The following is a 53,099-nucleotide window of genomic DNA, read 5'->3' as shown; positions in this document are numbered from 1 at the left end:
CTTTTAAAGTTTCTTCCGGTTCTATTATGTCAATTTTGACGACCCCTGACATGGAAAACTTATTCTCCTTAATTCTCATAACTAAGTGTAGCAATGTTTAATGAAGTTGGTATAAGTCCAATGAACTGATTGGAGTGCAATCTGTACAACCGTTGCAACTTTGGGGATACACGAATCGAGCGATCGCATCTATATCTATAAATGAAGTGGCGCACCCGCCGTTGGGTACGCCTGATTTCCATACAAAGCAAACACAAAAAGTAGAGACGTTTTGACCGAACGTCTTTACTTCCATCCAGCGCGATCCATCACCTTAACCGCTTCTGGATTCTTTTCACCGTAAGCAACAACTTTGAGATTCGACTCTTTAAAATTCCCAAAGCTAGCAACCGTAGGATTCGGCTTTAAGCCTGAAACCACGGGATATTCGTAACTACCATTAGCAAAGATTTCCTGTGCCTCTGGAGTCGCTAAGTACTCAACAAATTTGATGGCATTTTCCTTATGGGGAGCTTTAGCAGCAACACCAGCCCCACTAATATTAATATGAGTGCCGCCCTCGTTTTGATTCGGGAAGAAAACCGCAACTTGGGAAGCCGTTTTTTGCTCTTGGGCGTCTTTTGAATCCTTTAGTCGCCCGACATAGTAATGATTCACGATCGCAACATCACATTGACCAGCTGCCACCGCTTTGATTTGTGCTGTATCATTGCCTTCCGGTGGACGGGCAAAATTACGCACTAAGCTTTTTGCCCATTCCTCAGTCTTTTCAACACCCTTGCTTTCAATTTTGGAGGCGACGAGAGACTGATTATAAATATTCTCGGAACTGCGGACACAAACCCGCCCTTTCCATTCGGGCTGGGCTAAGGCATCATAGGTCGATAGTTGGTCGGGTTTTACTTTATCTTTGTTATAAACAATTACACGCGCCCGCTTTGCCAAGCCAAACCAGTATCCTTCGGGACTACGCAGATTTTCGGGAACCGCCGACTCTAGTTTGGTGGAGGAAATCGGTTGTAAAGCCCCTTCCTTTTGTGCTCGCCAGAACCCACCTGCATCAACAGTAATCAATACATCCGCTGGGCTATTTGCCCCTTCACTCTTGATTCGTTCAATCAGTTCGTCGGCTTTGCCTTCAATCAGATTTACCTTGATACCCGTCTGTTTGGTGAAGTTTTGGTACAGCGCATTATCGGTATCGTAGTGACGGGATGAGTACAGGTTAATTTCGCCTGCATTGGCGTTATTCCCCGTTGCTTTCTTTGCCTCCCCGTCTGCTTTGGGTGCCTCAGAGGAACATCCAACCGCACTCAAGAGTGCCAAGCCAGAGAAGAGGGCAACTACACTGCGTCTAGTAACGTTCATTCGCGATCGCTTTCTCCTCGTAACGTTCTCGATGAATGAATGGACTCAAGTCAACGACTTGACTTGAGTATTGTACCGTTAATGCAATAAATTCTTAATAGATTGATGCTAAATTTTCCTGGGAAAAGCGCGACATTCCGTGGAGGTAAGGTGTGAGCTTGCTCCTAAAGCTCATGGCTTGAACCTGAGTTCGATAGATGGGGTTTTTAGGTAGGAGGTAGTTGATAAAAATAACTTTCTTCTAACACCTGTAGGGCTTGCCGGCTCCAAAGCCCCTATTCTGGACTCTTATCTAGATGGACAATCGGGGACGTACCCCATAATGCCGATAATGCCAGTAATCCCGAAGAATTTTGTTATGGTCAAAACACAGATTACTAGGAGTATCCCAAGCGTGAAAAATCCCTAAATTTTTAGCATCATCAGCCGCTAGAGGCTCCCCTTTTCCAGTTGCAATAAACACAACACTTAAAGTATGTTGCCGGGGGTCGCGGTTGGGGTCTGAATACACATGAAACTGCTCAATCAGCTCAACTGCCAAACCAATTTCTTCCTGAGCTTCTCGCACCGCCGCCGTTTCCACCAACTCCCCATAATCCACAAATCCACCCGGAATCGCCCAACCTAAGGGAGGGTTTTTGCGTTCGATCAAAATAATCGGTCGATGGGGTCGGTCTACTAACTCAATAATGATATCAACGGTGGGAACAGGATTTCGGTAGGTCACGAGCTGAGCCAATAAATCTATCGCATGTCGCACTCAGCATAACTGGAGTGGTGAAGACAAATCTAGTCCCAAGTGTTAATTGAGGTTATCACAATCACATGACTTGGGAATGATCCTTAATCCGTCTCTACCGTGATAGTGTCTTAAAAATTGCTTCCTCTGATATTTGCTTATGCCGTTTCCCAGATCCAGTGGTATTCTACTTCATCCGACTTCCTTACCCAGTCGCTTTGGTATTGGTGACTTAGGCTTAGAAGCTTATAAATTTATTGATTTTTTAGCACAGAGTGACCAGCAACTGTGGCAAATCTTGCCTTTAGGACCCACGGGATATGGTAACTCTCCTTATATGTGTTATTCCTCAATGGCGGGAAATCCGCTGTTGATTAGTCCAGAAAAACTGCAAGCTCAGGGGCTACTAACGGATGAAGATTTTGCCAATCTGCCGGAGTTTCCCCTTGACCGTGTAGATTATGAGCGGGTGAAGCAAACGAAGATGCCGATGCTTCGTAAAGCCTGCGATCGCTTCCAAGCGAATGCCTCAGAAGTGGAAAGAAAGCAATTTTCAGGGTTTTGTGACGCGACAGCGAGCTGGCTGGAAGATTATGCTTTGTTCATGGCGCTGCATGACACCTTTGAGGGCACAAGCTGGCATACTTGGGAACCAGAAATTGCCAAGGCTCAGCCAGAGGCGATCGAGAAGTGGCGGCAAAAGTTAAGTGCCCAAATCTATTTCCACCAATACTTGCAGTTTGAATTCTTCCGCCAGTGGTCGGAGTTAAAGCAATACGCCAACTTGCATCATATCCAGATTATCGGTGATATCCCGATTTATGTCGCGCACAATAGTGTGGATGTCTGGGCGCATCGGGACATTTTTGCGATTGATGAACAGACCGGTGAACCCGCTTTGATGGCAGGGGTTCCCCCCGATTATTTCAGTGCAGATGGTCAGTTATGGGGCAATCCGGTTTACAAGTGGGAAGCTTTACAGCAAGATAACTTCCGATGGTGGGTGCAACGCTTTCAGGCCACACTGGATTACGTAGACATTGTCCGGATTGACCATTTCCGAGCGTTTGAGTCTTACTGGGTGGTTGAACAAGGCGCAACGACAGCCAAGAATGGCAAGTGGGTTGAGGCACCGGGAGATGCATTTTTTCAGGTACTTCAAGACAAAGTGGGCAATTTGCCAATTATTGCTGAGGATTTAGGCATTATCACGCCCGAAGTGGAAGCATTGCGCGATCGCTTTGAGTTTCCCGGTATGAAGATTTTACAGTTTGCTTTTGGTGGAGGCCCTGGTAATCCTTATTTGCCTTTTAACTATGGGCGTAATTATGTCGCTTATACGGGTACTCACGATAATGACACAACAGTAGGCTGGTTTAATCAGCTTTCACAACAGGAAAAAGATAGTTTATTACTTTACTTAGGGAGTATTAGCGCTGATGGCATCCAGTGGGATTTAATTCGCGTTGCTCTCAGTAGTGTAGCCAATCAAGCAATTATTCCAGTGCAAGATCTTTTAGGTCTGGGTACAGAAGCTCGGATGAACTTTCCGAGTAAAGGGGAGGGTAATTGGGAATGGCGCTATCGACCCGATGTGTTGACCGGGGAATTACGCGATCGCCTCAAAACCCTAACTTACAGTTACGGTCGTGCCCCCATCCGTTCTTAAATATTAGTTGTTAGTTTCTAGCTGTTAAATGAATAACCTAACAACTAAAATCTAACAACGTTTTTAAGAATTAGGATTCGCAGCAAACGTAACTTCCTGAACCTCATAGGGGGCACCCATCTGCTTGGCGGATTCATTATTAAACTCCACCAAGACGCCCCCAGCATTGCCCGCTCGTACAATTAGTGTTTTATCTGCCACCCAAGTGCGATTGCTTCCTTCGGGTAAGGTGCCCTCAAACTCTGTTTTCCCGTCTGCAACGATTCGCAACCAGGACTGAGCTTTGAGGGTAACGCGCACTTGGACAGGCTTTCCATCTTGGCTGCGCTGCGTGACTTCAGCCGCTTTGGTGGGTTGTAATTTTTGTGGCGGCTTCCGCTGAGCAGATGGGCTGGGTGTTGGGTATTGTGGTGCTTGCTGCGTTTCGGCGTCATATCGACTCAATCCACCTTCCAGAGCCGAACGCCGAACCACCAACGATAAGCCACTGACCGCGCCAACGACCAGGAACACATAAACTAAGTAAAGATGAATGGGTCGCAGTTGAGACGCTGGTAAGTGCCGCCAAACGGGCTTGACAATCTGTAGAGCTGAGCCTGTCGGAAAAGCACTCGCAAACTCTGCCCCATTTAGACCCAGAGCCTCTGCAAAGCGCTTAATAAACCCTTTAATATAAACTGGCTCTGGCAATTCTTCGAGCCTACCTTCTTCAATCGCATTCAATAAGCGTGCTTGAATTCGAGTTTGAGCCGCCACTTCTTCTAGGGGGATAGACTGTTCTGTGCGGAACTGGCGGAGGCGAGATCCCAGTTCTTCTAGTTTCTCGACTTGTTCTTGTGGGAAATAGCGTTTGTTCTCCTTCATATCCTGTACTCCTTCATATCTGCTGGCACTTTTACTGATGGTAGGTGGACTCGGCTTTTGAGAAAACGTATTTCAAAATCATTCAGGTAACGGTAGTGACCGCTAGGGAGTACCGGCCCACCTTGGGGTTCTAGTTGAATCGGCCCAATTGCAGTGCGGTGCAGATGAATCACTGGATAGCTTAGCAGTTCGGCGACACGACGAATCTGCCGATTTCTCCCCTCTGTTAACACAATTTCCAAGAGTGTATCCTCGACCCCATGCTGAAGTACCCGCACTTGAGCAGGTAAGGTTTTTTTTCCTAACAGGTCAACACCCTGACGCCAAACTTGTAAAACGGATTCAGGTGGATGACCCTGCACCCAAACATAATAAGTCTTTGGAACGTGATGACGAGGATGAGTGAGGAGAAATGTCAGCGTCCCATCATTGGTCAGGAGGAGTGCACCCGTTGATTGGGCGTCCAATCGTCCAACTGGATGGATACCCTGATCTTGAGAGAGAGCTTTCGGCAAGAGGTCAAGAATTGTAGGACGATTGTGAGCATCTCGGCAAGTGGAAACAACACCAAGGGGTTTATTGAGCAATAGGTAAATCGATTGAGGGCGGTTATTCGGTTTGACCCGTTTGCCATTCACTTCAAGTACATCTGTTTCAGGATTGGCTTTTTGTCCCAGATGCACCACGGTGCCATTGAGTCGAACCTGTCCGGCTTCGATCATTTTCTCAGCTTGACGCCGTGAGGCTATCCCCCACTGGGAAAGAATTTTTTGTACTCTTTCTTCCATAATGATCCGACGACGGTATGAGCATTTACCTCTAGAGAAGGGCGATGCACCGGGCGAGCTACTAAGCGAGCAAGGGAGAACCTGCTAGAGGAACACCGATGACGTGCATAGCGTCGCCTATGCCTGGATCGACCTGACTCGACTATGTACAAATATTACAAGAATGGGGTTAACTGCAAGTACTCCATTTTTTTTGTACAAACAGCTCATGTCGGTGGCATAATTACTTACTCTCTCACCATCATAGAACTTACACCGTGCGGCAATGACTCGATGTGTCTGGGAAGGGGACTTGTGACGCTGGACAAGCCAAATCAGCAGGATGAGGCAACGAGCCGACTTCTCCCTTGTCTTTCGGGTTAGCTCACTCTTTCATCCTTAAATCCCCTTCTCGTTGAAACATTTGAGGCAATAACTAAGTATGTCAGTTGCACAAGTATCACAAAAGCTTCTGACATACTAGGCAAAATCGGTGAAAAAGTTGTCAAGAAAACTTCTGTTCTATAAGTCCTATTCGTTTTGAGGTGCTAATGGACGTTGAAACACCAACAACGTTGAAGTCCAAAAAAAGTCGGATTATCAGTAAAGTGTTATCACCAGCCGTTCAGCTATGGCTGCGATCGCAAGTCGAACAAGTTGAAACCTTAGAGTTTAAGATTAGTGGGGGCGATCGCCAAATCCTCTCCGGTCACATCCCCACGGTTTCCATCACAGCCAATCGTGCGGTGTATAAAGGGCTACATCTGAGTCAACTTGAGCTAGAAGGGACAGGCATTCGAGTCAACCTGAGTCAGGTGATTAAAGGCAAACCCCTGCGCCTCTTAGAACCAGTACCCGTGGGGGGTCAGATGCTGATTTTAGCAACTGACCTTGCAGCCTCCCTTCAGGCACCAATGCTCTCCAACGCTGTAGCTGAGTTCCTCAGTACATTGCTCAAATCGGATGGAATTCCTAATTCAGTTGATGATTTAAAAGATCGACAAATTAGCTGGCAACAGGTTGATATTAATGAGGGTCAGTTAACCGTCTTTGGCACCTTAACAGATGCGTTACTTCAGGCAACGCCAGTCGTCATTCGCGCCGGTCTGCAACTGGCAAGCCCTCAAGTTCTGATGCTCAACCCCCTACAGATTCAGCTATCACCAACCTCTGTGCCCTTAATCTTAGATGGCTTCCAGGTTGATTTAGGTTCACAAGTCGTTCTTCAGGAACTTGCTCTAACATCTGGACAGCTAGTGTGTCGCGGACGCCTGATGGTGCTTCCCTAAAAGGCTTTCTCAAATACGATCGCACATCTCCTGTTCGGTCTTTTGGCAGGGGATGTAGATTGATAGCTTGTCAATTTTAGAGAGATGTAACTGACTCAGAGCATAGGGTATTGGCTACAACATTCTCATGCAAAAACCCCCATCTAAAATTTTGAGTGAAGTCTAAGTAATCATTAAACCGACTTTAAACCAAGCCCGATCGCAGAGCCACAACCGCTGCCTGAACTCGGTCATCAACCGATAGTTTATTCATAATTCCTCGGACATGAGTCTTAACTGTATTGGCGCTGAGGTAAAGCTTTGTGGCAATTTCTGGATTACTGTAGCCCTCAACAATGAGTTTTAAGACTTCCAATTCTCGCTGGGACAAATTGGCAATATTCCCACTGGGAGAAGGTGGGGTAAGATGCTGGAGTACTTGACGACCAATCTGGGGGTCTAGGTAAGTAGCTCCTTCTGCGGCCGCGGCAATCGCCTTTAGCAAGCGATCTACACTAGCTCCCTTAATGCAATAGGCATCTGCACCACTAGAAAGCGACGCAATAATTTCCTGATCCGTGGTGTGAGAGGTTAGCATTACCACTCTAACGTTCGGCAGTGCCGCTTTAATTTGTTGAGTGGCGGCAATGCCATCTAAACGCGGCAAACCAATATCCATGACAATCAGATCGGGATTCAATCTTTTTGCCGCTTCTACGCCCATGTAGCCGTCTTCAGCTTGCCCCACAATCGTAATTTGGGGATGAGCTGTTAATGACTGCTCTAAACCCAGTTGCATCATGGGGTCATCTTCGACAATCAAAACTCGCAGGGGTGTGAATTCAGTCGGCAAATCTAGAGATGGCGGAGTTTCAGATGGCATAGTTGGTGGAAAGCGGCAATCCAGTCGAATCCTTATTTTACAAACATCACAGGGCTATAGCCTTAAGAAACATTGAAGCTTATGGGCTTCCACCCCTGTTAAATACCTTTAGTCATCCGCCCGAATAGCTGCCATACCTAACTATGTAAAGAAATGTAACAGTTATGCCGTCATAGTGGTTTAATGTCTTGACAGCGTCTGAATAACCCGATAAGCTTGCATAGCATACCCGGGTAAAACGATTGAAATTATATGCAAGACAAGCAAAAGGTTACATTGTATCTCCCTCCAGGACTCCACCGCCAGCTCAAAATTCGAGCAGCTGTTGACTCCGAATCCATGTCGGGCATGGTAGAACGAGCAATTGTTTTCTATCTACGTCACCCGGAAGTGGTCGAGGAGGTAGAAGCATCCTACGGGAACTCCCACCGGGTATATGCCTGTCCAGAATGCTCTAGCTCTGTAGTCCTCCAAGATGGAGAAATGGTTTCCCTGAAAAATCAGCCCAGTATTCTGGCCGAAGATATTTCAGTGGAAAAGGTGCGCGAGGAAGTAGGTTCTCCTACAGGCGCGCAGGGAGAAGAGGAATTAGTTCCTTGTTAATCTTGCCAGCCAAAGAGCTGACTGTGTTGCTCTTTTGATGATGCTTGAGCAGTAGTTGCGCCGTCTCTAAACTAGGTCGATAGTCATGCAAGAAGAGATCAGTATTCTCATTCAAGCTCAATACCCTCTAATCTATCTCGTGACTTCTGAGGAAGAGCGGACAGAGCGAGTAATAGCCAAGATTGCTCAAGAAGCAAAATCACCCCAACGGCGTGTTTTCATCTGGACTGTTACTCACGGAATAGTTGAGTATGGTCAAGCACGACACATCACCCAGCACAACACTGTCTCTCCGGAAGCAGCAATCCAATGGGCTATTCAGCAGAAAGAAGCCGGTATATATATCTTTAAAGATTTACATCCCTTTATTGATTCACCAGCGACAACTCGGTGGTTGCGGGATGCGATCGCTAGCTTCAAGGGTACACAGAAAGCCATTATTCTGATGTCCCCCATGCAGCAGGTTCCCATTGAGTTGGAGAAAGAAGTCGTTGTGATCGACTACCCTTTGCCAGACCTCTCTGAGTTGAACCAAGTGCTGTCTCATCAGCTAGAACAGAGCCGAACCCGTCGTCCTACAACCGAAACACGGGAGAAGCTTCTGAGAGCTGCATTAGGCTTAACGCACGATGAAGCGGAAAAGGTTTATCGCAAAGCCTATGTAAAATCTGGGCGTCTCACAGAAGGCGAAGTGGATATCGTCCTTTCTGAGAAAAAACAGCTTATTCGCCGCAACGGAATTCTAGAGTATATTGAAGAAGATGAGACCCTTGATGCGATTGGAGGCTTAGAAGAGCTGAAGCGGTGGCTGCAACAGCGCTCCAATGCCTTCACTGAGCGGGCAAGAGAATATGGCTTGCCCCAACCGAAAGGGATGTTAATTTTAGGGGTGCCGGGATGTGGCAAGTCTCTGATTGCCAAAACTACGTCTCGTCTCTGGGGTCTACCACTGCTACGTCTAGATATGGGTCGGGTTTATGATGGCTCAATGGTGGGTCGGTCAGAGGCCAACCTCCGCAATGCCCTCAAGACAGCAGAATCGATTTCACCCGCGATCTTGTTCATCGATGAGTTAGATAAGTCCTTTGCTGGCAGCAGTGGTTCTTCTGACTCGGATGGAGGTACCTCAAGCCGCATCTTCGGTTCCTTCCTAACCTGGATGCAAGAGAAGACTTCACCTGTGTTCGTCATGGCAACAGCGAACCGAGTGGAGCGTCTACCGGGGGAATTCCTTCGTAAAGGTCGTTTTGATGAAATCTTCTTCGTCGATTTACCGACAGCGGAAGAGCGGCAGCAAATCTTTAGTATTCACCTAAGTAAGCGGCGTCGAGAAATTGCTCGCTTTGATCTGGATCAGTTGGCTAAGGTTTCCGAGGGATTCTCTGGAGCAGAAATTGAGCAAGCTATAATCGCTGCAATGTATGAGGCATTTGCTCAAGACAGAGAATTTACCCAACTGGATATCATAGCCGCCATCAAAGCAACTCTACCGCTTTCTAAGACAATGACCGAGCAGGTAACAGCCCTGAGGGACTGGGCTAGGCAGCGCGCGCGACCTGCGGCGTCCTCCGTTGCTGAATATCAGCGAATGGAGTTTTAAAAGGCTTTCTCCTGCTCCCAACAGGAGGAAAGGCTAGCAGATGTTGCTAGCAGTTTGACAAAAGAGCCGCGCTTGTTAAGCGGCTTCAAAGGCAAAAGTAAAACGCTACGTTGTTGTTTCTCTACTATCTCTACTGGAGGAAATCCAAATGTCTCACTTTAGCACTCTGCGTACCAAGATCACCGACGCTGAAATCCTGAAGGCTTCTCTCCGTGACCTGGGTATTTCTGTGAAGACGGAAGCTGATGTTCGTGGCTACAACGGTCAGCGCGTTCGATCTGACATCGTTGCTGTTCTGGAAGGTGAGTATGATCTCGGCTGGTCTCGCAACAGCGATGGCTCCTTTGATCTGATTGCTGACCTCTGGGGTGTTGCTAAGAAGCACAACCAAACCGAGCTGATCAACTCGATTAACCAGAAGTACGCCGTCAACAAAACTTTGGCAGAAGTCAAGCAGCGCGGCTTGCAGAATGCCAACGTTAAACTGGTTCTGCAAAAGTAGTCAATCCATCTAGGCGTTCCCAAGCTCACGGGTTGACCAATGGCAGGTTGGCCCGTTTTCTGTGCCTACTAGGCCAGTAGGCGCAGAAAACTTGAAGGGCTAATTACACCCAAAAGCAGACTCACTGTTCCCTAAAGTGTAATATAACCTGGGTTCTAAAAATTTTGGCGAATGTACAGGAGAATTCCCCGTGCGATCGCTTCCGCCATTTGGCGTTGAAAAGCCGGGGATGCCAATTTAGGGGCATCCCCGGCTCCTGTTACGTAACCGACTTCGACTAAAACAGCCGGTATAGAATTATTTCTTAAGACATAAAATCTAGCTCGCCGTACTCCCCGGTCTCGGACGTTTAGGCTCTGCAACATGCTAGAGTGAATCGCTTCAGCTAAACGCTGACTGGAAAAATAATAGGTCTCGACTCCATTAACATCAGGGCGGCGTAGACTAATAGAATTAGCGTGGATGCTGACAAAAACATTGGCACGCGCTTGCCGCGCCATTTGAACTCGTCCTTCAAGACTAATAAAGCGATCGTCTGAGCGGGTCATGACGGCCTGAATACCCTGTTGCTGCAACAGTGCTGCGACCTGTTGAGAAATGGGCAAAATCACATCTTTCTCCCGCAATCCACCGATCCCAATTGCTCCGGGGTCTTTGCCGCCGTGACCGGGATCGATCATCACAACAATACGACTGTTTGGCACACGAGCAAAGGAGTCAGGCGGCAACGTCCGAACAGGCGGTGGTACAGGAATTGAGGTCGTGGGAGGGAATACGGGTCTAGAGGGTCGCAGTTGCAGCGATAAAAGTTGGTCAGTGAGTTGATTGAGTTCTCCAATCTGGCCACCATTACTAGGTTTGACGAGAATAACTACCGTGCGTCGATCTTGCTGTCGGACTAGTACCTGTGATAAAAGACTTCTTGCGTCTAATTGAGGCCCCCTGACTGGGTCAGCCAGTTGGGCATTAGGGATAATAATCTGATAAGTATTGGCTCTGGCATCCCAACGGCTGGTTGCCCTCACCCTCTGGTCAGCCCGAATCACCAATTGGGTACCCTCATTAACCAATTCAACCGCTTGAATGCTTGCGAGGCCACGGGTAGGTGTCGTAGTTTCAGTTTGATTGTTAGAAGGATTAGAAGTACGGGGTGGAGGGATGACGACGACCGATTGAGAGCTTGTTCTCGGTGTTGTCGTTATTCGCTCAGGCGTCGGGATTTGTACCGACCATTGAGTAGGGGAAATGCCTTGAAACAGAACTTGTTGCGGATCGATGGTATAGCCTGGTGCTAACTCCACGACAATCCGAGTCATCTGGGAATTATATTGTCCGACTCGAACTTCCCGAATCCCTCCGCCGACAGGCTGGTTCATCGTTGGACGCCCCAAAGTTGTACCCGGTAAATCGATAATCAAACGATTGGGGTTGGCATAAAGTTGGGCTTTGGGTTGAACACTGCCGTCTGTTGTAAAGAGCAGTTGGTTCTGTTTAGCATCAAAACGCCAGAGCAGAAGCCTTGCCGCTTCAGCAGGAGATGACCAGAGAAAAATGCTCGACAAACACGGAAGTAGCAGTAGCCACTGAAATTTCATCATGATTGCTCCGATTGCCAACGTTTGCTTCACCCGGATGGACTAAGAAGCGGGGAAAGGTAGACGCCCTCCGTTAGTCGCTGTCGTCTGACCCAGGTTCCAGGATTTCCAATTCTTGCGGTTTAAGTCGATAAGCACAAAAAATACGAACGAGGTAACACCTGTATTGAGAATACTGTGCAATGGACGCTGCTGCGATCAGCTTGCTCCGACAAGAAGCTATTGGCACTAAGGCGATGCGATCGCAATACTTTTCGGTTAAGACTGGATTCCTGTTACCCTGCTTTTTCCGAGGGGTTAAGAAATGTCTGGTTTCCCCCTTTTTAAGCCGGAGCGACCGCCGGAGCTCATACGAGGACTTTAGTGAGGATGAGGAGATTAAGGGGAATCTTGGGAGATTGAACATGACTAACCGAGAAGTATGGGATGCGATCGCGGTTCCTCCCTTGATCAGTATTAGTGCGACACTACGATATTAGGGGCAATAGATCGTGATTCCTCTATCCAAATTTCTGGCGGGGTTTTGAGCATGAGCGACAAAAAGGTGACCAAAATGAGATTGGAACGCTGAGAGTGACGGCCTAGATCAGGATTAATCAGAAACATGAACGCGATCGCCAAGGGGGACGCAGCCGCGTCCATCGCCCACAAACTTGAACCACTTGTTGGGGAGTCTAGCATTTTTGACTGGGAACACTTGCCTGATGGGTGGCAAGAACGAATAAATCGAGCCAACACACTACAGAATATCCCCAGTTGTATGGTTTTTCCCCATACAGTCGAACAACTGAAAAGTGTTATAACTTGCGCTGATCACAACGATTGGAGCCTCCTTCCCTGCGGGAGTGGTAGTAAATTAGGCTGGGGTGGGGTGGGTAAAGATGTTGACCTCGTGATCAGTACTGAACGCCTGAACCGGGTCATTGAACATGCGGTGGGTGATTTAACGGTTACGGTAGAAGCGGGTGTTAAACTGGCTGACTTGCAAAACCTGCTTCGCCAAGAGAATCAATTTCTTCCCCTCGACCCTGCCTATTCTCAACAGGCTACCCTCGGTGGAATTATTGCCACCGCAGATAGTGGTTCTTGGCGTCATCGGTATGGCGGGGTTCGGGATATGTTGCTGGGGATTTCCTTTGTCCGCAGTGATGGGCAACTCGCTAAAGCTGGAGGTCGGGTGGTGAAGAATGTGGCGGGTTATGACTTGATGAAGCTGTTTACAGGCTCCTATGGCACGTTGGGAATATTGACAAAAATCACTTTTCGTGTATATCCAATTCCCGAAGCGTCAGGGACTCTGGTGTTAACAGGTGAAGCCCAAGCCATTGCTGCTGTGACAAAAACCCTTTTAGCTTCTGCTTTGACGCCCACCGCCGCTGATTTGCTATCTTCTGTGCTTGTCAAGCAACTGGGTTTAAGTCAAGGCATAGGCTTAATGGTACGTTTCCAAAGTGTGAGGGAAAGTGTGCAGGAGCAATCATCCCGGTTGCTTGAGGTGGGGCAAAATTTAGGGTTACAAGGCACTGTGTATACGGAGGCTGAGGAGGTAACTCTATGGCAATCATTATCAGAAAAAATTTGGAAAGCCTCACAGGAGCCTGCGATTACTTGCAAAATAGGGGTATTACCAACAGCGGCTGTTACGACTTTGACAAAGCTGGATGCGCTAACATCCTCAACGGGATTGGGGTTAATTCATGGGAGTGGGTTGGGGCGATTACGTCTTGATCCAGGAACGGTGACGCCTCAAATTATTGTGGAACTACGACAATACTGTGAGTCTCAAGGGGGTTTTCTGACGGTTTTGGAGGCACCGATTTCGTTGAAGCAGCAGCTAGATGTTTGGGGTTACAAAGGCAATGCGCTGAATGTTATGCGCCAAATTAAGCAACAGTTTGACCCGAAAAATATTTTGAGTCCTGATCGGTTTGTGGCGGGGATTTAAGAGACAAACCACTCCAGGCACGGAGAACACGGAATTAAGAGATTAGAAAGAGAGAGAATATGCAAACTTTACCAGAGGGTGTCACTCAATCAATTGAGTCAATACCAGAATCAGTGAGTGGTTTTGATGCTCAACATCCTCCTGAACAGAAATTAATAGATACTTGTGTTCACTGTGGGTTTTGTTTATCGACTTGTCCGAGTTATCGGGTGATTGGCAAGGAGATGGATTCTCCTAGAGGTCGGATTTATTTGATGGATGCGATCAAGAATGGTGAGGCATCTCTGGGTGAGGCTACAGCGCAACATTTTGATTCTTGCCTTGGGTGTCTGGCTTGTGTAACGACTTGTCCTTCTGGTGTCCAATACGATAAGTTAATTGCGGCGACTCGGCCTCAGGTTGAACGAAACTATCCGCGTAGTTTACCCGACCGATTGATCAGAACTCTGATTTTTAATCTATTTCCCTACCCCGGACGCCTACGCCCCTTTCTACTGTTTCTTTATGTCTATCAGAAATTAGGATTGCAGAAACTTGTTCGTTCTACGGGTTTGTTGAAGAAAGTATTCCCTCGTTTGGCGGCAATGGATGCAATTTTGCCGCAAATTACGCTGGATTCTTTCCGAGACAATTTCCCTGATGTTATTCCGGCTCAAGGTAAGAAACGTTACCGAGTGGGGGTGATTTTGGGGTGCGTACAACGCTTGTTTTTCTCACCGGTGAATGAGGCAACTGTGCGGGTTTTAACGGCTAATGGTTGTGAAGTGGTGATTCCGAAAACGCAAGGGTGTTGTGCTGCTTTGCCGGAACACCAAGGGCAACGCGAACAAGCTCAAGCATTGGCACGACAGATGATTGATAGTTTTGCCGGGACGGATGTTGATTACATCATTATCAATGCGGCTGGTTGTGGTCATACGCTGAAGGAATATGAGCATATTTTAGAAGATGACTTAGAGTATCGGGAAAAGGCAAAAGCATTTGCAGCTAAGGTAAAAGATGCTCAAGAATTTTTGGCACAAGTGGGGCTAACCACGAAACTTTCACCGCTTACAGATGAACCACTGACGATGGTTTATCAAGATGCTTGTCACTTGTTACATGGGCAGAAAATTAGCGTCCAACCTCGGCAACTTTTGCGTCAAATTCCGAATGTAAAATTGCGGGAACCGATAGATGCAGCTTTGTGCTGTGGTAGTGCTGGGGTTTACAATATGCTGCAACCAGAGGTGGCGGATGATTTGGGACAGCAAAAAGTAGAGAATTTGCTCAATACTGGGGCGGAATTAATTGCTTCTGCTAATCCGGGTTGTTCGTTGCAAATTCAGAAGCATTTGCGGTTGAAAGGGAAGGAAGTTACTCTGATGCATCCGATGGAGTTGTTGGATTATTCAATTCGAGGGGTTAAGTTGCAGAAGTAGGAGAAGTCCTTCACATCGCTCTAACCTCACCCCTAACCCCTCTCCTTATAGGAGAGGGGAAATCAAGATTTACTTAGTCTTCTTGTGCGGCTGTCGTAACATGACAGGTATCAGAACTTGGAGTAGCCCAGAAATTGAGCTAATCAAGACGGCTACTGCCAAGATAATCTCGGCTTGGCTGTTCCCTGTTCGCATCCAAGTAGCGGGATTTTCGATGTGAGGTTGTGGAGGAGTGACTAGCTGAATGGGTTGGTTGGGTTGCTCTAGTTTTACGAGTGTTCTTGGTTGGTTGTCCATCATTTAATCCTCATCTGTTTGCGGTATCGGCTGCCGATGAGACAAGACTAAATTTTTAGATCGGTCTACCTCCAGACCAGTTGAGGACACTAATTAAGTTCCCTTTTCTGTCCTCCCGAATGCTGGGTGAGACTAGCTAGACTGTGGCTATGAATGAACCTCGTAGGGGCACGGCAATGCCGTGCCCTTACCCAAGAACAAACTGTAATGAGTCAAACGCGCAAACCCCGTGGTGTTCGGGCTACTGAAGCAGGACGCCAAAAACTTCTACAGGCGAAGGCTTCTAGACGCAACAATAAAGGCAAGCCTTGGACTTATTTTGACGTTGCTACAGCAGCCGAGGTAGATGAAAAAACAGTCCAACGGTTTTTTCGTGGCGAAGCTAAGGATAGGAATTATGCGATCGCAATTGTCCAAGCCTTAGATTTAGACATCACTGAGGTAGTCGATCCACAAGACTGGAACCCACCAGAAGAGACGGCTGAGGGTATCAACTGGCGCGAAGTTTGCGGCAAAGTCTTAGCACAGCAGCGAGAAAAGCAAAACTTCAGGCGATCAATCACTGGCAGACATTTGGGGCATGAGGCGAAAAATGTCTATGTGAAGCTGGGATTGGTGAAACCGAAGGAACAGCCTCGACGGGGTGATGAGTTTCAACCCTCGGCAGATCGAGGAATGTTGCAATATCAGCTAACCGAAAAAGAAATTGAGCAGGAGTATCAATATGATGAGTTTCTGGAACAGGTAATCGAAGGGAAAGAGAAAAATTTCACGATTGTTGGTGAACCTGGGGCTGGAAAAAGTACATGGTTAGAGCAGATTGCTCTCCATGTCGATAATTCAAACAAAGGCTTTCCCATCTGCATTTCTCTGGCAAGTCTGGGAGGGAAAACCCTGGAAGAATACCTATTCCAGACTTGGCTAAAGAATGCGCTGCTGATTTCTCAGTGTGATGTAGGCATTACCTCAGCACAAAAGAAGCTAGAGGAATTGTTCAAGAGTGGCAAGGTGTGGCTGCTGTTGGATGGGGTGGATGAGATGAGGGCAGATGAATCACCTCTACAGGCAATTGCTACCCAGCTAGAAGGATGGGGAGATTTGGCGCGAGTGGTGCTAACCTGTCGCTCAAATGTTTGGGAAGCTCACCCCAATGCACTACTAAATTTTGAGACATATCGCACTCTGCATTTTGATGATGAGCAGGTGGGTGATTTCATTCAACAGTGGTTTACCCAGGAAGGTAAGCCAGAATTAGGGGAACAATTAGAGACTAAGTTAGATGACGCTAGGAATGATCGCATCCGGGATTTGATTATAAATCCTTTGCGGTTGGCGATGTTGTGTGGAATTTGGTATTGCCGTCGGGGAGATTTGCCCAAGACGAAAGCCACACTTTACCAGCAATATATAGAGTATTTCTATCGGTGGAAACAACACCCACAGCTTACTGATGATTTGGATAAGCAGGAGGAGTTGCACGAAGCCTTATCGAAGTTGGCACTCGAAGCTATTGATAAGAAGTTGCCGCTACGGAAGAAATTTGTTCACAAGATAATGGGTAAATCTCTTTTTCAGGTAGCGCGTGATGTCGGTTGGCTGAATTGGGTTTACAAGGATGCTGAGACGGGTGAAGATGTCTACGCTTTCTTCCATCTCACGTTTCAGGAATATTTTGCGGCGTGTGTGATCGATGATTGGCATTTTTTCCTCAACCACAAGAACAATAACTCTAAACTGTTTCCTAATTACAAATTACTTGGAACTCTTTTTAGCCCTCAATATTTCGATTGTTTCGCAGCACAGCAAATAGGAACTTGGACAAATTTACCAAGCCATAATAATAAAAATACCAATCATTTGCTGAAACACAATGAGCCAGATTATGCATACCGCATTTTTGAACCGCAATGGAAAGAGGTGATTTTGTTATGGCTGGGGCGAGAAGGAGACAGCGAGTTTGAGAAGCACAAGGAGAAATTTATCAGGGCGCTTGTAGAGTTTGAGGATGAGTGTATGGGATTCTACTCCTTTCATGCCTATTTTCTAGCAGCCGCTTGTATTGCAGAGTTTAGGAGTTGCACCCAGAGTGATGATATTGTTGCACAGATTGTTGAGTGGAGCCTGGGTTATTCTGAGGACAATCCTATTGGACAGGCAGCTATGGCAGCACTGTCAGAGACTGACTGCGTAAGAGTATATAACTACCTAGATAAGCTGGAAGAGTCGAGTAAGGATGATTTGGATGATGATCCTAGTGTAATGAAAAAGGAAGCTATTACTTTAGCCTACGCACTTTTGGATGGCTATAACCCAGATGAGCTTTGGGAAGACGACTTTATTGGTGATAATTTTCCAAATCAAAATGCGGATTTAAGTATAGAAATAGAAGAAATTCCGGCTGACAACTTGAAAGCTATTAATGATGATATTAATGTTCTGATTGAGCTACTTCACTATAGGCTGCATCGAGCCACTATGATGGATGCTGCTTTAAGGTTGGTAAATATTCTGCCAAACCACCGATTAAGAGAAACGGTTAAAGACTTAAAGAACTGCCTAACTACAGAACAGTTCCTTGAAAGTCCAACCCACGGACAGCCTTTCGCAGGCTACGAAAATAAGTTCTATCGTTTCAAATGCTGCTATAAAGTTCTATTGCACTGCGCCCAAAACATGACCTACCTAGACTTCTATCAAGCTTGGATATTGGACGACCATTGATTAGAGGAGTAAGATTAGCGATCGCCTTGAAGATATTGTCGAGTGGATTCATCGAATGGTCTTGGGAAGTTAACCCCAATCCTGCGTTAGAATTATGCCGAATAACAAACAGAGAGGAGATATGACTGAAATTATCCTAGATGAAACCAAACTCAAAGAACTGCTGAAACTAGCCATCATTGAGGTATTTCAAGAGCAAAAAGAATTATTTTCTGATTTATTGGCAGAAGTCATAGAAGAAATAGCCCTAGAGAACGCTATCAAAGAAGGTGAAAATACTGAGCCAGTCAGCCGCGATGCAATTTTTAAGCTTCTGGAACGTCAAGAATGAACGTAGAGTTTAGAAAAAGCTTTGAGAAAGATTTAGGCAGTATTCGGGATGTCACATTACTGCAAAGAATTACGGCAGTCATTGAAGAAGTGGAAACTGCCGAAAATTTAAGTGAGGTAACGAATATCAAGAAACTCAAAGGAGACGGTGCTTATTATCGTATCCGAGTCGGAGACTACAGAATTGGTATTACAGTAAATGAGGATACAGTCATTTTTGTTAGAGTCCTCCATAGGAAAGATGCTTACAGGTACTTTCCCTAAAATACAACGGAGGTACACCTCTTTTACCCCACGTCCAATTACCAATGATGCTGAGTTAGTCGCTACCCAGAATCAGATTAATTCTATTTTGGATAAGGGCAAGCTCACGCAAGACGATCGCGACTACCTTAAGGTACTTGGCACTCTCGTCTATGATTATGAAGACAAAAACGAGCCAATGCCTGTTATAAAGGGTGTTGAACTCCTCAAAGCCTTGCTAGAGGAATCCAATCTTCAGCCAAAAGATTTAACCTCCATCTGCCAATCTGAATCTATTGTTTTAGATATCCTCAATGGAAAACGAGAACTCACAGCTAGTCACATAAAAGAACTGGCTGCTTTCTTCCACATCTCCCCTGCTGCATTGTTTGAGTAGAGCTTTCAAGGGAGTGCGATCAGCTTTGCTGGTGCCGTAGGCGATCGCACACAACAGAAAACGCGATCGCATCTCTTACGCCTTCAATCCCTCGGATGTACCCCTCAATTCGAGGGGTTAAGTTGAAACGATAAATCTTCCCCTGCCTCCTGCTATTTTCTTAGGAGCTCTACGATAGATTAAACTGGGCGGTGTTTCGCATAGGCTCACACATAGAGGCGTACCTTGCGATTAAGCGCCGAGCAGCATTAAGAATTATCAAAGTTGTTGACTTTTGTATGCAAGTTACCCCAGATATTGCCCCAACAACACCAACGTCATCGGTAGAGACGATCGCTCTGGACGTTACAGGCATGAGATGTGCAGGCTGTGTCAGTATTGTGGAACGTCAACTGAGCCAGCATCCCGGCGTTGTTTCCGCCCGCGTCAATTTGGTTACTGAGGTGGCAGTTGTCGAATGCGAAACGGGTACCGTTGATCCAACCTCAATCGCACAACAGTTAACAGCTAAAGGTTTTCCCTCTCAACCCCGCGCTCAAGCAGGCAAGATGCCTGCAACAGAGGATACCCGAACCCCTGCCGAGAGACACCAACAAGAAGCTAGAGAGCAAGTTCGTCGATTAGCGATCGCCACCGTCCTAATCTTCCTCTCCCTCATCGGGCATATCGGTCATTGGATGGATGCGCCGATGCTGCCGGTGTTGAGTAATATCTGGTTCCACTGGGGACTGGCAACTCTGGCGTTACTAGGGCCAGGGCGTCCCATTATCATCGATGGCTGGAAGGGTTTATGGCATCAAGCCCCGAACATGAACACATTAGTAGGGTTGGGGGCACTCACCGCTTACACGGCAAGTTGTGTCGCCTTATTCTTTCCCCAACTGGGATGGGATTGCTTCTTCGACGAACCAGTGATGATGTTAGGCTTTATCCTCTTGGGTCGTACCTTAGAGCAACGCGCAAGACGACGTGCCGCCTCGGCGTTTGAGTCATTGTTGGCACTCCAGCCCAAGGTAGCGCGTTTAATCGGCAAATCCACATCAACCGCTACCTCCCCTAGCAAGGGTAAGGGAGAAATTGAACAACTAGGAATCGAAATTCCCGTCGAGCAAGTCCGGGTGGGAGAGTGGTTACGGGTGTTGCCTGGGGAAAAGGTACCTGTAGACGGTGAGGTGATGACGGGTCAGTCTTTGGTGGATGAGTCGATGCTGACAGGGGAACCGATCCCAGTCTTGAAGCAACCCGGAGACCCCATAACGGCGGGTACCTTGAACCAGTCCGGTGCGATCGCACTGAAGGCCACTCGCACGGGTGAAGAAACCACGTTAGCCCAGATTGTCGCCCTCGTTGAAGAAGCTCAAACTCGTAAGGCACCAGTACAGAAACTCGCCGATACAGTAGCCGGATATTTTACCTATGGCGTGTTGGCGATCGCATCCCTAACCTTCCTCTTTTGGTACCTTGCTGGCACAAAAATCTGGCCTCATGTCTTATCCCCAATGGCGGACATGATGGGACACGGAATGGCTCAACCGACATCGACCTCTCCTTTGCTGTTGAGTTTGAAACTAGCGATCGCCGTTTTAGTGATTGCTTGTCCCTGTGCCTTAGGACTGGCGACACCAACCGCGATTTTAGTCGGGACGACGCTGGGCGCAGAACGGGGCATTTTAATCAAAGGCGGCGACATTTTAGAGCGTGCCCATCAGCTAGATACTGTTGTTTTTGATAAAACAGGCACCCTCACCACGGGTCAACCCACAGTGACGGATTGCCTGCCATGGATTGAATCGGGGTTGTTTGAGGGTAACGAATGCCATAGTAACGGTCACGGGGACACCCTGCTGACTCCATCGTCAGCCACAAAGCTACTGCAATGGGCTGCTGCTGCCGAAACGGGCACCTCTCATCCCCTCGCATCAGCCATTCGCACGACAGCCCACCAGCAAGAACTACCGCTGTTAGAGGCTCAAGATTTTTACACCGAACCCGGTTTAGGGATATCGGCAATGGTGGAAAATCGACGGGTATGGCTGGGGAATGCCGACTGGTTAGCTCAGCAAGGCATTAAGATGAGTGACACGGTTGATCACCAGGTTCGAGTCTTGGCAGATGCGGGTAAAACGGTGGTTTACGTCGCCGTTGATGGTGTTCTAGCTGGAGTACTCGCTGCCCGTGATGTTCTTAGACCTGATGCCAAAGAAACCGTAGAACGCCTTAAATCACTGGGATTCCGCGTGATGTTAATGACGGGCGACCAACTTGACTCGGCAACCGCGATCGCGCAACAACTCTCAATCCACCCTGATCATGTGCTGGCTGGGGTTCGTCCGAATGGTAAAGCGGCTGCGATTCAAACGCTCCAATCCGAGGGACGTCGTGTCGCCATGGTGGGAGATGGCATTAATGATGGCCCCGCTTTAGCTCAAGCCGATGTTGGCATTTCCTTACATGTCGGCACGGATGTGGCGAGGGAAACAGCAGGGATTATTTTAATGCGTGTCAGTGCCACCCGTCCTCAAGATGTTCGTTTACTGGATGTGGTGGAGTCCATTGAGTTGGCACGGACAACCTTCAACAAGATTCGGCAAAATTTATTTTGGGCGTTTGGCTACAATGCCCTGGGAATACCGGCGGCCTGTGGTGTGTTTCTCCCAGGATTGGGAATTGCCCTGAGTCCTGCGGCGGCTGGTGCTTTCATGGCGTTTAGCTCGGTGAGTGTGGTGACGAACTCACTCTTACTGCGTCGCGCCTTCAAGGGCAAGTCAAACGGAGGACTCCGTTAGCCATCGCCTTTGACTATTGATGAGGAGCTGTAGCTTATTATGCGACAATAGAAAATTGACAATTCTCAAAACCTGGCACGAGTCAGAGCAACCTCATCATTTTTACCCTCTTCGCCATCTAGGAAAGTTTTAACAGTGGCATTTTTCCGCTCAGTGCCATGAGTGCTTATGATGATTGATGGAATGCCACATTCAGAGCCTGCAATCCTCATCTTCCACAAGTCAAGGATAGCGGGTTGAGAGATGTGTCACTGGGAGTAAGCCACAGCTTTCCCACAACCCACTGCACTCTTTATCACAATTTTTCAATGGCTGGACAACAACAACACCACCATTTATTGATTATTGAAGACGACAAGGGACGCAAAGAATTCCCCTTGGAAGAGGCAGTCTATTCCATCGGCAGAGATCCCAAGTGTGATATCCGCCTCTTCTCCCAATTTGTCTCGCGCCAACACGCGACTTTAGTCCGAAGACAACAAGAGGATGGTAGCCCCTATTACCGGATTGTCGATGGCAATCTCAAAGGTAAGCCAAGTGCCAATGGACTGTTAATTAATGGTCGCAAACTTCCCGCCCACGATCTCCAAGATGAGGATGAAGTCGTTTTCGGGCCGCAGGTGAGTGCCAGATATTACTTACTTAAAAGAAACGATCCCAATCCGACTGGGCCACCCGATGAGTTTGACATCACCCTGATTAGTCCGGGCATGATGATTGGGGACCCAGAAGAAATAAGTTCTTGGGAGTAAGTAGACCGTTGATAGGTTGACAAAACAGTTAGGAATTATCCGGCAATAGTTTCCACGAGTTGCCAATAGCGATTTTCCGCCACAGCTTCTTGCACCATATTGAACATTTGGTGGCAGTGATTATCAACTTGGAGAGGTAACTCTTCGTTTTTGATCACAAAATTCATCCGCACTTCTTGGGAGGTTGCGGTTGATTTGTCAATCAACACTTCCACCGTTACCAACTTAGCAAAAGAGACACGACCAGGAAATTCCCGTGCCATGATGTAGTCTCCAGTGTCATAAATAATGTCGAAATTGCACGATTGCAGCAACTCAATCAGTGATGACTGGAGGTACTCGAAGGAAATTGCAACAGTAAACGAACAAGTGTAGCGAGCCATATATAACCCTGGGCGTCAGATAGCTAGACCTTCTTATCATATCGAACCTATGTAAAAGCTCATGATAGGAGTGTCAAATGAAAAACCGATGCTCCACTATGATCAGCTACCAGCATCTTAAGGGTTCATCCGGATCAAAAGAATCAAAAAATTGTATCCTACAAGTGTCATGAGGCTGGGGAAACCTTAAACAAAGGTAAAAAAAGACTCAGTCGTTATAACACAGCAGGGGTAAGCCCGGATTGAGTGATGCGTGGGAAGTTAATTGTATTTGAGGGAGTGGAGGGGAGTGGCAAAACAACCCAACTCCAAAGATGTTCACAATGGTTGGAAGCAATTGGTTTAGCAGAACGTTTTGGAGAGGGTGAAAGAATTACACCGATTGTCGTCACCAGAGAACCGGGTGGAACACCATTGGGTTTAGAGCTACGTCAATTATTATTAGATGCAGGGACGAACCCTACAGGGCAATCGATTGAAGACCGGGCAGAATTGTTGATGTACGCCGCAGACCGTGCTCAACATGTTGAGGAATTGCTCAATCCTCAATTAAAATTAGGCGCGATTATTTTGTGCGATCGCTACACGGATTCTACGGTCGCTTACCAAGGTTACGGACGCGGTCTTGACCTAACCTTAATCGAGCAACTGAACCAAATTGCAACCGGCGGATTGGAAAGTGACTTGACCCTCTGGCTGGATATTGACGCCGAAATTGGGTTAAAACGAGCTCGACTGCGGGGCAGCGCCGACCGCATGGAGCAAGCCGACTTAGCCTTTCACCAGCGGGTACAGCAGGGATTTGCCCAATTAGCCGCATCCTATCCCCAACGAATTGTCAGGATTGATGCGAGTCGAAGTGAGGACGAGGTGCATTTGGCGATTCAAGAGATTTTACGTCAACGATTGAGAGAATGGGTAATGGGTAATGGGTAATGGGTAATGGTTTAAAGGTTGGTAACTTAAACGTTGTGCCTCTAAACTTCGACCTACCCCTGCGGGGAACGCTACGCGAACAGCCTTCAACTCTGTGAGCCAATGATTCATCATCAACCCGTCATCTCAGAGGCTTTCTCCACCCTCTTAGGGCAAGATCAAGCGATCGCATTATTGCAGGGAGCGATCGCCACGAACCGCATTGCTCCTGCTTATCTGTTTGCTGGCCCTCCTGGCGTGGGACGGAGTATGGCAGCCAATTCATTCATAGAACTCTTGTTTTGTCAAGCCCTCCCCCCTGAAAAGCAACCATTAGTACAAAAACGCCTGCGCCAAGGCAACCATCCTGATGTGTTTTGGGTGGAGCCGACTTATCTCCATAACGGTATTCGCTTGTCGCGTCAGGAAGCCGCCGAAAAAGGTCTTCAGCGCAAGGCACCGCCCCAGATTCGTCTGGAACAAATCCGAGAAATAGCCCAGTTTCTCAGTCGTTCGACTCTGGAAGCCTCGCGAAAGATCGTAGTAATCGATCAGGCAGAAACCATGGCAGAGGCCGCCGCCAATGGCTTGCTCAAGACGCTGGAAGAACCGGGACAAGGCACATTGATTTTGATTGCACCCAGCACGGAGTCGTTGTTGCCAACGCTCGTTTCTCGATGTCAGCGGATTCCGTTTTATCGACTGGCGCAGTCGCAGATGGAAGAAGTGTTGCGGCGGACGGGACATGAGGCGATTCTCAGTGAGTCATCCATTTTGGCGATCGCTCAAGGCAGTCCAGGGGACGCGATCGCATCCTTCTCCCAACTCCAATCGATCCCCGAACCCTTGCTAGAAGCCGTCAAAAAGCGACCCAAATCAACCCGCCATGCACTAGAACTCGCCAAGACAATTGCCCAAACCCTAGATACAGAAGCTCAACTGTGGTTAGTGAATTATCTACAGCACTGTTACTGGCAGTCCCAACATCAACCGGTCATGATCCAACAACTAGAACAAGCTCGAAAATACCTCCTTAGCTACGTTCAGCCGCGATTAGTCTGGGAAGTCACCTTATTAGAGTTGATTAAAAACTAAAGTAGGGACACAACAATACCCTCTTCCTATAAAAGCATTTCCATTCGCCTCTTCTCTAAAACGTTATTAAATAAACGTTTTCTTACACCTGGGAACTCCAAATGGCTAATCGATTGGCAGCTTTATTTTACCCGTGTTCTCGCTTGTTTCACCATATCAATTAAAGTGTGATGGGCATCTTCAGAATCTTTGAGAATATGGTCGAACTCAATACGTAAGGGTATACATTCACTCTTGACTTGTGCTACTAAATTCATCCCTTGAGCATCAATTGAGAGCATTTGTGCCCCTTCTGTATCGGGGGAATTGCCAAAGATTCGAGCGTAAAGAGCGACTGCATCAGCATGGTCTTCATTCATATGCTTGCAGATACGATCACTCACTTCAGGTGAGAATGGGTCTGACATATTTATCCGGGTTTAATGAGTACTATGTTTTATTGTTAATTATCGCTGTAACTGATTGACAAACTCAGCGACAACGGAAACAAATTCTGTCGTTGACTCATAGGGCAAAACATTCCGACCCAAGATTTTACGTGCCTGACCTTGGGGTAGATGCTTGACGTACTCCGCCATGCGTTCCTCTGGTGTTTCCGCTTTCCCCTCTCGACTGATGCTCGATGCTTGATTTCCCACCACGACTAAAGTTGGTTGAGCAATAGAAGCGATCGCATCCTGATAATCCTCCCGCCAAAACCCTGCAAGGAAGGAAAAAACGGCATAGCGGCTATCGGGATTCACCGCACCATTCTCCAGGGTATCTAACCATAAAGCATCGATCTGAGATGATTCAGCAAATAACTGACGCTCTGAAAATGAGCGCAAAAATTGACGACGACGGGCATAGCGATAAAAAGCATTCCCCACGGGAGAATCTAGGATGTTCCAAGCGAGTTTGTGTTGCCAAGCGGGAGTCTCTGTCGTGATTAATGACCAAGCCGGAGGGCCAGATAGCACGACTCCCTGAATATAATTCGGCTCTGTTTGTCGTTGGATCAGGGCAAGCGCCACAGGTAATTCGGCACCTTGCACCAGCAAAATCACCGGTTTTTGCACAACCGTCTGCAAAAAGTATTGCAACTGAAGCGCCCAATCAGACGGAATATAAGCAGCACGAGGCATCTCACTCTCGCCACATCCGAGCAAATCGGGGTTATAAATCGGATTGTGATGACCTGTTTGACGCCATTCCCGGCAGAAGCGATGCCAAAAGTAGCGTGATAGCCCAACCCCAATCGGATGGAGCAATACCAGAGGAATGCCAGAGTCAGCCGTTGGCTGGCTAGGGGAATAGAATTCGTAGGCACAGCGATAATCCTGCCAGGTATAAAACCGCGATGGGGGTAAAGCCGTTGTCATCTCTTCCGTTCTAGGTGAATCTGAGAGGGGAGAGTTCGGGATCATAGTTGCTATCGGAATCGGGTTAGTGTCGGCGTGCCGAGAAGAGAGCAAACACGCCCGTTACGCCACTCCCCTAGACTACCGTCAACTCGCTCTTCCGGTTAAAAGAGACTGGCAACAGGCCACAAACTACCTCAAGCCTCTACTCCCACCTATTCCAGGTTTAATAAAGTTGCATTAACTTTGTTGCTGATGTCAGGGAATTGCAATAAGATACAAATAGGTAATACAAGTTATACACAAGTATTACTTGAAGAAAAAGTCACACATGATCAAGTTGACATCAGTTCGTCGCGAAATAAGCTTCCTACTAGCAAGGTTATATTTCTGTCGAATTCATCCAAACTCGTTCAATCATGTTGTGGTTCTCCCGAAACATTGGGAATTGCATCTGTATTTAAGTTAATCGCTGCTAGAAACCAGCATTTACCTCACGGTAAGTAGTGAAGAGCCGCGTTTAACACCCCAAAAGACGATTTAGCTTGTTGATGCTCGAAGTTCCCTGCTAAATCGTCTTTGGCTTGTGCAGCCTCTGCATAACGACTTGTAAGAAGCTTCTTTGGTTACAAAAGCTACATTTTTGTCGCGTTGATTTCTATCTTTTGGGGAAGAGGGATACCTCCCAGAGCTACGGCCTGAGGGAAGAAAGTTGAGCTAAGCCCATGCACCCACCTTAACCTCGGTGGGTTCGGAATGAACGGCAACAGAAGCGGTTGTATGATCACCGAATATCGGCTTATCGGTATTGAGAATCTCTAAGAGAATCTTGAAACTTTCTGCATCTAAATCAATGGTGCGCTCTCTTTCGCCATCAAAATAAGTGAACCAAAAGTGTCCCTTGTTATCTTGGGGTCTCCACAAAGCTTGATAGCTAGTAATGCGTTTCATTTCCATTGGCGGCTTCCTTGCATACCCCTCTAGTCTCTTCTTTCTCAGTGTAGACTTATGTTTAGATTTCATGAAGAAATCTTGTGAAATATTAAAGATTATTTAAGTGACGGAGTCAGCTTTGCCAGCACCTGTTTTTTCCGACGTGTTTTAATGGTGTGCCTCACCCATTCTTATTCCCTAATCAGATTTTACGCAGACAGTCTCACCTCCCCAGAAATTTTTCAAGATTTGATGAAAATTGCGGGTATTTAGGGTAAGGTCAAGCCTTATAGAATAGTGTAGAATGTGTATAATTTATGTAATACAAGTCATACAATAGGAGTCATACACTAGGAGTCAAAGTTCAGCTTAAGCCGCTGTCCACAACGTAAGTTGTTAGCCAAGATTCTGATTGTTATAAGCTGAGGCGTCAGCAGGGTGTTAAAAAATAACAGCCTGATTGCCTGCTAACCGAAAAAAAGGGTGTCACACACAACAGAGATGATTGAATGCCCTGATGCTTGTATTACCGATAGACATCATCCTGGATTGTGCAACACCCCAAGCACGTCTCTTAAACTATTTTCTGGCTAAAGAAACGGAACTGCAAGTTCTAGGAGGTTACCGTTGTTGGGAAAAGCCAATAACCCTAAGCTGCGCCTAGATTAAGCCCAAGCTCCTATTTTGAGGTCAGTCGGCTGTGAATGAACAGCAACAGCCGCCGTGGTGTGATCGCCGAAAACGGGCTTATCGGTGTCGAGAACTTTCATCACCGTTCTGAAGCTGTCGGCGTCTAAGTCCTGTGTCCGTTCTCTATCACCATCAAAATAGGTGAACCAAAAGTGCCCTTTATTCTCTAAAGGTCTCCATAGAGCTTGATAGCTGGTAATCCGTCTCATAGAAATAGTCTGTGTCATAGGATGGAACACCCTTAAAGTATCTTCTCTTTAAGTGTATAGATATGTTAAAGGGCGATAGATGTCCTGCTGACTGACTCAATTTTAATTCGCCTTTCTAGGAAGCTACAAAGCTCATCCGGTTTAAGAAAGCGCGTAAGCGATCGCTTTTTGGCTGAGTGAGCACCTCTCGCGCCGTTCCTTCTTCTGCCACGCGACCTCGCTCCATAAAGATTACCCGATGCGCCACCTCACGGGCAAACTGCATTTCGTGAGTAACTACCACCATTGTCATTCCTTCTTGGGCTAATTGCTGCATGACTTGCAGCACCTCTCCCACCAGTTCCGGGTCGAGAGCACTGGTGGGTTCATCGAATAGCATAATCTGGGGGTTCATACATAAGCTACGTGCGATCGCTACCCGTTGCTTCTGTCCACCCGACAACTGTTCTGGATAAACGTCTGCCTTCTCGGCTAAACCCACTTTTTGGAGATAAAATCGCGCCTGTTCATCAGCTTCCTGACGAGACTTACCCAACACCTGACGTGGAGCTAACATCAAGTTTTCCAGCACACTCAGATGGGGAAACAGGTTAAACTGCTGAAAAACCATCCCTACCTGAGTCCGGAGACGCCGCAAATGCTTCTGGCTGAGATTGGGGTGGGATAAATCGATTTCGTTAACCACCAAACGCCCTTTATTAATTTTCTCTAAACGGTTAAAGCAACGTAGCAACGTACTCTTGCCACAACCAGAAGAACCAATAACGGCAAGAACTTCCCCCCGTTGGATTGAGCCGCTAATCCCTTGTAAAACTTTGAGAGAACCAAAGCTTTTCTCGATGTTCTCAAACACAATGGCTGGGGTGGAATCCTGCATCACTGAGTTCCGTATTTTGATTTTGGTGGGTATTAACTAAAATTTCATCTTAGCGAGCTTGCTGCCATTTGTGATTATCCTTACAATTAACCACCTTAAAGACACTGCACAGTAATTTTTAAGACTGATTCACCAGCGAAGTTAGCACTATTCAACGTTGTGATTAACGGTTGGTGTGGGACGAAAAAAGGAAAATAACATCAATGCACAGATTCATTCCGTCTCGTCGTTTGCGTCAGAGTCTAATTTTCGGCTTAAGTTCTTTGCTCATTTTGTGCATTGTCGTTTTCACTGCCACTTCTATCTATGCCCAAGAAACACTCAAGGTGGCGACAGAACCCGCTTTTCCTCCTTTTGAATCCCAGGCAAAAGATGGGGGATTAGAGGGTTTTGATATTGACTTGATGAAGGCGGTGGGACAAGCAGGGGGCTTCAATGTCGAATTTCAGAGTTTGCCGTTTGATGGGATTATCCCCGCTTTGCAAGCCAATACGGTGGATGCGGCAATTAGCTCCATTACCATTAATGAAGAACGTAGCCAAACCATATCCTTCTCGCGACCTTATTTTAAAGCCGGATTAGCGATCGCAGTCAAAGCGGACAACCCAGATATTACCTCTCTCGATAGCCTGAAAAACAAGAAAATAGCCGTACAAATCGGCACTACGGGAGCGCAAGAGGCGCAAAAAGTTCCGGGTGCCCAAATTCGTACTTTTGATTCCGCACCTCTGGCCCTTCAGGAATTGCTCAATGGGAATGTAGAAGCCGTCCTGAATGATGCTCCAGTGACCCTCTATGCCCTCAAAAGCAATAACCTCAAAGGACTCAAAGTTGTTGAGCAACTACTAACCGAAGAATACTATGGCATTGCCACCTCAAAAAATTCTCGTCATCTGGCGGTTATCAACCAGGGTCTGACCACTATCCTGAACGATGGCACCTACCAGAAAATCTATCAGAAATGGTTTAACACCACACCCCCACAACTGCCAGAAACCGTTAACGTTGGTGGCTCAACTCCCTCCATTCCAGCGTCCAGCGTTATTGTAAATGCCCTGCCCAACTTGTTAAAAGGAGCACTAGTCACTCTTCAATTAACCGCCTTCTCCGTCTTCTTGGGAATGATTGCTGGTTCACTCCTGGGTATTATCCGCCTCTCACCCATTAAGCCTCTGCGTTGGGCCACTATCGCTTATATTGACTTCTTCCGGGGGACACCTTTACTGGTGCAGATTCTGATGATTTACTTTGGCATACCGGCCTTACTTCAAGGGGTAGGTATCGCATTTAGTATGAGTCGTTTGAGTGCGGCGGTGATGGCGCTAACACTCAATAGTGCTGCCTATCTGGCGGAGATTGTTCGGGCGGGTATCCAATCCATAGAAATCGGGCAATCTGAAGCGGCACAATCATTGGGACTGGGGGCCGTACAAACCATGCGCCATGTCATCTTTCCCCAAGCCTTGCGACGGATGTTACCCCCTTTAGGAAACGAGTTTATCACCCTGCTGAAAGACACGAGTTTGGTATCAGTGATTGGTTTTCAAGAACTCTTGCAAGAAGGCAGGCTAACGATAGCCAATAACTATCGTGCCTTTGAAATCTATGCCGCCGTGGCTCTAATTTACTTAGCTCTAACTTTACTTTCTTCCCGATTTTTCAGCTTCTTAGAACGTTGGATGAATCCTGCCCATCGGTCACCAAAATCAACGACCCAATCGGTTAGCGAGTAAACCCTTAACGAAGGGCACGACAATGTCCTGCCCCTACCGATGATATTCCCTAGGGTTCACTTTGAAGAGAACTATTAACATATCCATTAATCAGAAAAAAACGATGGTTAAAAAAATATTTTTTTCCTAATTATGCACCGTTAATCTCTCCCTCTTTCTGAAAACCTAGGCTTGGTCAATGACTTCTTTGGCTTTGTCTTTAAGGTCTTCTCTCAGATGCATTGCCTGAGCTTGGTCTTGCTTGGCTTGACCTTCCGCTTTGTCTTTTGGATCGCCAGTCAGTTCACTAGCTGCTTCTTGAATTTTGCCTTCAATATTCTTAGCCGTAGCTTCTACACGATTCTCAATGCTCATTTTAGACTCCTGTATCAACTAATTTTAAACAATGGATGAAGTAGATAAACTGGAAAGAACCAAAAGCGGCTAAGGTCGTACTTTTATTTCTCCTTAGGCTTGTCGAAGTACAGTTCTTTTGACCGATCTACCTTGTACTTTTAGTATGCAAAATCCAGATACTAAGCGACCTCTTCCAGGAGTTAGATCTATGAGTTCATCTTTTCCCTATCGCTAGTTGTAGTTTTTGCCTGAATAATCAATCATCAATAAATAATAATTAATAACTGTGTTGAGGCGTTAAGCCCATCCTTGCCTGACAGCGTTCCACGTAAAGTTTCGCAACGGAGTCATCGAAATTTTGGTCTACCACCTGCTGAAAATATTCTAAAGCACGGGCATACTCCTCTTTATGCCATGCTTGAATGCCAGAGTTGTAACAGGATAAAGAGTTTAATTTTGCCTGATCCAACCCATGAGTCAGCGTCCCAAAAATTTCGTAAAGTTCAAGAACCACACTTTTCCCGCGTGGCGTTACACGGTCAACCCAGCGGCTTTGATAAGGCGTTGGTGGAAGGTAAGAAGAGAATCTGTCGTTGTTTTGAATTTCGCTCTCAGGGTTTGTAAAGCTGGCCTTGGCATGTGCGATCGTTGTATCACTCGCCAGGATTGAACAGCCGTAAACCTTGGTTAATTCCTCCAGGCGCGCCGCTGTGTTCACGACATCACCAATGACCGTCGAATCCATGCGATGATCAGAGCCAATCGTGCCAATCAAGCCTAAGCCAGTGTGAATACCTATGCCTACCTTAATCGGCTTTTGCAGGTTATATTGGGCGCGAGATTTATTAAACTCATCCAGATTTTGCAGGAGCGCTACCGCCGCATTCAACGAATCTTGGGCGTGGTCTTCAACGCGATCAAAGACCGCTAAAATAGCATCTCCCAAGAATTTATCAACAAAGCCATAATGAGCAGTTATGCCCTGACTCATTTGGGAAAAAAACGCATTCAGCCACTCAAATGTTTCTCGGATGTATTGGGATTCTACAATCGCAGTAAATCCCCTAATATCGCAAAATAAAACAGTAATTTCCTCTTCTCTAGCATTTCCTAACTGAATGGACTCGACTCCTTTGGGAGCAATGCGGTTAAGATATTGTTCGGGTACGAACAGCCTAAATTTTTCGGAAATGTAGTCGTTAATCTCCCAAGCGGCGGCAATTTGCTGCCGAGATTCTTCTTTTATTTGTTGGCTAACTTCTGATTGTATTTGCTGCGATCGCAACTCATTTAATCGCAAAAGACTAGAAATCTTGGTTAACACTAATTGGCTGTTAATGGGCTTTGTGAGATAGTCATCGCCCATCATTGACAATCCCCGCAACCTGGACTGTTCATCATTTAACGCCGTCAAAAAAATTACAGGTACTGTTTGGAATCTTACATCTTCCCGTAATCGACGACAGATTTCAAACCCGTCCATTTCCGGCATCATCACATCCAACAGAATCAAGTCAGGAATTGATTGAGCGGCTATTTCTAACGCTTCAATTCCTGAGGTCGCTAAAATAGGCGTATACCCTTCACTGATTAATAGCTCCTCTAGCAGAAGTAAATTAGTCGGGTCATCATCGACTAACAGGATATGAACCGTAGGGTTTGGCATAGCCGGACAAAATATTAAAAACAATCAAATAGCACGATAAAAGCTGAACAATCAAAAATGAAGAATAAAGTTTTCACACTTCATAACTTCATTCTTCACATTTCACACTTCTCGCTCGTTCGTCTAGATCCCCCTGAATTTTCTATATCTTGCTGTCTTAGTTTTTTCAACGACAGCTTAAATATTACCGTGAACCTCTTTTGGTCTAATCTAGCGATTTTGACGGGTGGTGAGACCTAATTTTTCATTACTGCATCACCCTGATACTAATATATCTACCCGTCAGAACCCGTGTTGTGAATAACTAATTCACTCAAATTATGAGCAAAATGTAAATATTTATTTATTTCATTGAACCATACAAGCTGAGCGATTCCCATCTACCACCAGGGCTATTCCCATGTACTTAGAACAGGGGTTGAATGGATTCATTTCGGCTCTCTCTCCTCCGGCTCAATTTATAACTTCCAATTGCTATTTGATACGTAAGACCTCTATAGAATTTTGACCGCCAATATGTCAACACAAGGATGACAATCTCAGACACCATTGCAGTCAAATGTAGTAATTTTTTTCTCTCATCTCCCTATCTCCCCATCCAACGGCTCTACTATCTTTGAACGCCACTCGGTATCACCTCTTGTGTTCCCTTTGCTATGTTCAATCTAGGGGCTCTGAATCTAAAATCTCAGCCTCAACAAAAGAGCGAACTGTATTAATGAGTTTTTCCAAGTCCAAAGGCTTGCTCAAGTAGTCATCAGCACCCGCGCTGAGGCAGCGCTCGCGATCGCCTGCCATCGCCATTGCCGTAACCGCAATCACTGGCACATTCTGCCACAGGGGATGAGCTTTCAATTGACGAATCAACTCAAATCCATCAACCCCCGGCAGTTGGATATCCATTAAAATCAGATGGGGTAGAGACTCAGGTGTGACCCATGCAGACGACAACCTCTCCAGCATCATCTGACCCTCCTGTATCCAATCAACGGCATAACCTTCGAGTTCCAGCGCTTCAGACAGCAACATCTGATTAAACGGCTGATCTTCCACTACCAAGATGCGTTTGGCATCTGTTCGGGGGTGTGCAGGGTTGAGCGAGGAAGCAGCAGACGTTTTGCCCTCACTCCCTCTCCTGTTCACCTGTTGATTAGAGCGCATTTCAGTCAACGGTAGCCAGACGCGAAATGTACTACCCTGGTTTTCTCGCGATTCTACCGAAACCGTACCCCCGTGTAGTTCCGCTAGCCGCTTGGTCAGTGCAAGTCCCAAACCCGTGCCTTCGTGACGCCGTGCTAAGGACGAATCGATCTGCTGGAACGGTCGAAATAACAAGTGTAGCTTGTCTTGGGCAATGCCAATGCCATTGTCAGCAACTTCTAAGCACAAATACGGAGTACTGCAATTAATCGGGCTGCGATCGGGTCGAAATTCCTGCTTGAGCTGGCACCCATAGGCAAGCCGTCCCCCCAGCTTGATGGTTCCTCCCTCCGGAGTAAACTTAATCGCATTGGAGAGGAGGTTAATCAACATTTGGCGGACACGACGCTCATCCAAAAATACCTCCTGGAGGCGGCAATCCAGTTCCAGTGATACAGCGAGTCGTTTTTTCTCAGCACGAGGCTGAATCATTTTCAGACAGGGGTTACATAGCTCGTGCATCAAAACGGGTGCCAATTCCAAGTCAGCTTTACCTGCTTCAATTTTCGATAAATCGAGAATATCGTTAATCAGTTGCAACAGGTGCTGACCACTTCTTTCAATGGCTTGAACGTGGAGCAGTTGCCGAGACGATAGGGTACCGACTCTCTGTCGTTGCAACAAATCCGAAAATCCCAAAATACTGTTGAGGGGTGTCCGCAGTTCGTGGGACATGGAGGCGAGGAATTCTGATTTAAGTCGAGACGCTCGTTCTAAATGCTCATTGGCTCGGCGCAGGTGTTCTTGAGCTTGGGCACGTTCAATGGCAACACCTAAAGTACGGCAAGCGGCTAACAGGATATCTTGTTGGGGAGCTTCCTGAAGTTTTTGTTGAGATCGAGATTCCAGAGTCAGGACACCAATGATTTTGCCCGTGCCACTGGGAATCGGGAAAATGCCCAGTTGACCAATCCCTGGGTGGCGAAAAGCGTCAACCGCTTGAGGGTGATTGGAATAATCTTCAACGAATAAAGGCGCACCGCTTTCTACAACTTGCCAAAGTAAGCCTTGTCCGTAGGGGATACCTCGCTTCAGTACGGCTTCCATCTCGCTCACGATTGGTGTGCCGTAGCAGGCAATAAACTCAGACGAAACCCGATGGGTAAGAGTATTGGCAAGAGCGTCTCGCCCTTGACCCATAATCACCTTAACATCCCCGAAAGCGGCACTGGTTGTTTCCACCAGGTAAGTCAGGGCAAACTCACCAATCTCCCGCAACTCACTGGCGGGTTGCAGCCGTTCAGTTAGTCCTTGCAAAAATCTTAAGCGCTTGATTTCGGCATTTAAACTCATCTGCATGAGCATAGCTTCCCGTCGGGCTTGCTCTTTAACCGTGACATCCCGAAACGTCAACAAGTGTCCGCCTGTAGCGGTGACGGTGACTTTGATTTCCAGATGAATGCCATTGGCCTGTTCTAGGGAAAAAGAGACGTTTTCAGCCGTGGTTTTTTGTAATGTAGACTGAAGCTGTTCCGATTGCGGAGTAGACCAGTAGCCGTGAGCCACAATCCGATCGCATACGTCCTGAAACAGAGGTTTTTCGCTTAGCCAGTCAGCAGAGAATCCCCATAGTTGGGTGAATTGTTGATTAAATAAAATCAACTGGTGTGACGGGTCAATTAAGGCGAGCGCATTGTCTATCTGGTTGAGAATTAGTTGTTGCTCCTCCTTCAACCGTTGTAAATCCCACTCAATTTTCTCAGGTTGCATAAAATTTATCGGTGTTAGTGAGAGCTATAGTAGGAGGCTTTCTTGAGGTTACAAACTTTAACAATTACCTCCTGTGAGCCATCGGTTTGCCTGTTGTGATCTGGGTCACTAAAAGAGAAGATCTGAGTCTCACTCGCCAGTGTTATTCATCAGGGTGCCAATGTGATGGATGGAGCTAGGGGCGAGAAGCGCGATCACTTCTTCCTATAGGTAGATATGTTCCAATAAAGAGCAGCCGACGCACAAACAACTTGAGTGCAGTAAAAAAGGATTGTCATGCAAACTTTAGAGAGAGGGTTTGAGGAGCGCAATCTCATGACCAAGTTGGCGGAAAAACTGGAGCAAGAGTGGCGATCGCGTCTATTGAGCGATTACCCCGATCAAAGCCCAACGACCCGCCAAAGCATCATACGGTGGTTATTGGGGGAGAACCCAGAGCGGTTTGACACCCTAATGCCCAACCAATTGGAGATTGCCAAACAGGCGATGGACTATCGCTACCGGATTTTATGTCAGCGTTACTTGGGCGTAGAACCGGAACGAGCCTATCGCCATTTAACAACTCGATTAGCTGGGTTGGTTACATTACGCAATAAAATCCGCACTTGGGTGTCCCTGAGTCGCGATCGGCAACGAGCGGTGGTCGATGTTTTACAAGAAGTTATTCAAGAATTGTTAAATAGCGATCGCTATATCCAAAAACAAATTACCTGGATTGCTGAGTGTACGCAAGACCTGCGTCTTCGGGACGCTTTATTGCTTACCAGCATTGAGGAATATTGCCTACGTCCGATTCGGAATCAACCGCTACTGGTTTATAGATTTGTTAATTTCTTGAGAAGGTCACAGCGCGGGGGTATGACCCATATCCCCGAAGGTGACAAAGTGCGGCTAGTATCGGAAGAAGTGACCCCAGAAGATACGGATTCACCCGTGAGTCTGTTGGACAACCAAGCTGTCACCCAATATCAAGAAGGTCAAGCTTGGGAAGAGCAACAGATGCTGCGGCAGTCTGTACGTCAAGAATTTGAAGCCTACTTGACAGAAAACCTAGGTCCAGAGGCAGGACAATGGCTTCAGCTCTACCTCCAGGGTAAGTCTCAAGAGGCGATCGCCAAAGCGTTAAATAAGCCAGTCAAGGAAATTTATCGGCTGCGGGAAAAAATTAGCTACCATGCGATTCGGGTTTTTTCCATTAAAGCGAAGCCGGAATTAGTCGCTAACTGGCTGGAATCATCTCTACAAGAGCATAACTTAGGGCTAACGCCAAGGCAGTGGCAAGAATTGTTGGAAAACTTAACACCAGAGCAGCGCCAGTTACTGGAACAACGGAAAGCCGGGAAATCGTTAGAAGCGATCGCGAAAGACTTAAACTGGAAAGTAAACCAGGTAATAGGGGAATGGAGTAAACTTTATTTGGCAGCTCAAGCTCTACGAAGCGCTCCCTAAACCAAGGGTAAGTGGTCAGGTAGCTCTTCAGCCTCAGTATTTACCCATAACTCTCTCAAGAAGAAAGCTCAGTAGGGCCAAAGGGTGGTTTTTCTACCCAAACCCTCACTGAAAATTCTCATTTTTGGCGCTTTTGGGGCATCTCAATCAGTCGCTACTCAGGTTGGAAAAATTTTTATGGTGCCCTCACCCAGCAACCCAGGCCAACTCAAAAGTCCTTCTTCAGATACGCCCTCGACTCAGGCGTCAGATCTTTCTGGTTTTCAGACTGACCAAATGTTTCGCCTGATTGATAGTATTTTGCCGTTTGAAGCTTGCCTCTACTATCAATTTTTGCCCGTTGCTCTCGAAGGGAAGTACCTGAGGCTAGCGATGGTAGCGCCTCAAGACTCTTCTGCCCTTGATTATGTGCGTCGTATCCTTGCCTACTTAAATTGTTCGCTCAAAACAGAACCGATTACTCCAGAGGCTCATCAGTCACTTTTGTCGGCTTACTTGAATCATACCCATCGCTCTGAATCTCTCCGCCAGCAGGTGTCCGAGCATCAAGAGAAAACGACTCAACCCCCAATCCTGACTCAGAGCGATTCTGATTCTCAGCATTCTGAGAGTATACTGGGTCCTCACGGCGATAATGGAGTCGCTTCAACACCCTCATCACCGCCACTTTTCGACAACACTCCCTTCTGTTCCAGCCCAACTCCAAGGTCAGAATTATCCAGCGACTTACCCCCGGAAACCCCGCCGACTACCGCCGTCACATCGGTACCTAAAATGTCACCGTCGGATGAGGCTGTTTTGCCACTGGAAGTCAAAGCGATTCATCTAGCTCGTTCGATCGAATATGTTGCCACATTACCACCTCCGCAATTATTACAAGAGTTGTTGGGTCGAGTCCTCATCGGTGGAATTGGTCGGCTTTACTTTGAACGCCAATCCGAGCAAGGTCGTATCCTTTGGAGTCAAGATGGTGTGTTGCAGTCTGTCTTAGAAGGATTAGCCTTGACGGTGTTTCAAGGCTTAATTATCGAACTCAAGCGTATCTTCAACTTACCGTTGCTGCCTGTGGTGCAATCCAAGCAGGTAGAAATTGAACGACGTTATCAACAAGAATGTTTGCTGCTGCGATTACGGGTGATGCCCGGTACCCACGGAGAAGAAGCCACATTGCAGGTATTGCGCGGAGTGGCTTTGAAATTTTACCAGCGCCAACAATTAGAAAAACTGGGTGAGGATGCCCTGAACCTGGCTCAACAGCTACAACGAAAGCTACACGAAATTCGCGATCGCTCTTACCGTTGTCCCCTCCCTCTAGAAACGCTACCAGCACTGAATCAGCAGCTACGAGGGTTAGATAAACAGCTCGAAGCGCTTGCTGAGTTGCAAATGAATCAGAACTCTGACCGTTGAAGGGAGTGGTAATCCAGGGGTAATTTCATCCTTCATACCTGATACTTCCGTTGACTCTCCTTGTTCAAAAGAATTATTTATAAGGGAACCCACTGTTCCGGAGATATGGCTGGCCTCGTCAGGAGGCTATGAAGCCTTGAAAATCAAAGGTTTTAGCGGTTAACACTGACCCCAAAAGTTAACCAATAAGAAAAATCTAAGTTCAAATAGATGACATTCTTTATCAATTAGGTTAGTTTGAGTTTAATAACTCAGATCTTGCTCCTGCATCCTCAATGGTCCGGAATATAGATTTTCCGTCTCATCGCTCAGGTTCACTCCAGTGGACTTGTCTATTAACTCAAGGGAACTTGACTAGGACTTTAGCGATTATCGAGGGATTGTGGTCCCTTAGCGACTGATGGGGCAAGTGCAAGCTCTCAGATAAACGAAGTTAGGATTTAGGCGTGATTAAATTTATTAAAGAGGGGAAAGGATCACCGTTCTATCTAGAGGGGCGGTTCATCGGTTTTGTCGGTGACGTTGAGGAAAGACCCAAACGCATACGGGTAGCGACGGCTGAAGGAGAACGTTATATCAAGCTTTCCAAAGAGCTGCGCTACTCCATGCGTGGAGTACTTCAACCCGGAGACTGGATCGAACTTTTTGGTGAACTGAAGCTGAAAGACAAAACGGGTGAACTGAAGCTAAAAGCCTCTCGCCTAAAAGTAACGGCTCCTGCCCTAAAAGGTCTGGTTAATGAGGATACGGAGAAACCCGGAGCTTTAGCCAAAAGAGGCGGGGAAACGCATAATTCTTCAGCCAACTCCTCCTCATCCTCTTCTTCCCCATCTCTAAATCACACGCCACCGATGGCTGCGCCTAAAGGCAAAGCCTGTGTCATGGTTTGCCAAAAATCCTCCTGCCGCAAGCGAGGTGCGGATAAGGTGTGTCAAGCGCTGACGGAGTCTTTGCACGATCATGGATTAGAAGATCAGGTCGCGATTAAAGGCACTGGCTGCATGAAGCAGTGTAAACAAGGGCCTTGTGTCGTGGTTATGCCGGATAAGTCCCGTTACACCGGTCTGGCTCCTCAAGAAATTCCGAAGCTTGTGGAGAAGCATTTTGCCGCTAAACTAAAACCAGAAGGGAGTAAACCACAATTATCTCCCGTCTCTTAATTGAATTATAAGACCGCCTTAGAGAGGGAAAGTGCCGATGACCAACGTACCTCCACCCGATCCAGACTCGTCTCGACTCGGTTTTGATGAGTTGCTAGGCATAGTGATTGCCTTCGCTACCATCGGCACCATTCTCGCTGTAACGCTAGGTCAAAGGGACAAAGGATTCAACCTCGGTCGATTCCTCAATTCCGAAGCCAGAGATCCGACGGCAAGCCCAATCGGGGTAATACCTCTCCCCCAACAAACCCCTGTACCAACGGCAAGCCCAGAAGCAACATCCTTGCCCAGACAGGAAGACATCGCGCCGTCTCCCTCTCCTACATCGAGTACACAGCGACTCGCTGCACCCGTACCGACTCCACAAAAAGTCCCCGCAGACGCACCTAAGGCAGTAACTACAACTGTCCCGCTCATCGTGCCCGCAGCCCCAAACGCTGAAGCGTCCCCTACACCGACGCCGGCGACGACGGCAACACCGAGCAAGTTTACCGACGTACCCCAAGATTTATGGGCGCGTCCTTACATCGAAGCTTTAGCCTCACAGGGGGTTGTGAGTGGTTTCCCGGATGGCACATTTAAGCCGGGTGGCGCTATTACGCGGGCAGAATTTGCGGCCTTATTGCAGAAAGCCTTTGAGCAACAACCCACATCAACGGCACCGAACTATAAGGATGTGCCGACTAACCATTGGGCATTGCCAGCCATTGAGCAATCGGTCAAAACGGGTTTTTTGCGAGGGTATCCCAACAATATTTTTCGACCCAACCAACCCATCTCCAAGGTACAATCCATCGTGGCGCTAGCAAATGGTTTAGGGTTGAAGCCGACTACAGTGGGTCAAGACGTACTCAAGACTTATCAGGATGGCAATCGAATTCCTAACTACGCCAAAGCCCCGGTTAGTGCAGCTACGACATCGGAGCTTGTGATCAATTATCCCAGTCCTAAGATACTCAACCCCAATCGCAACGTCTCTCGTGCAGAAGTGGCGGCATTGGTTTACCAAAGCATGGTTCAATCCGGTAAGGTGAAGGCGCTTCCTTCTAAGTACATTGTTAAGCCGTAGAGGTTATGGCGATAAGCAGACTGAAGCTGACCTGGCATCAGTCTGCTTATAAATTTTGGAAAAACCAACTCTCATCTATTAGGAAACTAGAGGAGAGTTGAAGGGATTATTGGCTTTCCAGGAAGTATTGACCCACTACTGGTACTTGTTGGCTGGAAACTCTCTTCTGGAAGATGAGGAAGAGCAACTCAGCTTATTCTTTGCCCACTACTTGACCTTTGAGCGCTGTAAATTCGTCTGCTAGCTCTTTGCGGGTCTCTACTTTCAGGAGATAGCGGTTGACAAACCAGGCGGTATATCCAATCCCCACGAGTTCAAAAATAGGTGCCAATAGCGGAATATCATTGATGGCATCGAGTACCGCTAACGTTACCTTAACGCTAATACCACCCGTTACGATAATCCCTACGGTGAGCAGTGGTTTTTGGTAACTCGAAAAAAAATCGCCTACATAATCGGGTAGTCTTGACAAAAATTCAGAAGCGGTTTGCACCCATTCCTGCCATGCCTGGTCGGTTGATGGCGAAGGAGCCGGAGGCTTGATAAGCGCCCCTGGTTGGTCAACGTTTACGTCTACTTTGAGGTCTTGTGCCTCAGCGGCTACAGCCTCTTCGGATTGTTGCATAGGTTCCATATTTCCTCCACCGTTATCTTAAGTACGACATTTTATCGTTTGGGCGAGACATCTGGGTACAATTACAGGCTGACTAACTTTTGTTCATTTAAGCAAAAGTTGTCCAAAGTCTTGTTAAATGACAGGATGCCTCTGTCAATAGTATCTGATCTCCGGACTCCGAATGAAGAGCTGTGAGACATCTACCGTCAGCGAGGAAGGAATCAAGCTACAGAGAAATCAGGGTGTTGACTTGACCTATAGTTCCCTCGTTTTTAGCGATCGCCCATGGCTAAACTCTGCTCATGGTACTCCATCACTTTGGCATAGTCTCCCAGAGCGTAGCAGGCAGTTGTCAGACTACTTAACGCCTGTTTTTCCACCCTCTGATCAGGGATAGAACGTGCCACCTTTAAACGTTGTTCATAGTACTCAATGGCTTGGGCGTAATCACCCAGAGCATCGAAGGCGACGCCTAAGCTGCCGAGTGATTGTTCTTGTGCGCGGCAATCACCGAGTTTCCGTGCCGTCACAAGCCTAGCTCGACCATACTCAATCGCTTGAGGATAATCTCCCAGAGCATAGCAAGCGTAACTAAGATTTTTGAGAATCTGCCCTTCTATGCGCTGATCCCCCAATTCTCTGGCGATTGTCAGACGCTGCTCATAATACTGAATCGCTTGAGCAAAATCCCCCATCGCGTAGAAGGCATTTCCCAGATTTCTCAAAATCTGCTCAGTGGCTTGAAGGTCATTCAGTGTCTGTACAACACTCAAACCCTTCTTCTGGTAGGCGATCGCGGTCGATAAATCACCCATCGCTTTATAGGCGAGTCCCAGGTTGTTCAACGCTGCAACCTCTCCTGCACGGTCTTGGAGTTCCCGCATAATGGTCAAGCTTTGTTGACCCTGTTCAATGGCTTTAACCGAATCACCCATGTGACGGTAGCAATTTCCCAGGAGTCCCAGTACCTGTCCTTCTAGATGCGGATCTGAGATTTCTAGTGCAATCGCTAAACTGCTGTTAGCATACTCCATCGATTGAGAAAAGTCTCCCATGGAGTAAACAGTCAGCGCCAAATAGCACAAAACTCTTCCTACTTTTCGTTGGTTGTGCAGTTGTGTATAAAATTTTAGGGCCTGTTGGAAAGACTCGAGTGCTGGCTCAAATTGACCCGTCTTTTGTTGCTCAACTCCCTGCTCTAGGAGCCGATCCACTTCACCGACACTAGGCATTAATATCTGTGCTAACACTTTATCCGGCCTACTTGTATTTCCTGGGGTAACCAGCATTTCGTCTAACCTCCCTACTGGACAACTCTTGCGTTCGCCGTCACAGCACAGTAGCTGGTTTTCCATAGCTTTTGCCTCTTAAACTCTTCAGGTGTCAGGCTGTGTTCTCCATTCACGCTTCTCATCACTCAGGTTTAACCCAAGCTTGAGATGGGCAAAAACCGACCTAGCTGATCATGTCAGGGGCTATTCATATAACAGCTAAGAGATTCTGGGTCAGTCAGAGATGAAAAATCTAATTATTCCTGCGATTTTTCCGTCTTACCTTCTCTTCTCGGCTGCGTTTATAGAATTTTTTTGACCTCTTATCCAATTAAACCTATGTTTTTTGAAACTGACCAACTGAGTTTAAAAAGTCAAAGTTCCATCTCTAGATTTTTGGTAATGAGTCAGTGTCGGTTTTGATGGTACTAGTAGCCATACACCCTGAATAGTTATAAATTGTTGTGCATTTAAGCCAGGGAGTTCGGTTTCCGCCTGTTCCTTGGGGGATGGGCAGCCTGCCCGTCCAAGCGATGCAATGTTTTATGCCGATTAGCTGAGCAAGCGGTCTATTTGGAGGATTGGTTCCTGACCCCTCCAAACTATAACATCAGTAATTTTCTTCCCCTCCTCACCCAAAAGCCGATATTCCGCTTACCTACGGGAAGAGACGGGAATTTTGGGAGGTTACTAATGTTCTTTAAATAGACGTCACAAGAGGTTGACTTTCTTGTGAGAGCGCTGAAGATGTTGTGGATTGGGAGCAGTAGACTTCGCAGGAATTATTCGGGCTTTCAATTAATTTGACTTTATAGAGTTGAGCACCCAAGTCCTGAATCGGCTGTTGCAACAACTGACGGATATGAACCGCAATATTTTCCGCTGTAGGCACAACGTGGGTGAAGTAAGGAATATCTTTGTTGAGGAACGTATGGTCAAACGGCTCAACGACATAGTCTTCAACGACTTTGTGCAAAGCACCTAAATCGACAATCATGCCAGTATGGGGGTCAATTTCACCCTTGACGGTTACTTCTAGGTGGTAGTTATGTCCGTGACCGTTGGGACGAGCGCATTTGCCGTAAATTTCGCTGTTTTCTTCGTAACTTAAGTCAGGATGAGCGAGTCGGTGAGCCGCGCTAAAGTGAGTACTGATAGTTAGATATGCTTCCATGGCGTTTCCTTGATAGTCAGCCCAAAGTTCTGGATGTTCAAATAGCTGAATACGCACAATGGGCAAGTGAGGAGCCAATCGCTGCCAAATGACCCGTGCAATATTTTCGGTTGTGGGTAGGGTTTGTTGAAATTCTGGCCAAATCTGATTGAGATAAGCATAGTCCAGTTGGCTGGTGACTTCCCGTTTAATCACCTTTTTGACTTCTGACAAGTTTTGCACCATGCCATACTCATCTATCTCACCCACTAAGGAAACAAATAGGACATAGTTATGTCCGTGTCCTGGAAACCGGGAGCCTAAACCAAATTGCTGACTGTTTTCGGCTTCGCTCAGCTCTGGCAAGCAGTATCGGTGACTTGCTGAAAACTGAGCGCGACGGTTAATGATGCATTCCATTCGATCACTGATGAATCAGAGTATGTAAAGTTCCGTAAACGGGAGCTGTTTCCAGGATAAACGAATTTTGGTGGTTAGGAACAATGAAGTCTGAAGTATGAACAATCAAGTTTAAATTTTTTATCCTTGAGCCTTCATACTTTTTGAGCCAAGTCTCTGACAGCGTCTTGAGCTTCATAGTGTAAACCTGTCGCAATTCTAAACAGTTCCTGACCCACATGTAGGTAGTGGTCATCGTAATTGAGGGTAAAAAAGTTTAACTCTTCAATTCCATCCCCTAACTGATTAAGACAGTAGTAGAGACTAGCAGCTGCACCAGCCACAGTTGGGGGATTAGGTTGAGAACGAAAGGTGAGCTGAGCTTGCTTGAGGTAGTGACGACACTGTTCTAGATAAGCCTGAAAATTCGCCATGAGTTCGTCATCAAACGGGTCAGCGGCGAGTTCATCGACTTGGGCGTCTAAAGGTCTAAGAATGAGGCGAATCAAGCGGGTAACCGGTTTATAGACTAGCTGCAACCACTGGCTAAGCTGGAAATCGGCCTCTTGTGCGGTTTGCCGATGACGCTGGTAGTTTTGTTGGGCATCGGCTGTCCGTTGTTGCCGATTCCGGTATTGAATTGGAGACGGCCAGGAGAACAGTTGTTCGTCGTAAGCTCGGCGGCGCGTTGGGTCACTCAGCACTTCGTAAGCCGCATTTACTTCTATGATTTTATCGGGGTCAGCGGTTTCGCTCTTGCTGTCTGGGTGAAATAGCTTAGCTAGACGCCGATAAGCTTGTTTAATCTCTGCTGATGTGGCTTGAGAGCTGATATTGAGAGTTTTGTAGTGATTGGATTCTGACATTGGTAGGGTCGAAAAGAAAAAGAGTGTAAAGGTTGAGGGTTAACACCTAGCAAAGTTTTATAGGCTGCTTGTTTGTTCCAACATTCAAGTTAGCGCATCTATATGGATTGCTCCCCCTGATTGCCATGTTCGGCCCCAGTGACTTATGTTCCAAACCAATGGCTTTATCTCATCGGATAGCATTCGCTCTTTTGTGTTTCTCAACTGCTGAGTGGAACTAAGGAGAAGAAGCCAATTAAACAATGTCATCTCGTAGATCGGGTTGAGGCACATAGGCGTAGCCTTGCCGCCGGGTAATCCAACATGGGTCAAGGTTTGATGGGTTTTGCTATCGCTCTACCCATCCTATAAGAAGTAAGGTCTCTCTACTTAGCTCAAGAGATATAGACACCTAGCCGCTAGGGAGCATCCGTTTTTCGTTTTTGTATAAAGAGCAAACCCCCCACTCGACGCGTCTCCTCGTATGAGATCCCGTTAATAAGGAGAGGGCATAAGAGTGATGTCCCCCCAAGACATCGGGGGGATTAAGGGGGTGAAAAATGTGAATTGACAAATTCGGGATGCTCCCTAGCCGCATTGGCTAAAGCAGTTTTTCCAACTTGAATATTTCTTTCAAACCGATGCTAGTTTGTCTATCAGCAAGTGCATAAGTGCGATAATTATATAAGAAAATAAAATAGTTACATCTATCTAGAGCATGATTCTGAGTCAATCAAGGCTTATTCTCGGCGATCCCTGTTTCCTCCCCCAGCAACTGCATAAGGGGTATCCGCTCAAGAGATATAGACAGACAGCATCGACTACAGGAGTTTCCCAACCTAGAAGGTAGATTCAACAGTGATAGCTCTTTCCTCTCCCGCTAAGTGCATAAGGGGTACTACCCCAAGAGATATAGACAGGCAGCGGAATCTACTCAAAAGATTTTCCCGTTGATCAAGGCTAACTCTCAGCCGCATTTTTGTAAACTTCTGACCGCAAGTTGAAATTTAGGAGCAACAGATAATGGCGATAGTTCTTGGAACGGTTTTCAGTGACAGCTTACTAGGTGGCGCTGGTAACGACTTCCTTGCTGGCTACGAGGGTAGCGACACTTTATATGGCGGTGTAGGATTTGATACCCTGATCGGTGGGGATGGGGCCGACTCTCTCGATGGCGCTAGTCCGGGTTCCCTGACTGACAACGATAACTATCTCGATGGCGGGAGTGGGGATGACATCCTAATAGGGAACGCTGGCAATGACATCATGATAGGGGATGATGGTAGCGATACCATCATTGACTTCGGCGGCGGCACTAATGTTCTTGATGGCGGCGCTGGACGTGACTATCTGGAGGGTGGCATTAACAATGATTTCCTACAAGGCGGTACGGGTCGCGACACTCTATATGGCGGGTTAGGATTTGACACCTTGATTGGTGGGGATGGGGACGACTATCTTGATGGCTACATAGTAGGTTTCTACGGAGACACTGGCGATAACTATCTAGATGGCGGTGCTGGAGAGGACACTCTGGTAGGAGGTGTTGCCAATGACATCATAATAGGGGGTGATGGTAACGATCTGATATCTGATGTTGGTGGTAATAATCTTCTCGATGGTGGTAATGGTACTGACTTCATCGCAGGCGGTGTTGTAGGCAGCGACACCATTTATGGTGGCTTTGGCGCTGACATTCTGCTGGGTTTTGCTGGGGACGATATCATTTGGGGCGGTTCCTCGACGTTCTTCGACGCCAGTGATAACTATTTCGACGGCGGTGATGGGAGTGACACCCTAATCGGTGGCTCTGGCGACGAAGACATGTATGGTGGTTTTGGAGGTGACCTCATACTCGGACAGGGTGGGAGCGACTATATCTTTACCGGGACCTCAGCGGGTGAGTATGACTTCACCAATAACTATGTTGAAGCGGGTTCTGGGGACGATATCGCCATCGGCGGTTTTGGCAACGACACTATCTTTGGCAATGAAGGTGACGATATTGTCTCTGACATCGGTGGTAATAATTACCTGGATGGCGACTCTGGAAACGATCTTGTCGCGGGTGGTATCGGTAACGACATCATGTATGGTGGCTTTGGCGCTGACCTGGTGCAGGGTTATGGTGGAGACGACACGATCTATGGCGGCTCTCAAACTAACTTTGGCTTCAATCAGGATACTCTCGACGGTGGCAGTGGAGATGACGATATCATAGGCGGTTATGGTGACGACAGCATCCTTGGCGGTACTGGTAACGATTTCCTTGCTGGCATAGGAGGGTATGACACCGTTGTCGGTGGTTCAGGAGCTGATGACTTCTTCCTGGGTGGTGCTGGAATAGTCGATTACCTAGGAGCTGGCTACGCTACTATTACAGACTGGAATCCCTTCGAGGGCGATCGGATTTTTGTCGAAGCGGCTTCATTCAATGCCGGTCTCTACCAGTTTAGAGTTGCAGATCTTGGGGTTGGCAGTTCTTCGATTCTTGAAACCGAAATTCTCTGGCAGGGTGACACAGTTGGTGTCGTAGCAGACTCGGCTGACTTATTTGTGAGCTATTTCTTTAGCGTTAGTGCTCTGAGCAATGTGGTAGTAGTTCCAGCCTAGTAAACGCACGCCTTCCCTACCTAGTCCTGGGGGCAGCCCGACGGATACCTTAGTAAAGTTAGATTTCCTGAGTCAAGCCTTCATACCAAAGAAGCCCAGCTATTATTGCTGAGCTTCTTTCTGTTGTTGTTATCAAAAATAACACCGAAGCTAACACCCCCTTTCAACTCCTTTTCAGTGTGTAGGTGGTTAGCGTGTAAGTAGCGGGTGTTTTGAACTGAAGACGAATTTAAAAATTCGTAGTTCGTAATTCGTAATTCGTAATTAATGTAAGAAAGCGGGATTTAGACCCCGCTCAAACATGAACGCCTTTTAATGCGAGGCAAGGGAGCCGTTTTTTGAATTTCTAATTACGAATTACGTAGCTTGCTAACGCGAGAGCGAGCATTCATAATTACGAATTATTTTGGTCAGTGCTATTCAGCTCATGACAGCAGGTACTCGCAGCTCTGGCTCTTGGAACAGAGGGGTGCTCAGGTAACGTTCCCCAAAGCTAGGCTGAACCATGACGATGAGCCGTCCTTCATTTTGGGGACGTTTGCCAACTTGAATGGCAGCGCAGAGGGCGGCACCTGTAGAAATGCCGGAGAGGAGTCCTTCCTCACGAGCGAGACGACGGCCATAAGCGATCGCATCATCATCGGTAACGACAATTACTTCATCGATCAGCTCAACTTTGAGAACCTCAGGAATAAAACCGGCACCAATTCCCTGAATTTTATGGGGGCCGGGACGCCCTCCCGAAAGTACTGAACTGTTGATCGGTTCGACGGCGATCGCTTGGAAACTGGGTTTGCGTTGTTTAATCACTTCCGCAACGCCAGTAATGGTGCCACCCGTACCCACTCCAGCGATCAGGAAATCTACTTGTCCTTCCGTATCCTCCCAAATTTCTTCCGCCGTCGTCTCCCGATGAATTTGGGGGTTGGCTGGGTTGTTAAACTGTTGCAGCATGTAGGCATCAGGTGTCGTCGCAACAATCTCCTGCGCCCGTTGAATACAGCCGCTCATGCCCTGAATGCCTGGAGTTAATTCTAGTTTGGCACCGTAAGCTCGCAGCATTGCCCGTCGCTCTGTGCTCATGGTGTCAGGCATGGTCAAAATGAGCTGGTAACCTTTGGCTGCCGCGGCCATCGCTAGAGCAATACCCGTATTTCCAGAAGTCGGTTCCACTAAAACCGTTTTTCCTGGAGTAATCAGCCCCTGCTTTTCTGCCGCATTGATCATGCTAGCGCCGATACGGTCTTTAACGGAGGCGGCTGGATTCATCCCTTCTAGTTTCACAACAATGCGAGCTAAACAGCCCTCTGATTGAGGGATGCGGTTTAACTGTACCAAAGGTGTCCGACCAACGAGTTCTGTAATATCTTGGGCAATACGCATGAGTGGTTAGTCTTAGTGAATAGTTGTTAGGGTTTAAGGGTCCGTAGAGGAGTTGAAAGTAGGACAAAAAAACAAAAATTTTTCAATAGCTCTGTCTCCGACCGGAGCTTTCGTGAGCAGATGAGGTCATTTCGTACTTCATACTTCACACTTGAGCTTTGACCCATGACTAAATGTAATACATGATATCGAGCTGGCGTCGGGCATCTCGCTTTTCACACAAATCTTGAAGTGTGTATTTTTGCAAGACTTCATGGGCGCGGTCGTGGACTTCCTGCCAAATTTCGCCGACGATAGCGCTTTCTATTGTTTTCGGTGGGGTATCACTTTTAGAGGCTTTAGCGTTTGAGCCTTCTAGGCAGTTAATCACATCTAAAAGCGTAATTTTCCAAGGTTCTCGCCCTAGGACATAACCTCCTTTGGCTCCTCGATGGCTACGTACTAGGCTGCCACGTCTCAATGTGGCGAGTAGCTGTTCTAAATATCGGTCAGGGATATTCTGGATAGCCGCAATCTGGCGGATTTGTAGCGGCTCACCTTCGTTGTAACAAGCCGTTAACTCCAACAACGCCAAAAGTGCATACTCGGTTTTACAGGAAAGTTCCACGGGTTCGATCACGTTTAAAAGGCATCTTTTCCAGTATACTCCGGTTCACCACCGGTGATTGCCCTATTGGGGATCAGATCAGAAAAAGCCTCGCAGATAGCGAGGCTTTAAACTCAGATGGTCATTCTTCCGCTTGAGCGGTTATATGCTTCTTTTAGAAGGTGAACGTAGTTCTGAGTGTACCGATGACGGCATCTCTTTCGTCTTCGTTTTGACCAGGAGCGGTAACCCAGATGACACCTGGAGTCACAGAGATATTATCGTTTAGCTTATATTTGTAGAACCCTTCCAAGTGCCAAACGTTATCACGAGTAAAGCCTCCAGCAGGACGCACCCCAGTACTCAGACCTCTTAAGGTCGGCTCTACACCTGCAAACAGACCTAAAACACTACCGGGTTTACCGAAGTCAGAAAAAGCAACGCCTCCACCATAAGTCCAGATGTCGCCAGTGCCCTGACCCAACAGAATTGCCTTGGTGAATGCCCCAAAACCGCTAATTGAAATATTTTCAGATAGGCGGAAGGCGGCTTGGAGTCCGTAGGAGTTACTGACAACGGGAGTAGAAGCTCGACCGGTAACTAACGCAGGTGTGTTAGCAAAGCGAGAACCTACTACAGGAAAATTACCAACACCAGCATCGAAGATAGCAGTGTTTGAATTGTGATAACCATGAACGTAGGTCGCACCAATGCCAAGGCGGTCGCCAAGATTGAAGTTAAGCTGCGCTAGAGCCGAATAGTCCCCATCAAACAAACCTGACTTCTCGTTAGGATCATTGGCACCAAAAGATCTTGTGTTGCCAAGATTACTTCCTGCGCCAGCCAAGTAACCCACCGTGAGTGTACTCGGTCCCAAGATACTCTCTAACGGCCCAACTCCAAAGCTGATCGCAGCACCAGCACCACCACCAATCCGATAGATGGGACTTTCCTGAGCAAAGGTAGAGAGGGCACCATTGCCACCATCATAATCCTCAAAGTAAGGGTTGAGCGTAGGAGCGTAGTCGCTGTGAATACCACCAGTCGCGGCCAGGTAAACCTTCGAGCTGCCAAAGTTGAAGTAGTATGCCAACCAGTCTAGGACGACATTGTTGTTACCGGTGTTACCGAAGTTAAACGTCTGTTGCCCTTCAGTTAGTAGTGTTCTGTTGCCCGCCGCGTCTTGGTTAAATGCAAATTGTGTTGCATTACCCGCCGCAAGACGAGTTACCAAGCGATCGCGACCTGTAAAGCTGGTGTTGAACGTCAAACGTACCCGGTCTTGGAATACCGTATTGTTGGAAACCCCACCCCGACTAAACTCGTCCGTGAGGGCGAAGATGGCTTCTCCCGCCAGTTTGGTGGTGGTTGAGAATTGATGGTCTTCTAGGAAAGCTACACGACCTTCGAGTTGATCAACTCGCGTTCCCAAGGTTGCCAGTTCTGTCCTGAACTCATCGACTAAGCGCTGTAGAGTTTCTAAGTCAGCTCTCGTGGCGAAATCCCCAGTCTGACCAAGCTGACGTTCGATTTGCTGTAAACAGGCGTTTAAACCAGCCGCAAACTCATAGCGAGTCATGGCTCGGTTGCCGCGAAATGTGCCGTCCGGGTATCCAGCAATACAACCGTAACGCTCTACCAAGCTACGTAGCGCTTCATAGGCCCAGTCTGTGGGTCTGACATCGCTCAGTTGGGAAACATTGGTTACCTGGTCTTGGGTCGTCGCGTTGTTACCTTCGCGGCTGTAGCGGTTGATTTGATTTAAAACGTCTGAGTTATTAGTAGGTTCTCCCGGAGCCATTTGGGCAATGGCTGGAGGTACAGCTGCTGGCGCTGGCTCTACTCCTGCCTCGTTCACTGGTGTCGGTTGGCTAGGAGTCAAAGACACTGACGAAGGCAATTCCAGGTCAGCCAGCTTTGGCTCTGCTGGAGTTGGTGTTGCGACGGTTGACAATTCTTGTTTTGGCTGAGCCTCTGGCGAAGTGATTTCCGCGGTTGGCGCGATTGCCTGAGACTGAGCTTCTGGTTTTTGAACCTCTGCGGTTTGAGGTTGAACCGCGGCTGCTGTCGCCGCTTGGCTGTCATTGGCTAGTAAGCTGTCACTACCCGCTGCACGCACTGCACCCGCTGAAACGAGCAGGGTTGCGCCTAACACAGCCGGACTAACAATTAAAGCTCTCCACAGTAATTTAGACATCTTCTCTTATCCTCACACCTTATATAGAAAGAGTTGTCTCGTCTTTAGAAAGAGTTGTCTCGTCCTTCCTTGAATTATGGTACATCGTCTGTGGTTCTTAGGCTAGACAGACTTTTTCTTGAGTTTTACCACTAATTAGTCTGGTTATACCTTAACCTGTAAGGCATCGAAGTCCAATCTATGAGGTTTTCAGTGTAGAGTTGTAGGGGTTTGCCGTAGAGTCGTAGGGCTGAGATTTAACTTTATTTTAACCCAAGTTATAAGCAAGAAATCACTTGGGCTAGTTCAAAATCCTGGGATGTCAACCCACCTGCATCATGGGTTGTCAAAGTAATCGTTATTTGGTTATAAGAAATTTCTAAGTCCGGGTGATGTCCGGCGGCTTCTGCGGGTTCGACGAGCTGATTCACAAATGCGATCGCTTCCACAAAATCCTTAAATTTTCGAGTTAGCCGCAACTTTTTTCCTTCCACTCTCCACCCTTCTAGCGGCTTGGCACGTTCTTGAATCTCTGTATCCGTGAGTAGGGAAGCCATGCTGACCTGTCTCCTGATGCTAATCAACCCAACAAAAACGTTCAGCTCTCCCCCTAAAAAAAACTATCCGCTTTCACGGAAGTGTTTAGGTTTAATCCCTCACACGTTGTGAAAGCGGTCTAGCGGGTCTTCTGATTGAAACCAGACTGCCGGAAGGAACTCCGATCCAGCTCAGTCTATCAATTAATATGATTCTCCGAAGAGAACCGAGCTGACTGTTAGAGAACAGCCCCGGCGCACAGCCGGCTAACTCCAACCAGATGACCCATGGTTTTACTACTATCTATCATGGGCATCACCTCCTATAATTTCCTATACGGTTCTGTTGCCGTAATTGACAAGGTGCCTTAGCACCTTTCATCAACATAACACAAAGAAAATTTTCTGGCCTTGCTTTCACAAAAATACCCCCACCGAGGGGTAGGGGTAGAAAGCTAACCGGAAATTCAAGTCAGCTATTGCTTACAGAGCGTTACCGCGAGGTAGAACTTCCTCAGGGAACTCAAAGTGCTCGTGGGGTTGGTCTTGAGGAGCCATCCAAGCCCGTAGACCTTCGTTCAACAGAATGTTCTTGG

General features: G+C 47.2%; 48 protein-coding genes. 23 read left to right on the top strand and 25 right to left on the bottom strand.

The window, feature by feature from the left end; genetic code table 11:
- Positions 1-134 precede the first annotated feature (134 nt).
- Positions 135-275, top strand: a complete 141-nt coding sequence (locus tag NDI48_29905; GenBank protein MEP0835381.1) for a hypothetical protein — start codon at positions 135-137, stop codon at positions 273-275.
- A gap of 10 nt (positions 276-285) precedes the next feature.
- Here the strand turns inward: NDI48_29905 and NDI48_29900 are convergent, their stop codons facing one another.
- Both NDI48_29900 and NDI48_29895 read right to left on the bottom strand, forming a co-directional pair.
- Positions 286-1,368: a Fe(3+) ABC transporter substrate-binding protein gene (locus tag NDI48_29900; GenBank protein ID MEP0835380.1), complete on the bottom strand. Its 1,083-nt coding sequence runs from the start codon at positions 1,366-1,368 to the stop codon at positions 286-288.
- A 292-nt stretch (positions 1,369-1,660) separates the two neighbouring features.
- On the bottom strand, positions 1,661-2,095 hold the full coding sequence (locus tag NDI48_29895) for an NUDIX hydrolase (protein MEP0835379.1): 435 nt from the start codon (positions 2,093-2,095) through the stop codon (positions 1,661-1,663).
- Positions 2,096-2,267: 172 nt separating this feature from the next.
- On the opposite strand from NDI48_29895, the gene malQ reads away from it, so the two are divergent.
- Positions 2,268-3,776, top strand: a complete 1,509-nt coding sequence (gene malQ, locus NDI48_29890; protein MEP0835378.1) for a 4-alpha-glucanotransferase — start codon at positions 2,268-2,270, stop codon at positions 3,774-3,776.
- A 63-nt stretch (positions 3,777-3,839) separates the two neighbouring features.
- On the opposite strand, the gene NDI48_29885 is transcribed toward malQ, so the two are convergent.
- Together NDI48_29885 and NDI48_29880 are read right to left on the bottom strand one after the other, a co-directional pair.
- Positions 3,840-4,640 (bottom strand): DUF4115 domain-containing protein, encoded by an 801-nt coding sequence (locus NDI48_29885; protein ID MEP0835377.1) that lies wholly within the window; start codon positions 4,638-4,640, stop codon positions 3,840-3,842.
- Positions 4,637-5,428, bottom strand: coding sequence for an rRNA pseudouridine synthase (locus tag NDI48_29880; protein MEP0835376.1), 792 nt, complete (start codon positions 5,426-5,428; stop codon positions 4,637-4,639). The genes NDI48_29885 and NDI48_29880 overlap by 4 nt, the downstream gene beginning before the upstream one ends.
- A gap of 530 nt (positions 5,429-5,958) precedes the next feature.
- On the opposite strand from NDI48_29880, the gene NDI48_29875 reads away from it, so the two are divergent.
- Entirely contained in the window at positions 5,959-6,696 is a 738-nt protein-coding gene (locus NDI48_29875) for a DUF2993 domain-containing protein (GenBank protein ID MEP0835375.1), read from the top strand.
- Positions 6,697-6,880: 184 nt separating this feature from the next.
- Here NDI48_29875 and NDI48_29870 read toward each other — a convergent pair whose 3' ends face one another.
- A complete protein-coding gene (locus tag NDI48_29870; protein ID MEP0835374.1) occupies positions 6,881-7,507 on the bottom strand; it encodes a response regulator transcription factor in 627 nt (208 codons plus the stop codon).
- A 303-nt stretch (positions 7,508-7,810) separates the two neighbouring features.
- Here NDI48_29870 and NDI48_29865 point away from each other — a divergent pair, with 303 nt between their 5' ends.
- From NDI48_29865 to NDI48_29855, 3 genes are all read left to right on the top strand, one after another.
- Complete coding sequence (locus NDI48_29865) at positions 7,811-8,161, top strand: hypothetical protein (GenBank protein ID MEP0835373.1); 351 nt, start codon at positions 7,811-7,813, stop codon at positions 8,159-8,161.
- An 85-nt stretch (positions 8,162-8,246) separates the two neighbouring features.
- A complete protein-coding gene (locus NDI48_29860; GenBank protein ID MEP0835372.1) occupies positions 8,247-9,761 on the top strand; it encodes an AAA family ATPase in 1,515 nt (504 codons plus the stop codon).
- Between the two features lie 148 nt (positions 9,762-9,909).
- Entirely contained in the window at positions 9,910-10,263 is a 354-nt protein-coding gene (locus NDI48_29855) for a DUF1257 domain-containing protein (GenBank protein ID MEP0835371.1), read from the top strand.
- Between the two features lie 155 nt (positions 10,264-10,418).
- On the opposite strand, the gene NDI48_29850 is transcribed toward NDI48_29855, so the two are convergent.
- Positions 10,419-11,861 (bottom strand): N-acetylmuramoyl-L-alanine amidase, encoded by a 1,443-nt coding sequence (locus NDI48_29850; GenBank protein ID MEP0835370.1) that lies wholly within the window; start codon positions 11,859-11,861, stop codon positions 10,419-10,421.
- Positions 11,862-12,040: 179 nt separating this feature from the next.
- Between NDI48_29850 and NDI48_29845 the strand changes: the two genes are divergently transcribed.
- The 3 genes from NDI48_29845 to NDI48_29835 all read left to right on the top strand — a co-directional run bounded on the left by NDI48_29845 (position 12,041) and on the right by NDI48_29835 (position 15,224).
- Positions 12,041-12,337 (top strand): hypothetical protein, encoded by a 297-nt coding sequence (locus tag NDI48_29845; protein MEP0835369.1) that lies wholly within the window; start codon positions 12,041-12,043, stop codon positions 12,335-12,337.
- A 125-nt stretch (positions 12,338-12,462) separates the two neighbouring features.
- A complete protein-coding gene (locus NDI48_29840) occupies positions 12,463-13,803 on the top strand; it encodes an FAD-binding oxidoreductase (protein MEP0835368.1) in 1,341 nt (446 codons plus the stop codon).
- Between the two features lie 59 nt (positions 13,804-13,862).
- The gene (locus tag NDI48_29835) at positions 13,863-15,224 is read left to right on the top strand and encodes a (Fe-S)-binding protein (protein ID MEP0835367.1); all 1,362 of its coding nucleotides are present in this window, start codon (positions 13,863-13,865) and stop codon (positions 15,222-15,224) included.
- A gap of 69 nt (positions 15,225-15,293) precedes the next feature.
- Here the strand turns inward: NDI48_29835 and NDI48_29830 are convergent, their stop codons facing one another.
- Positions 15,294-15,524 carry a hypothetical protein gene (locus NDI48_29830; GenBank protein MEP0835366.1) on the bottom strand — a complete coding sequence of 77 codons (231 nt, stop codon included), beginning with the start codon at positions 15,522-15,524 and terminating at the stop codon, positions 15,294-15,296.
- Between the two features lie 204 nt (positions 15,525-15,728).
- On the opposite strand from NDI48_29830, the gene NDI48_29825 reads away from it, so the two are divergent.
- The 6 genes from NDI48_29825 (at position 15,729) to NDI48_29800 (ending at position 22,750) form a co-directional block, all read left to right on the top strand.
- Positions 15,729-18,242 (top strand): NACHT domain-containing protein, encoded by a 2,514-nt coding sequence (locus NDI48_29825; GenBank protein ID MEP0835365.1) that lies wholly within the window; start codon positions 15,729-15,731, stop codon positions 18,240-18,242.
- A gap of 121 nt (positions 18,243-18,363) precedes the next feature.
- Complete coding sequence (locus tag NDI48_29820) at positions 18,364-18,573, top strand: hypothetical protein (GenBank protein MEP0835364.1); 210 nt, start codon at positions 18,364-18,366, stop codon at positions 18,571-18,573.
- Entirely contained in the window at positions 18,570-18,836 is a 267-nt protein-coding gene (locus tag NDI48_29815; protein MEP0835363.1) for a type II toxin-antitoxin system RelE/ParE family toxin, read from the top strand. The genes NDI48_29820 and NDI48_29815 overlap by 4 nt, the downstream gene beginning before the upstream one ends.
- Positions 18,814-19,212 (top strand): transcriptional regulator, encoded by a 399-nt coding sequence (locus tag NDI48_29810; GenBank protein MEP0835362.1) that lies wholly within the window; start codon positions 18,814-18,816, stop codon positions 19,210-19,212. Before NDI48_29815 ends, NDI48_29810 begins: the two co-directional genes overlap by 23 nt.
- 278 nt (positions 19,213-19,490) lie before the next feature.
- Positions 19,491-21,998, top strand: a complete 2,508-nt coding sequence (locus NDI48_29805; protein ID MEP0835361.1) for a heavy metal translocating P-type ATPase — start codon at positions 19,491-19,493, stop codon at positions 21,996-21,998.
- Positions 21,999-22,306: 308 nt separating this feature from the next.
- Positions 22,307-22,750 carry an FHA domain-containing protein gene (locus NDI48_29800; GenBank protein ID MEP0835360.1) on the top strand — a complete coding sequence of 148 codons (444 nt, stop codon included), beginning with the start codon at positions 22,307-22,309 and terminating at the stop codon, positions 22,748-22,750.
- A 35-nt stretch (positions 22,751-22,785) separates the two neighbouring features.
- Here NDI48_29800 and NDI48_29795 read toward each other — a convergent pair whose 3' ends face one another.
- Entirely contained in the window at positions 22,786-23,133 is a 348-nt protein-coding gene (locus tag NDI48_29795; GenBank protein ID MEP0835359.1) for a hypothetical protein, read from the bottom strand.
- A gap of 249 nt (positions 23,134-23,382) precedes the next feature.
- Between NDI48_29795 and tmk the strand changes: the two genes are divergently transcribed.
- Together tmk and holB are read left to right on the top strand one after the other, a co-directional pair.
- Entirely contained in the window at positions 23,383-24,069 is a 687-nt protein-coding gene (gene tmk / locus NDI48_29790; protein MEP0835358.1) for a dTMP kinase, read from the top strand.
- Positions 24,070-24,171: 102 nt separating this feature from the next.
- Positions 24,172-25,143, top strand: a complete 972-nt coding sequence (gene holB / locus NDI48_29785) for a DNA polymerase III subunit delta' (protein ID MEP0835357.1) — start codon at positions 24,172-24,174, stop codon at positions 25,141-25,143.
- A 122-nt stretch (positions 25,144-25,265) separates the two neighbouring features.
- Here holB and NDI48_29780 read toward each other — a convergent pair whose 3' ends face one another.
- From NDI48_29780 to NDI48_29760, 5 genes are all read right to left on the bottom strand, one after another.
- The gene (locus NDI48_29780; GenBank protein MEP0835356.1) at positions 25,266-25,550 is read right to left on the bottom strand and encodes a DUF2470 domain-containing protein; all 285 of its coding nucleotides are present in this window, start codon (positions 25,548-25,550) and stop codon (positions 25,266-25,268) included.
- Positions 25,551-25,589: 39 nt separating this feature from the next.
- The gene (locus tag NDI48_29775) at positions 25,590-26,504 is read right to left on the bottom strand and encodes an alpha/beta hydrolase (protein MEP0835355.1); all 915 of its coding nucleotides are present in this window, start codon (positions 26,502-26,504) and stop codon (positions 25,590-25,592) included.
- A 696-nt stretch (positions 26,505-27,200) separates the two neighbouring features.
- Positions 27,201-27,440: a hypothetical protein gene (locus NDI48_29770; GenBank protein MEP0835354.1), complete on the bottom strand. Its 240-nt coding sequence runs from the start codon at positions 27,438-27,440 to the stop codon at positions 27,201-27,203.
- Between the two features lie 641 nt (positions 27,441-28,081).
- The gene (locus NDI48_29765; protein MEP0835353.1) at positions 28,082-28,333 is read right to left on the bottom strand and encodes a hypothetical protein; all 252 of its coding nucleotides are present in this window, start codon (positions 28,331-28,333) and stop codon (positions 28,082-28,084) included.
- Between the two features lie 97 nt (positions 28,334-28,430).
- Positions 28,431-29,192 carry an amino acid ABC transporter ATP-binding protein gene (locus tag NDI48_29760; protein ID MEP0835352.1) on the bottom strand — a complete coding sequence of 254 codons (762 nt, stop codon included), beginning with the start codon at positions 29,190-29,192 and terminating at the stop codon, positions 28,431-28,433.
- 203 nt (positions 29,193-29,395) lie between these two features.
- On the opposite strand from NDI48_29760, the gene NDI48_29755 reads away from it, so the two are divergent.
- On the top strand, positions 29,396-30,925 hold the full coding sequence (locus NDI48_29755; protein ID MEP0835351.1) for an ABC transporter permease subunit: 1,530 nt from the start codon (positions 29,396-29,398) through the stop codon (positions 30,923-30,925).
- A gap of 165 nt (positions 30,926-31,090) precedes the next feature.
- Here NDI48_29755 and NDI48_29750 read toward each other — a convergent pair whose 3' ends face one another.
- From NDI48_29750 to NDI48_29740, 3 genes are all read right to left on the bottom strand, one after another.
- Positions 31,091-31,279 (bottom strand): CsbD family protein, encoded by a 189-nt coding sequence (locus NDI48_29750; GenBank protein ID MEP0835350.1) that lies wholly within the window; start codon positions 31,277-31,279, stop codon positions 31,091-31,093.
- Between the two features lie 259 nt (positions 31,280-31,538).
- Positions 31,539-32,927 carry a response regulator gene (locus tag NDI48_29745; GenBank protein MEP0835349.1) on the bottom strand — a complete coding sequence of 463 codons (1,389 nt, stop codon included), beginning with the start codon at positions 32,925-32,927 and terminating at the stop codon, positions 31,539-31,541.
- A 660-nt stretch (positions 32,928-33,587) separates the two neighbouring features.
- Positions 33,588-35,837: an ATP-binding protein gene (locus NDI48_29740; protein MEP0835348.1), complete on the bottom strand. Its 2,250-nt coding sequence runs from the start codon at positions 35,835-35,837 to the stop codon at positions 33,588-33,590.
- A gap of 276 nt (positions 35,838-36,113) precedes the next feature.
- On the opposite strand from NDI48_29740, the gene NDI48_29735 reads away from it, so the two are divergent.
- The 4 genes from NDI48_29735 (at position 36,114) to NDI48_29720 (ending at position 40,925) form a co-directional block, all read left to right on the top strand.
- A complete protein-coding gene (locus tag NDI48_29735; protein ID MEP0835347.1) occupies positions 36,114-37,286 on the top strand; it encodes a HetZ-related protein 2 in 1,173 nt (390 codons plus the stop codon).
- Between the two features lie 177 nt (positions 37,287-37,463).
- Complete coding sequence (locus NDI48_29730; protein MEP0835346.1) at positions 37,464-38,696, top strand: hypothetical protein; 1,233 nt, start codon at positions 37,464-37,466, stop codon at positions 38,694-38,696.
- Between the two features lie 446 nt (positions 38,697-39,142).
- Positions 39,143-39,856, top strand: coding sequence for a (2Fe-2S) ferredoxin domain-containing protein (locus tag NDI48_29725; GenBank protein MEP0835345.1), 714 nt, complete (start codon positions 39,143-39,145; stop codon positions 39,854-39,856).
- A 37-nt stretch (positions 39,857-39,893) separates the two neighbouring features.
- Positions 39,894-40,925 carry an S-layer homology domain-containing protein gene (locus tag NDI48_29720; GenBank protein ID MEP0835344.1) on the top strand — a complete coding sequence of 344 codons (1,032 nt, stop codon included), beginning with the start codon at positions 39,894-39,896 and terminating at the stop codon, positions 40,923-40,925.
- A 193-nt stretch (positions 40,926-41,118) separates the two neighbouring features.
- Here the strand turns inward: NDI48_29720 and NDI48_29715 are convergent, their stop codons facing one another.
- From NDI48_29715 to NDI48_29700, 4 genes are all read right to left on the bottom strand, one after another.
- Complete coding sequence (locus tag NDI48_29715) at positions 41,119-41,559, bottom strand: CAAD domain-containing protein (GenBank protein ID MEP0835343.1); 441 nt, start codon at positions 41,557-41,559, stop codon at positions 41,119-41,121.
- 254 nt (positions 41,560-41,813) lie between these two features.
- The gene (locus NDI48_29710; protein ID MEP0835342.1) at positions 41,814-42,896 is read right to left on the bottom strand and encodes a tetratricopeptide repeat protein; all 1,083 of its coding nucleotides are present in this window, start codon (positions 42,894-42,896) and stop codon (positions 41,814-41,816) included.
- Positions 42,897-43,512: 616 nt separating this feature from the next.
- Entirely contained in the window at positions 43,513-44,385 is an 873-nt protein-coding gene (locus NDI48_29705; protein MEP0835341.1) for a 6-carboxytetrahydropterin synthase, read from the bottom strand.
- 134 nt (positions 44,386-44,519) lie between these two features.
- Positions 44,520-45,230: a J domain-containing protein gene (locus NDI48_29700; GenBank protein ID MEP0835340.1), complete on the bottom strand. Its 711-nt coding sequence runs from the start codon at positions 45,228-45,230 to the stop codon at positions 44,520-44,522.
- Between the two features lie 1,002 nt (positions 45,231-46,232).
- Between NDI48_29700 and NDI48_29695 the strand changes: the two genes are divergently transcribed.
- Positions 46,233-47,822, top strand: coding sequence for a calcium-binding protein (locus NDI48_29695; protein MEP0835339.1), 1,590 nt, complete (start codon positions 46,233-46,235; stop codon positions 47,820-47,822).
- 420 nt (positions 47,823-48,242) lie between these two features.
- Here the strand turns inward: NDI48_29695 and cysK are convergent, their stop codons facing one another.
- From cysK to NDI48_29670, 5 genes are all read right to left on the bottom strand, one after another.
- On the bottom strand, positions 48,243-49,205 hold the full coding sequence (cysK, locus tag NDI48_29690; protein ID MEP0835338.1) for a cysteine synthase A: 963 nt from the start codon (positions 49,203-49,205) through the stop codon (positions 48,243-48,245).
- 169 nt (positions 49,206-49,374) lie between these two features.
- Complete coding sequence (locus tag NDI48_29685) at positions 49,375-49,812, bottom strand: Rrf2 family transcriptional regulator (protein ID MEP0835337.1); 438 nt, start codon at positions 49,810-49,812, stop codon at positions 49,375-49,377.
- A 154-nt stretch (positions 49,813-49,966) separates the two neighbouring features.
- Positions 49,967-51,988 carry an iron uptake porin gene (locus tag NDI48_29680; protein ID MEP0835336.1) on the bottom strand — a complete coding sequence of 674 codons (2,022 nt, stop codon included), beginning with the start codon at positions 51,986-51,988 and terminating at the stop codon, positions 49,967-49,969.
- Positions 51,989-52,245: 257 nt separating this feature from the next.
- Positions 52,246-52,524, bottom strand: coding sequence for a 4a-hydroxytetrahydrobiopterin dehydratase (locus NDI48_29675; protein ID MEP0835335.1), 279 nt, complete (start codon positions 52,522-52,524; stop codon positions 52,246-52,248).
- Between the two features lie 462 nt (positions 52,525-52,986).
- The coding region (locus tag NDI48_29670; protein MEP0835334.1) for a photosystem II protein D2 at positions 52,987-53,099 on the bottom strand (113 nt) is incomplete at its 5' end.

The sequence above is a fragment of the Microcoleus sp. AS-A8 genome, from assembly GCA_039962225.1.
In the GTDB taxonomy this organism is placed as follows: Bacteria; Cyanobacteriota; Cyanobacteriia; order Cyanobacteriales; family Coleofasciculaceae; genus Allocoleopsis.
The sequence above is the reverse complement of the archived record's forward strand: the minus strand, read 5'-3'. Positions and strand labels throughout refer to the sequence as shown.

Coding starts and splice junctions, on each gene's coding strand:
- NDI48_29845 (MEP0835369.1), top strand. CDS start 12,041: ATGGACGCTGCTGCGATCAGCTTGCTCCGACAAGAAGCTATTGGCACT.
- NDI48_29765 (MEP0835353.1), bottom strand. CDS start 28,333: ATGACACAGACTATTTCTATGAGACGGATTACCAGCTATCAAGCTCTA.
- NDI48_29715 (MEP0835343.1), bottom strand. CDS start 41,559: ATGGAACCTATGCAACAATCCGAAGAGGCTGTAGCCGCTGAGGCACAA.
- NDI48_29740 (MEP0835348.1), bottom strand. CDS start 35,837: ATGCAACCTGAGAAAATTGAGTGGGATTTACAACGGTTGAAGGAGGAG.
- NDI48_29815 (MEP0835363.1), top strand. CDS start 18,570: ATGAACGTAGAGTTTAGAAAAAGCTTTGAGAAAGATTTAGGCAGTATT.
- tmk (MEP0835358.1), top strand. CDS start 23,383: ATGCGTGGGAAGTTAATTGTATTTGAGGGAGTGGAGGGGAGTGGCAAA.
- NDI48_29820 (MEP0835364.1), top strand. CDS start 18,364: ATGACTGAAATTATCCTAGATGAAACCAAACTCAAAGAACTGCTGAAA.
- NDI48_29795 (MEP0835359.1), bottom strand. CDS start 23,133: ATGGCTCGCTACACTTGTTCGTTTACTGTTGCAATTTCCTTCGAGTAC.
- NDI48_29735 (MEP0835347.1), top strand. CDS start 36,114: ATGCAAACTTTAGAGAGAGGGTTTGAGGAGCGCAATCTCATGACCAAG.
- NDI48_29850 (MEP0835370.1), bottom strand. CDS start 11,861: ATGATGAAATTTCAGTGGCTACTGCTACTTCCGTGTTTGTCGAGCATT.
- NDI48_29730 (MEP0835346.1), top strand. CDS start 37,464: ATGGTGCCCTCACCCAGCAACCCAGGCCAACTCAAAAGTCCTTCTTCA.
- NDI48_29800 (MEP0835360.1), top strand. CDS start 22,307: ATGGCTGGACAACAACAACACCACCATTTATTGATTATTGAAGACGAC.
- NDI48_29885 (MEP0835377.1), bottom strand. CDS start 4,640: ATGAAGGAGAACAAACGCTATTTCCCACAAGAACAAGTCGAGAAACTA.
- NDI48_29745 (MEP0835349.1), bottom strand. CDS start 32,927: ATGCCAAACCCTACGGTTCATATCCTGTTAGTCGATGATGACCCGACT.
- NDI48_29880 (MEP0835376.1), bottom strand. CDS start 5,428: ATGGAAGAAAGAGTACAAAAAATTCTTTCCCAGTGGGGGATAGCCTCA.
- NDI48_29695 (MEP0835339.1), top strand. CDS start 46,233: ATGGCGATAGTTCTTGGAACGGTTTTCAGTGACAGCTTACTAGGTGGC.
- NDI48_29875 (MEP0835375.1), top strand. CDS start 5,959: ATGGACGTTGAAACACCAACAACGTTGAAGTCCAAAAAAAGTCGGATT.
- NDI48_29900 (MEP0835380.1), bottom strand. CDS start 1,368: ATGAACGTTACTAGACGCAGTGTAGTTGCCCTCTTCTCTGGCTTGGCA.
- NDI48_29770 (MEP0835354.1), bottom strand. CDS start 27,440: ATGGAAATGAAACGCATTACTAGCTATCAAGCTTTGTGGAGACCCCAA.
- NDI48_29865 (MEP0835373.1), top strand. CDS start 7,811: ATGCAAGACAAGCAAAAGGTTACATTGTATCTCCCTCCAGGACTCCAC.
- NDI48_29710 (MEP0835342.1), bottom strand. CDS start 42,896: ATGGAAAACCAGCTACTGTGCTGTGACGGCGAACGCAAGAGTTGTCCA.
- NDI48_29680 (MEP0835336.1), bottom strand. CDS start 51,988: ATGTCTAAATTACTGTGGAGAGCTTTAATTGTTAGTCCGGCTGTGTTA.
- NDI48_29835 (MEP0835367.1), top strand. CDS start 13,863: ATGCAAACTTTACCAGAGGGTGTCACTCAATCAATTGAGTCAATACCA.
- NDI48_29755 (MEP0835351.1), top strand. CDS start 29,396: ATGCACAGATTCATTCCGTCTCGTCGTTTGCGTCAGAGTCTAATTTTC.
- NDI48_29750 (MEP0835350.1), bottom strand. CDS start 31,279: ATGAGCATTGAGAATCGTGTAGAAGCTACGGCTAAGAATATTGAAGGC.
- NDI48_29780 (MEP0835356.1), bottom strand. CDS start 25,550: ATGTCAGACCCATTCTCACCTGAAGTGAGTGATCGTATCTGCAAGCAT.
- NDI48_29720 (MEP0835344.1), top strand. CDS start 39,894: ATGACCAACGTACCTCCACCCGATCCAGACTCGTCTCGACTCGGTTTT.
- NDI48_29705 (MEP0835341.1), bottom strand. CDS start 44,385: ATGGAATGCATCATTAACCGTCGCGCTCAGTTTTCAGCAAGTCACCGA.
- malQ (MEP0835378.1), top strand. CDS start 2,268: ATGCCGTTTCCCAGATCCAGTGGTATTCTACTTCATCCGACTTCCTTA.
- NDI48_29700 (MEP0835340.1), bottom strand. CDS start 45,230: ATGTCAGAATCCAATCACTACAAAACTCTCAATATCAGCTCTCAAGCC.
- NDI48_29775 (MEP0835355.1), bottom strand. CDS start 26,504: ATGACAACGGCTTTACCCCCATCGCGGTTTTATACCTGGCAGGATTAT.
- NDI48_29675 (MEP0835335.1), bottom strand. CDS start 52,524: ATGGCTTCCCTACTCACGGATACAGAGATTCAAGAACGTGCCAAGCCG.
- NDI48_29825 (MEP0835365.1), top strand. CDS start 15,729: ATGAGTCAAACGCGCAAACCCCGTGGTGTTCGGGCTACTGAAGCAGGA.
- holB (MEP0835357.1), top strand. CDS start 24,172: ATGATTCATCATCAACCCGTCATCTCAGAGGCTTTCTCCACCCTCTTA.
- NDI48_29860 (MEP0835372.1), top strand. CDS start 8,247: ATGCAAGAAGAGATCAGTATTCTCATTCAAGCTCAATACCCTCTAATC.
- NDI48_29855 (MEP0835371.1), top strand. CDS start 9,910: ATGTCTCACTTTAGCACTCTGCGTACCAAGATCACCGACGCTGAAATC.
- NDI48_29830 (MEP0835366.1), bottom strand. CDS start 15,524: ATGATGGACAACCAACCAAGAACACTCGTAAAACTAGAGCAACCCAAC.
- NDI48_29840 (MEP0835368.1), top strand. CDS start 12,463: ATGAACGCGATCGCCAAGGGGGACGCAGCCGCGTCCATCGCCCACAAA.
- cysK (MEP0835338.1), bottom strand. CDS start 49,205: ATGCGTATTGCCCAAGATATTACAGAACTCGTTGGTCGGACACCTTTG.
- NDI48_29760 (MEP0835352.1), bottom strand. CDS start 29,192: ATGCAGGATTCCACCCCAGCCATTGTGTTTGAGAACATCGAGAAAAGC.
- NDI48_29805 (MEP0835361.1), top strand. CDS start 19,491: ATGCAAGTTACCCCAGATATTGCCCCAACAACACCAACGTCATCGGTA.
- NDI48_29810 (MEP0835362.1), top strand. CDS start 18,814: ATGCTTACAGGTACTTTCCCTAAAATACAACGGAGGTACACCTCTTTT.